We start from the raw sequence: 55,400 nt of genomic DNA, 5'->3' as shown, positions 1-55,400 counted from the left end.
CCGAAATCGCGCCGCTGAAGCAGGAAGAGACATCGGAACCGGCAAGTGCAATCGCCAGATGGCGCATTTTTCCGCATCGGCCCATTGCAAAATCAAAAATTGAGGCTATATTCGGCAAATCGACAATTGCTTGTGACGTCGCTCCTGGGACTCTACGTTCCCGTCGGATTTCCTCTCAAATAATCGATCTAATTCCGCAAGGTATCGCGGAAACCAACAACGATTACTACGAAAGGAAATCGTTATGAACACTGGTACTGTAAAGTGGTTCAACGCCACCAAGGGCTTCGGCTTCATTCAGCCTGACAACGGCGGCACGGACGTTTTCGTTCACATTTCGGCTGTTGAGCGCGCAGGTCTGCGTTCGCTGAACGACGGCCAGAAGATCACCTACGACATCGTGCAGGACCGCAAGTCCGGCAAGAGCTCCGCTGACAACCTTCGCGCAGCTTGATTTGTCATCGGCCCCGCTGGCTACGCATGTACCAGCAGTGGCGCTGAGTGATTGTGAGAGGTCGGGTTAAATCCCGGCCTTTTGTTTTTTTTGGCCATGGGGAGGCTCTCATGCGCAAAAATCCTTATCGTTCCGGCGATGCTATCTTTCTGAAGGCGGGCGTACTTGGGGCCAACCAGCCCAAAGGTCCAGGCCGGGTCGTAACGGCTCTGCCAGAGACACAACAAGGTGCGGTTCGCTACAGGGTGCGTTTCCAGCACGAGAACTTCGAACGTAATATAGCGCTCGATGAAATCGATGTGGTTGCGTCTTCATCGCGGCCCGTGGAAATCGAAGGCTCGTCTTCGCGCGTTGCGGGATCGAGCTGGATCAATTCGAATACGATCAAAATCAAAAAATAGCAGCGATGGCTGCGTTAAGGAGATAAGTTGCAGGTACTCGTCAGGGATAACAATGTAGAGCAAGCCCTCCGCGTCTTGAAAAAGAGGATGCAGCGCGAGGGTATCTTCCGTGAGATGCGCGCACGGGAATCTTACGAAAAGCCGTCGGAAAAGCGTATCCGCGAAGAAGCCGAAGCTGTGCGCCGCCACCGCAAGATGGCGAAGAAAAAATTGCAGCGCGAGGGATTGCTTCCTGCTCCCAAAAAGGTTGCCCGCGCTCGATAACTTTCAATTCGCTCCGCAAAGGAGAATGCCATGACCGCGACTAAAGAGGCTGTTTTCAAACCCGGAAAGCTGTCCTCGCAGGACAAGGCATCCATAACGGACAAGGCGGCGAAACAGATCATAACCGCCGAATCCGACCAGCGCGCCAAGAAGACGGAACGGCTTCGCCAACTTCGCGAAGCTCAGGAGGCGGCAATTGCCGCCCCTCCACCCACCCGCACCAAAAAGTCATCCGGCAAGAAATAACCCGGTTGCACTTTTTGACGTCGTCTTTCCGAAAAACTTCTTGAACCTGATACGCAACAGGCGCACGCTTCGCCTGTCAGCAATCCGCTGAAGAGTGCTGGTGTTTGAGGGCAGAGTGTCCTCGCCCCCAAACGAAAGGAGGACGAGATGTCTTCCGACTTTTATTCATCAAGCCTTTCACGGAACCTCGTCCGCACCGGCGGTTTGGGTTACCGGGAAAACGCATCGCTTCGCCTGCTTCTCAGTGCCGCCGAAGAAACAGCAATGCGCCTAGATCAGGATCGCGGCGCATCCTCCGGCTTTGCGGCGTTTCCTGATTTTGGCCTCCAGCCCGACATGGTGCGGAGAACCTTCTACGCAGGGCGTATCCGCCTCTCCAAACCGACCCTTCCCTTCGGGAAACTTCCGCTTAACGGACTGCCTTTCCCCTGACGATGAAACCGCCCCGCAGCCTGCCTGCGGCGCGCGATCATGCCCCGGACCACACAATATCCAATATCTGTTCAATACCAGGAGGACACCATGGCCAAGGGTCAAGTACGCAGCAACAAAGAAGTCCGCAAACCGAAGAAGGACAAGACGAAAGCTCCGGCTGCGGCACCAGCTGCCGGCACGCAGGTCAAGTTCGCAAACTCCACAACTGCGGATGGCAAGAAGAAGTAGGATTGTTCCGGACAGCCCGCTCATAACAGCGCGACGCCCCGGCACGAATTGCCAAACCGCGACCCGATACACAAAGGGTCGCGACAAATAAAACATATAATGGAAATGCGGACTTGTTTTGGCCACATTGCTCTTCTAGAAAGTTCATACAGCAACTGCTGGTGAGCGCAAAATATGTCGTTCGCAGTTGTTTCCGTCGCTTTAGACTTTTGACCACGGATGTACTGGCACTGGTGTTAATGGCGATATGAGGAAGGTCGGTGCAATATTGCCCCGGCCTTTTTTGTTGTCTGCCTTGGTGAGATAAAGAATGTCGCCGCACCGGTCACATACTCGTCAGGGGCTATGGAATTAACTTGCCTATTGCGCGCAAAAAGCGCACCCTTCCCCATCGGTACTTAAAGGGCGTTACCGCCGTCAGGCATCCTTGCCGTCTCAAGCCCCATTTGCACATGCCTCCCGTCTACAGCGCCCCGTGCGGAATTTCCCAGGGCGCGTTGAGGCACATGCCCCCCGAAAACCGGCAACGGTCATCGACCGCACCGGCGTATCGTTTCGAAGCGTTGGAGCGTCCCGTGCAGCCTTTTAAGGGCGCGCGCGAGGCTTCGGCTTTCTGAACCAGTAAGAAAAGAGGCCATCATGTCTTCTGCGCCCCGTAACTGCCTGATCTCCTCTCAAGATCTCGAAATGCTCCAATTGGTCCTCGAGAGCATCGGTTTTAATCACCTCTCCGACGATGATGACAAAAAGCTCCATAACAGAGCCGCCCGCAAGGTTATTGAATTATATCAGGATGGTTTGACCGATCCGGCAGACCTCACCGACGAAATGCGTTTCCTGTTCGGCGTGCAGAAACACGACCGCATCAAGCCGTGGAAGCCGCTCCCCCGATATGCAATCCAGGGCCTGCCACTGCTTTACCACCGCCATTGAGGGGAGAGAGCAGATGCGCGAATATATCATGGTCAGCACCGGCCTGTGGCTGGGGCTATTTCTGACCTGGTACCTCGTTACCATGTACGATACGGCGGATAGCGTCTTTACGGCGAACACCGTTCCGTCGCTACCGCTGCTTCTGACATCGGCCGAATGCGAGACCCAGTTCGGCATTCTTTTTTCGATGACCGAAAAGCTTTTGAAGGCAGGCGGGCCGATAGTTCCCGACGACTTGCGAAAGAACATAGAGCATTGCATTTCTTCCGATGAGGCAAGCCGCCTGAAACTCAAAGACAATCAACTTATCCGGCTTTTCCCCTGAAGCGCCTCCCGAAGCGGACGGTGTTCGCCAAAATCACTGGTAACAATAATGACTTGGCAAATGAGATATATCAGGAGAAACTGATTTAGTCGGACATCAGTCCGAGAGTTTGCGTCTGCGTGGAGGGTGAGTATGACGTATGACTGGAGCGGCCGCAGAATGCGCCGCATGCGTGCCGCGAAACTGACGATCATCAGTCTCGTCGCGGCCTTTGTTATCACGGCTCCAATCTTCGCGCATTACTGAAGCCTGCAGCGACAAGACGCGATCACACGGGTTGCCCGACCCCTGCCCGCTTTCTCAGGCGACCTTTGAGCCATGTCTGCACTGGCTGATCAAAATGGACCGTCAGGTACCATGACAGACACGTCGTCCCTATCAGGAAAGCGACACCGACCGGCAAAGCGATGTTTTCCCTATCAACGGCAGGCATCAGAAAATCCGTCCAGGCCAGCAGCGGGATATGCAGCACATAGACGGCGTAGGAAGCTGTGCCGAGAAACGTCGACAAGATTCCCACCCTGCGACCCGGCACTATCCTGCTGGCTACGAACAATACCGTCGGCCAGACGAGCAGAACCACCGCGAGATCAAAGAAGGGCCGAAGCTCACGCGAAATTGGCACGGCGAGGATGACGCAGACCAGCATAAGACAGAGGGCCGCCTGGATGGGCTTCAGCTCGGTTATGCGATTGCGGAAGCGGTAAACCAGCACGCCTGCGAAAAACGAGAAAAACACCCTTCCCATGCCGGCATACATTTCGTGCCATCGAAACCCCGCATGCAACTTCCCAAACTCAGCAGCCGCCACGACAAGGACGCAGGCGCTGACAGCCAGCACCACGATTGTCTGTTTCGTAGTCGCCCGCACACCCCACCGGCCATAAACTGCATTCACCACCAGCTCGTTGAAAAGCGACCATGCCGGACTCACCAGAAACAATGCGCCGTTCAATGTAAGCGTGAAGGGTGCCGGAACGAAAAGAAGCCCGGTCAACAACGCTATCGCCAGCTCACCGGGATTGATGTGGCGATGAAGATCATCGATCGGCGTCGGCAGGCCCAACAGGTAGAGGCAAATGAAATAGGACGCCATCAACGCCAGCCCCAGCCCATACAGTGGATAAAGTCGCGCAAGGCGCGCCTTCATGAAGAAGCCTGGCGTAATCGCCCCTTCGCGCAGTTTCATGCTGTAGGCATGCGCCAGCACAAAACCGCTCAAGGCGAAGAACAAATCGACGGCGAGATAGCTCGAAGCGTCGTCTCTCCCGAAAAACTGTTCGGCATGGCGATGTACGATGAAGAGCGCAGCTACGCCCCTTATGCCATCGAGCAATATGAAGCGTTCCGGGGAAGACTGGACCATGGGCGTTGATGCTCGACAGGACTGGATTATAATTACTTTACGAAAACGAGGTTTACAGCGCAGCGGTTCATCGCATCCAGTCAAAAACTGTTCAACGTCAAACATACCCCGAATTCTTATGGGCAATTCCCCATGAGCCACGCTCTTTCGCAGCCGTCAAAGGCATGCTACGTCCGAATGTCATCGATGCTTTGACCTTCTGACTCTGTGTACCACGCCTCGCAAAAACCGGTTTCGATTTTAGCAAGTGTCCTGGGCGCAAATTCAAACGGGTTGTTCGGCGGCAAACAACTTTCGCGGAGTCCCACCATGTCCACCATCGCCGACCGTATTAAAAAAATCATCGTTGACCAGCTTGGCGCAGATCCCGGCACGGTTGTCGATGACGCCAATTTTGTCGACGATCTCGGTGCCGATTCCCTCGAAGTGGTTCAGGTTGTCATGGAAATCGAGGAAGAATTCGGAGTGGAAATCCCCGATTCGGCCGCAAGCACAATCCTGACCGTTGGCGACGCCATCCGCTTCATCGAAAAAAACAAGGCTTGACCGGCAGCGGCGGATATCAACCCGCCGACAGGGCCGCAACAGGATCGAGGTTCGATGCGTTGCGGGCCGGCAGATAGCCGAAAACGACGCCTATCAGTGTCGAGCAGACGAAGGCAGCAATGATCGACACCGTGGAATAGACCATGGCGAAATTGCTGCTGAAGGCGGAGAAAAGCGCCCCGAAGCCGAAGCTGCCCAAAATTCCCAGCGTTCCGCCGATGATGCAGACGAGCACTGCCTCGATCAGGAACTGGCGCAGTATATCACTGCGCCGTGCGCCGACTGCCATGCGCACGCCGATTTCCGATACACGTTCGGAAACGGAAACGAGCATGATGTTCATCACCCCGATGCCGCCGACCAGAAGCGAAATCACCGCGATCGCCGCAACCAGCAGCGTCATGGTCTGTGTTGTACTGGTGATGGTCTGGCGAATATCGTCAGTGTTGAGAATGTAGAAATCCCGCGTTCCATGCCGCTGGGTGAGAAGAACCGTCACCGCCTGTTCGGCAATTGCGGCGTCAATATCGTCACTCACCTGCACCGTGATGCTGCGCAGCGACAGGCTGCCGAGAAAGCGTGACTGGACGGCAGTATAAGGCAGATAAAGTGAAAGGTTCTGGCTTGAACCGAAACCGCCCTGCTGCGCCTGCGTGATGCCGACGATGCGGGCCGGCACCTTGCCGATGAGAATGACCTGACCGATGGGGCTGCCGTCGAAATCCGCAAACAACGATTTGCGGGTGTTCTCATCAATCACCACCTCCTGGGCTTTCTGCGCGACGCTTGCGGCATCGAAAAAGCGCCCTTGTGACAGCTTCGTGCCCTTGGCGACGAAATACCGCTCGCTGACACCATTCACAAGCGCATTCGCCTCCTTCGCGCCGAAACGCACCGTACTGGAGGTCGAGACCGTGGGCGTCACAGCCGCGACATAGGATTGTTTGGCAAGTGCCTCGGCGTCGGAGACGACCAGCGTGGTGATCTTGCCCGACCTTATGTCGCCAAAATCCTTGCCCGCGAAGATTTCCAGCGTGTTGGTGCCGAGGCTTGAGATATTCTGCAGCACGCGCTGCTGTGACCCCTGCCCCAGCGCCACGACGCTGATGACCGAGGCGATGCCGATGATGATACCGAGCATGGTGAGAAAGCTGCGCAGCTTGCGCGCCTGCATCGACAGGAGCGCCATGCGCAATGCCTCCCGCAGCGAGGATGCGAGACCAGCGAGACTGGAGGCCCCGCCGGAAACCATAGAGGGTTTGGCGTCACCCTTCCGAACCGGCGCGGCATCCGCCCCGCGGTCGGAAATGATGGCGCCGTCGCTGATTTCGATGATCCGTTCGGCACGTCGTGCAATTGACATATCGTGCGTGACGATAATGACAGTGCGCCCTTCGGCATGCAGCTCGTCGAGGATGCGCAACACCTCGTCGCCGCTCGCGCTGTCGAGCGCACCGGTCGGCTCGTCGGCAAGAATGATTTCGGCATCGTTCATAAGGGCGCGCGCGATGGAAACGCGTTGCTGCTGGCCGCCGGAAAGCTGGCCCGGACGATGATCGAGGCGGTCCGCCATGCCAAGGCGACCGAGCAACCTGGCGGCATCGCTCCTGCGATCGCTTTGTGACTTTCCGGCGTAGATCGCCGGAATTTCGACATTGCCGAGCGCTGTCAGTTCGACAAGCAGATGGTAACGCTGGAAAATAAAACCGAGGTTTTCTCGCCGCAATTCCGAAAGCTGGTCTGCATCGAGATCGCCCGTCTCCCGGCCCCTGATGATGTAGCTCCCTGAGGTCGGCCGGTCGAGGCAACCGAGAATATTCATCAGCGTCGACTTGCCCGATCCGGAAGCGCCAACGATCGCCACCATCTCGCCGGCCTCGATGATGAGGTCGATATTCTTGAGTACGGTAATCGTACCTTCACCGGACGGATAATCCCGCCGCACGGATTTAAGGCAAATCAGAGGATCAGCCATTGTTCAAAAACCCATCGGCGGGCCACCAGGCCCCGGCACGGCGTTTTTGGTGGTGTCGATGGAAAGTTCGCCGGTCACCACGCGCTCGTTCTCGGCAAGGCCGGAACGTACTTCCGCCGTTACCTTGTCGTTCAGACCGATCTGGACCCTGCGTTCGGAAATTCTGCCATCGGTGTCTAGCACACGCACGGCATAGTCATCGTTGGCGCCCTTGCTACCAAGGGCCGCCGCCGGAACGGTTAGCACGTCCTTCGCTTCACCAAGGACGATATGGACCTCCGCCGTCATATAGGTGCGCAACTTGCCGTCCGGGTTCGGCACTTCGAACACGCCATTATAATAGATCGCCTCCGACGACGAGGTGCTGGAAGAGGACGATGTGGTCGAGGAAGACGTCGAGGAGCTGAAGCTGGAGTCGCTGCGCACTGATTCAGGCGCCGGTTCAATGGACGTAAGCGTCGCGTCGTAACGCTGCTGCGGCTCACCCAGCACCGTGAAGTAAACTGGCAAACTGGCTTTTACGCGCGTCACATCTGCTTCGGAGATTTCCGTGCGCACCGTCATCCGGTCGAGCTGGCCTAGGATCACGATTGTCGGCGCGGACTGCGTGGCGTTGACGGTCTGCCCTTCCTGACTGACGATAGACAGAACAGTGCCTTCGATGGGCGCGGTGATCCTCGTATAGCCGAGATTGGCCTTTGCCGTTTCGACAGCGACCTGTGCCTCCTCGATCTGGGCGTCGATCGCTTCGATCTGCGCCTGGGTGACTGCGAGCGCTGCAGTGGCGCTTTCGAAATCCGCACGGGAGGCGGCATTTTTCGACACCATTTCCTGTTGGCGGACAAGGCTCTGGCGGTTGAGAACAAGTGTCGCCTGCTTTTCCACCCGCTGCGCCTTCACGTTTGCAAGCGCTGCCAGCGCCGTGCGCAGGCTGTTATTCTGGGTAACGGAATCGATCTCGGCAATGAGATCGCCCGCCTTGACCGTATCTCCAAGTGCGACCTTGACGGCGGTGATGCGACCGGAGGCCTGCGCGCCGACGGCCACCAGACGAACGGGTTTGAGCGTTCCAGTCGCCAGAACAGTCTGCTCGATATCACCGCGCTTCACAGACGAGGTGATATAACCGGGCGTTGCGGCCCGCGTATATTGTGACGAAAACCAGTAGCCACCCAGGACGAGCGCGACAACCGTCAGCGCCACACCTGCTTTGCGAACCATTTTCATCGTCCTGTCCTGTCCGGCCGGTCTACTCAAAAGAAGAAACCGACCTCATGTCGTGTTTCACTAGGATGAAGCCGTTGTCTGCTTCGATCCATTCATAGGCGGCAACAGACTTTCTGGCGGATGCCTTGCGGCAGGTGTCGTGACGACGCTTGCCGTGTGCATTTTCGCGCCGTTCCTTGGCACAGACGGGTTGGTGCCACTGTTCTTCCTGCCGGGATTTCGCCGCCGGATCTCGCATCGGCCTGTCACCGGCCGCAGCGACCGACCAGACGAAGCTCAAACCAAAAACCGTCGCCAGCATCAGGTAGAAATATCTCATCATCATCTTCTCGCTTGAAAATCACGCGGGGGATCGCAGGCGAGCGATCCCCCGGCTTCAGCCGTTTCCGGCTGATTTCCTCCTTTGCTGGGGGGCTATTAAAGGAGGAAACTTTGAAGAGTGGCGTCAGCCCCGCTCTGCCTGAGGCAGCGGCGGCATCCTGTCGCCATGCGGAGGCTCGATGCGACGGTCTCGTGCACGGCCATCATGCGGGACGGGAGGCGGAGGCGGCATCAATGCGCGTTCGAGTTCAGCAAGCTTCTGCACCTGCTGCGGCGAAAGTTTCGGTTTCAGCGTAGCCGCTGCGTCCTGAAGTGCTTTAGCCTGTTCTGCCTTTTTCATTGTGATGCCGGCCAGTTCCTCACCGGCAAGACGAGGCTCTAGCCCCGTCGCACCCGGTCCCTTCGGCGGCAATGGCTTGAGTTCCGAAGTGGGCAAAACAAGATCGATCAGCGCAGTGGTATAGGCGCGCCACGGACCAAGCTGTTCAGGTGTGACGCCGAGATAGATTTCCGCTGCCGAAAGTTTCGTCGCCAACCCCAATATATCCGGGCCCAATATATCCGGCCCCATCATATCCGGGCGTAGCATCTCAGGCCCGGCCATCTTGCGGCCATGCGGCAGCCTTTGCTCCGGACCACTATTCGAACCGAAGTCAGGACTGGCCAGCGGCGGCATGGCCTGTTCCGATGCCTGCGGCACTGGTTCACCCTGCTCCGCAGCCCGGGAGGTGGCCGAAGCGCCAAGAACAGTTGTCACGACGACGGCGGTGGCGATTAGAGCGTTTCTCATCTTACCTTCCTTTTCGTTTTCCAACCTGAGAAGACGATAGGAGCTAAGCGTTTCCGGCTTTGGTCCCAATGTTGCGGGTCTTGTTCCACGCGCGGCCTATTTGTAACCGAATGTTGCCAGAGCGGCCGCAGCAAGCTTTCGTTGCAAAAATCCGCCGTTTCTTTGCTCCGCTTATGTATAGTGGCATCAAAAGGTTGGATGATATGGCGACAGTTTCGGCGACACATATTTTGATCGTGGATGATGATCCGGAGATACGTACATTGCTCGCGAAATATCTCGGCTCGCAGGGGTTTCGCGTTTCTATGGCAGCCGACAGGCGTGAGTTCGAAGAACAGTTCGCCTGCTCCGATCCCGATCTCATCGTGCTCGACGTGATGCTGCCGGATGGTTCCGGCCTCGATATCTGCCGCGATCTCCAAGGCCGCCGGCCGCGCACGCCCGTCATTCTCCTGACAGCGCTCAAGGAGGATGTCGACCGGATCGTTGGGCTGGAAATTGGCGCCGACGACTATCTTGGCAAACCCTTCAATCCGCGAGAACTGACGGCGCGGATCAAGGCCGTGCTGCGCCGCGCAGTACCTCAGGAAGTACCTCGCGGCTCATCCACCGCTTATGGTTTTTCGGACTTCACCGCCGATCCGGAACAGCGCTCCGTCATCCACGCCAGCGGTGAGAGGATCGAGCTGACGGGGGCGGAGTTCGATCTGCTGAAAGTCTTCCTCGACAGGCCCGGCCGGCTTCTTTCCCGCGATCAGCTGCTCGATCTTACGCAGGGCAAGGACCGCGGACCGTTCGACCGCTCCGTCGACGTGTTGATGAGCCGGTTGCGCAAGAAGCTCGAAACCGATGCCCGGGCTCCGATCTTCAAAACCGTTCGCAATGGCGGTTACCAGATGACGGTTCAGGTCAGAACCCTGCCGGTGCATCGATGAGCTCGCTCAGAAACCGTATCGCCGCACTGTTGATCGTCTCCATCATCGCGGTCATCGCGCTTGCAACTGTGGTGGCAGATCAGACATTGCAGCCGCCGCCGCCAGATGCAACCATCGAGCCCGTTGCCCGCAGCCTTGCCTTTGCCGTGACCATGGCCGAACGCGACCCCTCGCTGCAACAACCCGGCTATTTCCGCATTGTACAGAAGCCGCCTGAAGGTGATCTTGACGGAATGCTTTCGGAGTTTCTAGAAAAGGCCCTTGCACAGGTTGGCGAGCCGCGCACCGCAATTGTGATCCGCGCGCCTGGAAGTAATGCCCCGGTGGCGGCTATAGCGCTGGAAAAAAGCGGATGGCTGGTCGCGGAAATTCCGCATATGGGTCCTCCCCCGGGCGGCTGGAAGATTTTCGGCATGTGGATCGGGCTGATCATTCTTGGCAGTGCTGCTGTTTCCATCTTCGCCGCCAGAAAGATCACCCGCCCCCTCGACATGCTGGAAAACGCCGCTGCAAGCATCGGACCCGATGGTTCGCTACCCCATTTGTCGGAAACAGGTCCGGGTGAAATCCGCGCCACGGCGCGGGCCTTGAACGAACTCGCCCGCCGCCTGAAGGCGGCAATGGAAAGCCGAATGCGCCTCGTCGCAGCCGCTGGCCATGACTTGAGAACCCCAATGACCCGCATGCGTCTGCGGGCAGAATTCATCGAAAACGACGAAGAGCGGGGCAAATGGCTGGCGGACCTCGAGGAACTGAACGCCATCGCGGATAGCGCCATTCTGCTTGTGCGCGAGGAAGTGAGCCAGGATACCGTCAAGATGATCGATATCGGCAGGCTTCTCGGCGAAATCGTTAGCGAACTTTCTGATCTCGGTTACGCTGATGCGCTCGACTTTATGAAACCGGAAGCCGCCATGATCATCAAGGCCGCTCCACTTGCGCTCAAAAGAGCCTTGCGCAACCTCATCCTCAACGCCGTCACCCATGGCAAAACGGCACGGATCGATCTAACCGAGGACGAGAGCGAGGTCGTCGTTACAATCCGCGATGAAGGCCCTGGCATTCCGCAGGAACTGATCGGCCGGGTTTTCGAGCCCTTCTTTCGGGTCGATCTCGGGCGGCGAAAGTCGATCCCTGGTGTGGGGTTGGGTCTAGCCATCGCCAGAGAAATCATCGAGCGCTTCGGTGGCACGATCACAATCGCGAACCACAAAAAACAGGGCCTGATCCAGACGGTGATCTTGGCAAAAGTGGCATGATCTCATCCCACAAAACACCCTGTGCCCGTTAAGATGACCGCGCCGTCATGCCAAAAGCAGGCTTTCGGCATAGGCCATCATCAGCGGCCCGACGCCTTTGGCGTCATCGGATACAACCGGCTCGGTCAGGTAATAATCCGGAGACCCATCGCGATAATTGCCCTCGAAACCGCCGAGGCCCGCGACATGCACGATGCCGGTGAGACGGACGATACCCTTTTCGTCCACCTTGAGCTGTCTCTCAAGCAGGGCCTCAAGCGCGGACCGGCCCGCCGAAAGAGCCGCATTTGCTTCCTCTCCCTGCAAAAGCCCCAACCGCGCAGCCCGCAGTAAGGCATAGGCGAACATCGCCGAAGCGGAGGTTTCCTCGTAGTTTCCGGCAAGATCCGGTTTGTCCAGAACCTGCATCCAGAGACCGGTTTTAGTCTGCCGGGCAACAATACCGGCCAGAAGCAGGCCCGCGCGTTCCCGAAGTCCGATCGTTGCGCCATCAGCCGGCACCATCACCAACGCATCGACCAGCGCCATGGCGAGCCAGCCGACGGCGCGGGCCCATACCGCCGGGGATTGGCCGCTCACGGGATCGGCCCAGCGCTGGTTGCGGCTTTCGTCATAACCATGGACATAGAGCCCACCGGCATCCGCCGTCAGCGTGAGTGCGGTTGAGAATTGCTGTAGCGCATCGTCGATAAGTTCGGCGTCACTAGTCGCCTGCGCATATTCGATCTGGAAAGGAAGTCCCATATAAAGGCCATCCAGCCAGACCTGATGCGGATAACGCTTCTTGTGCCAATAATTACCGGCGCCCGTACGCGGATGGCTGCGGAGTTGGCCCGCAAGATGTTCCGCCGCAGCGAGATAACGTGGATCGCCCGTTTCCGCTGCCAGAGGAAACAGAATGCGACCGGCGAGGATGTGATCGATATTGTATTCCTGCGGATCGTAACCGGCGAGCACTCCGTCTGCCGCTATCTGGGTGTCAGCCAGACGATGCAGATGTTCGTTCCAGCGCCGGTCGCCGGTCGCTTCGAACAGGTGCTGCAAACCCCGATAGACACAGCCATCCTCATAACACCAGCTTCCGCCCTTGTAGTGCCTATAGCGGCTGGAGAATTGATCAAAATAATCAGTGGCTTTCATGGGTTTTCTCGATTGAAATCTGTGAGTGGGAAACGGCAGAGGCGCTCAGCAGCGCAGGATCGTCGCAAATGATTTCAGCCTGTTCGAAAACGATCCCCTCATGCAGCATGGGGCGCACCCCATCGGCCATGATCGGCGGTGTGGCCACGGCTACAGGATCACGCGAGACGATTGTGAGATTGCGAATGGCGATATTGCGGATTGGGGCCTCCGCTAAACCGAGAAAGACGCCGGCGGCATGTGCCAGATGGCGGATTTCCACATCTTCGACAGTAATTCCGTCGATAAACGGGGTCCCGTCGTCGACAGGTGCAGGGTCTCGCGACTGCACCCAGCCGTCATGCCCATCGGCATCGCAATGGTAATGGGCATTGGCGGAAAGCGCGGTATGCACGCCATCCAGCAACACCCGGCGCATGGTGATATTGCTGACTGAACCTCCACGGCCCCGCCGCGTCTTGAGACGCAGGCCGCGATCCGTGCCAACCATGTCGCAGTCCTCTACCGTTACGTCATGCACGCCACCCGACATTTCCGAGCCGATCACCAGCCCGCCATGGCCGCGCTCCATCAGGCAATGGCGCACGCTGACGCCGCGTGTTTCCGCCAGATGGTCGTCCTCGCCGTTCGGCCCGCGTTTGCCTGCCTTCACAGCAATGCAATCGTCGCCGACTGAAAAGCGTACGCCTGATATCGTCACGTTGTGGCAGCTTTCCGGGTTGAAACCATCGGTATTGGGGCTGTTATGCGGAGCGCTGATTGTGAGACCCGCCGCTGTCAGGGCCTCGCACCCCTGTGGATGGACCGTCCAGGACGGTGCATTGCGAATGGTGAAACCGAAAAGCCGGACATTGCGGCAGGAGACGAGATGCAGGCCGCGCGGTCGGCGCGCGCCGTCACGGGTTTCTTTCGGCCAACTCCACCAGTCGCCTCTGTCGCCGGAACCATCGAGGACGCCTGTGCCTTCGATCACGAGATTGTCTGCGCCGATGGCATGGACCGGCGCAGCGAAACATGCATCCGGTAGCCCTTCCCAACTGCCGAGCATGCGGCCCGTCTCATCGCGGGCAGGCAGGATCGGCCAACCCTTGCGGGTGGAGGGTGCGCGCAGCACGGCCCCTTCCGCAAGATGAAACGTCATGTCGCTTTTCAACCGCACGGGAAACGCTGTCCAGAGGCCGGCAGCAATTCGCAATGTGCCGCCCGCAGGCACGGCGGCAACTGCCTCTTCCAGAGCGCGAGCATTGGCGCGTGCGCCGGCTTCGTCGTCAAGCGCAATATCCGGCGTCAGCGAAAATGCCATCGCCTCGACAAGCCCCGCGCAGGGCGCTGTCCTGAACTCCAGGCTTGCGAACCCATCCGCTTCGAACACATACCGCGTATCCGGACGCAGATCATGCAGCAGCGTCACCACGGTGGCGGTTTTTCCGGTTCGTAGATCACCATCTTGCGAAGTCAGCCGCCATGCCGTCTGCGGCAGGTGATATCGCGCACCGGGTACGGCGAGGCAAAGCGCCGCCGTTCGCGCCGAAAGCGCGATGATAGAGGGTTCGTTCATGCTCGTTTCTCGTTGTTCGTGCATGTCCCGCGAAAACAATCGGCGGGAATGCCCATGTCACCCGGCAACCGGATAAAGAGCCCGCCGCCGCAGGGGCGGCGGGCCATTGTCGTCAATCGAATTTGGCCAGAACGTCGTTGGTGGTATCGATGATCTGCTCAGCCGCCTCTTCCGCCGTCAGCTGGCCATAGGCATATTCCTCCAGCGTATCGATGAAGCCGGAGCGGATTTCCGGATGTTCGTTGAAGGGCGAAACTACCGGTCCCGATGCCGCCATGACGATGGCGTTGGCGGCGCGCACTTCCGGCTCACCCTTGTCGCCCAGACGCTGCGCCGCAGCCTTGGAAGCAGGCAGGCCGCGAGACGTGCCAAGCGCATCGATGCCCTCAGGCTCGTTCAGCAGGCAGTTCAGGATTTGCGCTGCCGCTTCAGGGTTCTTCGAGTTTTTCGAGATAGAAAAGACCATGGAAGGCTTGCGATAAACGCCTTCCGTTACGGCATCGGCGAGCTTCAGCATCGGCACGGGTTTCAGCACCTGCCCATCCTTCAGGGGATCGGCATATTTCGAATAGGTGGAATCCCATTCATAGGAACCAGCGATACGGCCTTCGGACCAGGACGGCTTTTCATAAAGATTGACGTTGCCATCGGCCGCTTCCTCTTTCTGGGAGCGAATGGAGCCGGTTTCTACCAGCTTGCCGACGAACGAGATACCTTCCGCCAGTTCCTCCGACGTCCAGGCGACACGGTTGGTCTTGGGGTCGACCAGATCCTTGCCGGTTTTCTGCACCACGGCGAGTGTCACGAGAAGCTGGGCAGTCTCCTTTACGGCATTGAAGGTGTAGTGATCCTTGCCGAGCTTTTCCTTGATGGTTTTTGTTGCCGTGAAGAATTCATCCCATGTCTTGGGGATTTCAACACCAGCCTTCTCGAAGGTGGTGGCGTTGAAAAAAAACACGCGGCCGGTGGTGGAGACTGAAAGGCCCTGAAGCACCCCGTTCATAGAACCCGCTTCCAGATCCGTCTCGGCCCATTGCGAAAGATCGAGAGGTTTCAGCTGACGCAGATCAGCAAAACCTTCACCATTCTTAGAAAACAGCGGCAGCCATGGCCAGTTCACCTGAACGATATCAGCCTCCGTCTTGCCTGCCATTTGCGTGGTCAGTTTTTCCAGATATCCATCGAAGCCGGTAAACTCACCTTTGACCGTGTGGCCGTATTTTTCACCGCAGGCGGCAATCGCCTTCTGAGTGGCGACATGACGGCTTTCGCCGCCCCACCACGACATACGCAGTTCCGCGGCACCCGCCGCAGGCGCAGCCACCGTGGCCAGATAGGCAGCACCGGCCAGCATCGCCATTGTTCTCGTCATCGTCGTCATCTTCATTGTTCTTCTCCTCCTCGAAAAATCAGGCACGCTCGTCCCCTCCTCACAGCGAGACATTGCGGTCATCGGCCTTGTCGAAAATATGCAGCTTCTCGGGGTCCGGCTTCAGTCGCAGAATGCCGTCGCGCCCAAGCGCCTCGAATTCGGCTGCTCCCACCACGCTCACGAGCTTCTGTCCGCCCAGATCGGCATGCAGATAGACCTCGTGCCCCATGAATTCGGCGTTGGTCAGTTTCGCCTGCAGCGCCGGCCCATCGGCCTCACCGGCTAACGAAAGATGCTGCGGACGGATGCCGATGACGGCGTCCGCCGGTCTGGCTGAAAGCCGCTTTTCCAGATGGTCGCCTATCGGAAGACGTTGCCCGCCGATGACGAACTCCGCCCCGTCGATCGCCACGTCCACAAGGTTCATTTCCGGCATGCCAATGAAACCGGCGACGAACAGATTGGCGGGCCGGTTGTAGAGTTCCTTCGGCGTGGCGACCTGCATGATGCGCCCGGCCTGCATGACGCAGATTCGGTCGCCCATGGTCATGGCTTCCGTCTGATCGTGCGTCACGTAGACGACGGTCGAAGACAGGCCCTCCGCCTTCAGCTGGCGATGCAGATCGGTAATGCGCACACGCATGGAAGCGCGCAGCTTCGCATCGAGATTCGAAAGGGGCTCATCGAACAGGAACACGCCCGGTTTCTTGATGAGGGCGCGGCCCAAAGCAACACGTTGCGCCTGCCCGCCGGAAAGCTGTTTCGGCAGGCGATCCAGCAAGGGCTCGATTTCGAGAATGCGCGCGACATTGTCGATTGCCTTCTCGATCTCGGGCTTGGCAACACCGGCAATCTTGAGGCCGAAAGCAAGATTACCGCGCACCTTCATATGCGGATAGAGCGCATAGTTCTGGAACACCATGGCAATGGAGCGCTTGCCGGGCGGCAGGTCGTTGACGCGCTGATCTCCGATGAGGATTTCACCGCCGGTGATTTCCTCCAGCCCCGCCACCATGCGCAGCGTGGTGGATTTGGCGCAGCCGGACGGGCCGACGAAGACCATGAACTCGCCGTCCTCGATTTCGAGATTGATGCCGTGCACGGCCTTGAAGCTGCCGCCATAGACTTTTTCGAGATTTTTAAGTTGAACGCTTGCCATTTTCAGCCCTTGACCCCGCCAGACGAGATCCCTTCAATGAAATACCGTTGCGCCGCGAAAAACACGACGAGCGCAGGCGCGATCGTCAGCACCGACATCGCCAGGATGCGGTTCCATTCGAAGGCTTCGGTGGTGTCGATGGAGAGTTTGAGCGCCAGGCTCACCGGATATTTATCGACCGAGGACAGGTAGATCAGCGGTCCCAGAAAGTCGTTCATCGTCCACATGAACTGGAAAAGGCAGACCGAGATCAGCGCCGGGGCCAGCATCGGCACCACGATGTAGACCAGCGTCTGCAGACTGTTGGCGCCATCCACACGGGCGGCTTCCTCCATATCCGAGGGCAGCGAGCGCAGGAACTGCACAAGCATGAAGACGAAGAAGGCATCACCGGCTAGTGCCGAGGGAACCCATAGCGGCAGGAAACTATCCAGCCAGCCGAGGTCACGGAACAGGATATATTGCGGAATGCGGGTTACGACATTGGGTAAAAGCAGGATGGCGATGACCGAGCCAAACAGGATCTTCTTCAGCGGAAAATCGAAGCGCGCGAAGGCATAGGCCGCCATGGTGCAGGAAATCGCCGTTCCGATGACCTTCGGCAGGATGATCAGGAACGAATTCCAGAAAAACCGGCCGAAGGTGTAGGGCGTGGAGGTCTCCCAGCCGCGGATGTAACCGTCCAGTGTTGGAGTCTCAGGAATGAAACCTGCGCCGGAAAAAATCTCGGAATTGGTCTTGAAGCTTGCGCCGACCAGCCAGATCAGCGGATAGAGCATGATGAAGCCGACCGCGAACAGCAGCGTGTACCGGACAGAGGTCGATAACAGCCGGAGCCTTGCCCGGCGGGCGGCCTGCATGTCGTTTAAGGTTGCGATATCGGTCATGGCATCAATTCCGCTTGTCGCCGGCGTAATAGACCCACTTTTTCGAGGACCAGAAGGCCACGAGGGTCAGCACGGTGATGATGGTGAAAAGAACCCAGGCGATGGCGGAGGCATAGCCCATGTTGAACTTCTTGAAAGCCTCATCGTAAATATAGAGAGGCAGCAGATAGGTAGACTTCAACGGCCCGCCCTGGGTGATGATGTAAGGCCCGTTGAACTCCTGGAATGCCTGCACCATCTGCATGATCAGGTTGAAAAAGATGACCGGCGTCAGAAGCGGCAGGGTGATGAAAAAGAACGTCTTTACCTTGCCTGCACCGTCGATTGCCGCTGCCTCATAAAGCGACTTGTCGATGGATTGCAGCGCGGCGAGAAAGATCACCATGGCCGAACCGAACTGCCAGCAGCGCAGCAGCGTAATTGTAAAAAGCGCATTGGCGGGATCGCCAAACCAGTCCACCGGCGACAGGCCGATTGCCGCCAGCGCCATGTTGGCGAGCCCTTCGCTGGCGAAGATGTAGCGCCACAGCACCGCAATCGCGATCGAACCGCCGAGGATGGACGGAACGTAAAAGGCGGTGCGGAAAAAATTGATGAATTGCAGCTTGTAATTGAGTATCGCTGCGATGAACAGCGCGAAGGCAAGCTTCAACGGCACCGTCAGAAACACATAAAACAGGGTGACGTTCAGGGATTTCATGAACGTGCGATCACGGGTGAAGAGCCGCTCGTAATTGGCCAGCCCCGCCCATGTGGGGTCACTCATCAGGTCGTAGCGGGTGAAGCTGAGATACAGGGAACCCAGAAAAGGGATCGCCGTGAAAACCAGAAGTCCGATGATGTAGGGCGTCAGATATCCCAGCCCGAGGAAGCGATTAGATTTCATGACGCTCCTCCCCCACCCCGGAAAGGCGCGGATAACAGAATACAATTTCGTGCAAGTGATTCTCCCGGAACGGCTGACGGCGGGCGCATGGTTGCGCGATTTCTCGCCGCAGCCGATCTCCTCCCTCATTGATACGGCGCGCATTAGCAGTTTGTGAGGTGACAAAACCAAATTTCCGAGCCAAGGTGAATTAACAAAGACGAGGAAAAAGATGGACGAAATCGAAGGTGGCATTCTCTCGTCCGTTCCGCCTGCGGCGCTCACGCTTAATCTCACGCGCGCCACGATCAAGATGGAGCACTCCCGCACCTGGCAGATCGACAAATCCAATCAGGTGGACGATCTCATCATCTGCCTGGAGGGTCGCGGGCATTATCTCGTCGACGGTGAAGCACGGGTGCTGGAGCCTGGCGACGCCATGCTGATTTTCAGGGGGCAGCATTTTATCGGCTGGAATGAACAGGCCGTCACCTATCGGGGAGTGGCACAGCATTTCACACTGGATATTTACGGTCGCCACAACCTTGTCGCGCAGATGGACCTCAAGCCGAAACTTTCGCTGAGCCGCTGGCCGCTGCTGGAGCCGCTGGTGCGCCACTATCGGCAGAGCGCTCCACCCTCCTCTGTCACGCTTGGCCAGCATCACCTGTTCATGGTGTTGCTGATCGCATTTATCGATGATGCATTTCTCGGATGGGTCGACCGTCCGAGTTTCCAGCCGGAAGGTGCGGAAGCCCTGGATCTGGCTGTCATGAAAGCGATCACGATGATTTCCGCCAATCCGCTCGACCCTGAAATCGCCGCAAGGGCGACCGACGCAGCCCCCTATAATCGCGACTATTTCCTGCGTGAGTTCCAGAAACGGGTGGGGCGCACGCCGAGGAAATATCAGGAATTCAAACGCATGGAACGTGCCATGCATTTTCTTGAAGCCGGGCTTTCAGTTGCGGCTACGGCGGCAGAAGTGGGTTATGGAGATCCCTATTATTTTTCGCGGATGTTCAAGCGCACATTGGGGTTGAGCCCCCGCGACCACATGAACAGGATACGCCGCAGCAGGCACGGCAATCTGATGGCGTTTGACGAGCACGAACAGCAGAGGCTGCTTGCCACCGAAATGCAAAAGGCCCCGGCATAGCGGGGCCTTCTTGCGATACAGCTTTGGAACTATCGGAAAAGTGACGGCAGCCAGAGTGAAAGCGACGGAATATAGGTGACGGCGAGCAGCACGGCTATGCTGGCGCCGAAGAACGGCCAGATCGTTCGCATCGCTTCCCGTATCGTTATGCCACCAACCGCACATCCCACGAAGAGCACCGTTCCGACCGGCGGCGTATTGAGACCGATACCGGCGTTCAGGATCATCACGACTCCGAAATGCACGGGATCGATGCCGAAGGCCTTCACGACAGGCAAAAGCACCGGCGTGGAAATGATGACCATCGGTGCCATATCCATGAAAGTGCCGAGCAAGAGCAGAATGACGTTGATGACCAGAAGCACGATAATCGGATTGTCCGAAATCGCGCTGATTGTCGCGATCATCAGTGTCTGTACCTGCAGAAACGCCATCAACCAGCCGAACGACGCAGCCGTGCCGATGACGAGCAGAACCATCGCTGTTGTGCGAACCGCCCCCATCACCGCCTCCACGAAACCGCTCCAGTCCAGCTCACGATAGACAAGCATGGCAACAAGGAAAGCGTAGAGAACGGCAATGCAGGAGCTCTCCGTCGCGGTGAAGATACCCGAACGAACGCCGCCGAAGATGATGCCGATCAACAGAATGCCGGGAAAAGACGCCAGAAGATAATACATCAGCTTCGAAAAGCCGGGAAACGGCTCGGACGGATAACCCTTGCGCCGCGCGACGATATAGGCGGTGACCATCAGGGCCGCAGCAAGCAGCAGGCCTGGAATGATGCCGGCAGTGAAGAGATCGGCCACCGAAACATTGCCACCCGCCGCGATCGAATAAAGTATCATATTGTGCGAAGGCGGGATCATCAGCGCGATGATGGCGGCATTGACCGTGACGTTGACGGCGTAATCCCGGTCATAACCGCGCTTGGCCATTTGCGGGATCATCAGGCCACCAACGGCCGAGGCGTCGGCGACAGCCGAGCCGGAAATGCCGCCGAACAATGTCGAAGCGACGATGTTGACCTGCCCCAGACCGCCGCGCAGATGACCGACAAGACCGGCCGCAAAACGGATCAGACGATGGGCTATACCGCCGCGGACCATGAGGTCACCCGCGAAGATGAAGAACGGGATCGCCATCATCGCAAACACGTTCATGCCGGAGTTCATCTGCTGGAAGACCACGATGGGCGGCAGGCCGAGATAAAGAACGGTGGCGAAGGAGGCAATGCCGAGGCAGAACGCAATCGGCGTACCGATCAGCATCAGAAGGGTGAAGACACCGAAGAGGATTGTGTAAGCCATTTACGCGGCCTCCTGCACAAACACATCCGCCGCGATTTCCTCGCCGATGACGAGATCGATAAAGCGTTCGGCTGCAAACAGCGCGATCAGAAAACCGCCACCGATCAGCGGGAAGAAATCCATGCCGCCCGGCCATCCAAGAACAGGGATCGTCGCCGTCCATGTTCCGGCAGAGAGGACGGTTCCGTACCAGCACATGCCAACCCCGAAAAAGAAGATCAGTGCCAGACTGGTCAGGTCCATCGCCGCCTGTATGCGCGGCGGCATCATATAGCGCAGAATATCAAGCCCCAGATGCACGCTTTCACGCACGCCCACCGCCGCCCCCAGCATGATGAACCATGACATAAGGTGAAGCGACAGCGGCTCGGACCAACTTGGTGAATCATTCAGGATATAACGGGCAAACACCTGCCAGCCGACGATAAGGGTCATGGCGACCATGCCGACGCCGGCGATGTAAAGTGACGCACGGCTGAGCGCGCCGAGAAATGGGCGGATAGCCCGCATGAAGTTTCGCATTTGCCTTCCTCCTCCAACCTCAGACCAATGACGACAAAAGAAAACCGGCCCTGTTGCCAGAGCCGGTTTTCCCTATGTCACTTGACGGCTTTTACCCGCTCAAGAAGGTCTTTCATTTTCGGATCGGTGACGAACTTGTCGTAGACCGGCCCCATCGCGGCGGCGAACTCTTCCTTGTTGACCTTGATGACGTTGGCGCCACCGGCGCGTACCTTTTCTTCCGAGGCCTTTTCGCGCGCACTCCACAATTCACGCATCTTGCCAACGGAATCCTTGGCTGCCTGACGCAGCAGCTTCTGATCTTCCGGCGACAGCTTGTCATAGGAAATCTTGGAGATGACGAGGATTTCCGGATTGAGGGAATGTTCCGTCAGCGAATAGTTCTTCGCCACTTCATAGTGACGGGCGGATTCGTAGGACGGCCAGTTGTTTTCCGCACCATCGACAACGCCTGTTTCAAGCGAGGAGTAAACCTCGCCCATCGGCATCGGCGTAGGGTTGGCGCCAAACGCCTGCATCATCGATATCCACAGATCCGATTGCTGCACGCGGATTTTGAGGCCCTTCAGGTCCGCCAGTTTTTCGATGGGCTTCTTGGTTGTGTAGAAGGAACGCGCACCGGAATCGTAAAAGGCAAGACCGATTAGGCCGTGCGGTTCGAAAGCTGCCAGAACCTCATCGCCGATCGGGCCGTCTACGGTATTGTGCATGTGTTCCGTCGAACGGAACAGGAAAGGCAGGCCGAGAACGGTGGTTTCCTTGACGAGATTGTTGAAAGGCGCAGCGTTGACGCGGTTCATGTCGATGACGCCGAAGCGGGTCTGCTCGATGGTATCCTTCTCACCGCCGAGAACAGAATTGTTCATGACCTGCACCTTGATGCGGCCATTGGAGCGTTCCGACAGAAGTTCGCCCATATATTTCACGGCTTCAACCGTCGGATAACCGTCGGGATGAATATCGGCCGAGCGCAGGGTGATTTCCTGCGCCTTGGCGGAAACGCCTGACAGCGCGATCCCCATCGCGATGCACATCATGCTTGCAATCTTTTTCATTTCTTCCTCCTCCGTTGTAACAACGGCCCCACCCCTCCAAGGCTAACGGACCGAATTTTTCACGCCCATCCGGGCCGGCATGCAAAGACCTTTCATCTGCAAAGGATGATGGAGACCTCCCTTTCCCCAACTATCCCGAATTGAAACTACACCGCCTTGAGTGGCGGCAGCTTGAACAGGGCTTCTGGATTTTCCACCAGCGCTCGATGACGGGCCGCATCGTCCGGCAGCCAGCCGAGTGTGAGCTCCGCAAGGCGGGCATCATCCGGATAGGCAGCCGTCTCACGGACCGAATTGTGCGGCCAGTTCGTCCCCCAGACGATCCGCTCCGGCGCATGGGCAGCGATACGGCGCGAAAAGGCTGCAACATCTTCATAGGGCCAGGCGTCGCGCGAACTTTCATAAACACCGGCAAACTTGAACCAGAGATTGCCGCGATCGATGAGCTTCAAAAGTGCCGCCATCTCCGGGCCATCCGTGTCGATACCCCTGAAGAATTTTCCATGGTGGTCGAAGACCCAGCGCGAACGGATTTTTTCAAGGCGCGGCAAATGATCGAGAAGCCCATTGCCGTCGAACTGAACCGCCACCATCCAGTCGGCCGCATGGGCACGCTGATCCACCGCTTCCAGTTCCGATAGGTTCACCGCGCCGCCAGGCAAATCCATGATACGGGCGCCCACGGCACCGGCAGCGGCAAGTCGTTCCATGTCCTTTTCAGTCGTCTTCTCATCGATAATCACCACCGCGCGGGCTGCCTCGCCCATTTCTGCCACGCAGGCCAGCGTGTTGCCGTTATCTCGCTGTTGGGCGTTGCCCTGGGTGATGATGACGCGGTCGATGCCGAGCCATTGCATGAGCTGGCGATAATCCTCAGGCCCCGGCAGCGCACCCGGCGGCAGGCCCGGCCCACCCGGCAAGGCTGGATATCCGGGCAGATACATATGCATCTGAGTATCGACCGCCCCTTTCGGAAACGCTGGCTGCGGCGGTGTCCCGCTTAGTTTTCTGACAAGTTCGCTCATGGCTGTGGCATCCTGAATTCAACGAGTGCGTCGCGGTTGATCTCGATGCCGAGACCGGGACCATCGGGAATGGCGACGACACCGTTCACCGCCTCTATCGGCTGTTGCAGCACGGCCTGACGGAACGGATTATGCGTCCGATCGAATTCCATGATCGGCTCGATGGGGTTTACCCGCACCGGATCGGGCACCATCGCGGCCATGAACTGCAGGGCAGCGGCGATCTGCACGCCCGTGCCCCACACATGCGGTACAATGCGCACGCCGTGCAGCGTGGCAAGCGTGGCAATCTTCTGCGTTTCGGAAAAGCCGCCGCAGCCGCAGAGGTCTGGTTGGAGAATATCCACGGCACCGGCGGAAAGCGCCTGCCACATGCCGTAACGCCCGTGCCAGGTCTCGCCTCCCGCAACCGGGATTGGTTGGCCCGCCCGCACGCGGGCATAGGCATCGAGCTGCTCGGGAACCACCGGCTCCTCGAACCAGTCGATGCGGTATTCAGCCGCACGATTGCCGAGCGCGATGGCTTCGGTAACGGTATAGCCGTGATTGGCGTCGATCATCAGCCGCATATCCGGCCCGATCGCTTCGCGCACGGCGGCAATGACCGCAAGATCCTCCTCGATGCCGAAACCGATCTTGATCTTGCAGGCGTGAAAACCCTCTGCACGGCGCTCCGCCATCTCATTGGCATTGTCGGAGATACGGTCGACCCCATCACGCTTGAAGCTGCCGGTGGCATAGGCGCCCACGCTTTCGCGCCAGCGCCCGCCGAGCAGCATGGAGATGGAGGTGCCGTAATGCTTTCCCTTGATATCCCACAGCGCGATATCGATACCGGACAGGGCGGTAATGCTGAGGCCGCGCTGGCCCTGGTCGCGCAGGGCATTGTAAAGCACAGCCCAGATCTTTTCGGTCTGGCGGGGATCCTGGCCAATAAGCCAACCGGAATAGGCCTGAACCACGGCGGCGTTCGGTCGCGCCGGACCGAGGCATTCGCCCCAGCCGACAGTCCCGTCATCGCATTCGATTTCGACCAGAACATGGGCACGCCGGTCAAAGCGCATGGATGCGCTTTCAAACGGCGTGGCCAGCCGATGTTCGAGCAGATGCGTGCGCACCGCTGTGATCTTCATCGTTCCCCTCCCGTTATACCTTGATCACACCTTGCGCTTGTGCGTGCCGATCAGGGCATCGAGCATGCCGATTTCCTCATTCGTCAGATCCTTCAGCGGCGAGCGCACCGGACCCGCATCAAAGCCCTGCAGGCGAACGCCAGCCTTGATGGCGGAGACAGCGTAACCCTTGGCGCGATTGCGGATCGCCATGAACGGATAGAAGAATTCCGTCAGGATGCGTTCGCAGGTGGCGCGCTCGCCGGCCCGCAGCGCCGCATAGAACTCGTTGGCAAGGCCCGGCACGAAGTTGAAGACGGCCGAGGAATAGGTGGTGAAACCGGCGCCGAGATAGGCTTCGGCAAACAGTTCCGCCGTCGGCATGCCGCCGAGATACATCAGGCGGTCACCCATCTTGGCGGTGATCTGGCGAACGAGACCGATATCACCGGTGCCGTCCTTGAAGCCGACGAGGTTCGGGCACTCATCGCAGAGACGCGCCAGCGTATCCGCCTGAAGCACCGAATTGTCGCGGTTATAAACCATGACGCCGATGCCGACCGACTGGCATATTTTCTTGATGTGCGCGTAAAGGCCTTCCTGCGGCGCATCAATGAGGTAATGCGGCAGAAGCAGGATGCCATCAGCACCGACTTTTTCCACCGAGCGTGCGATATCAACCGCAACTTCGGTGCCGTAGCCGCAGCCGGAAACGATTGCCGTTTCACCGGCCACCTCCTTGGCAGCCGAAACGATAGCAGGGATTTCATCCGGCTTCAGCGAGAAGAACTCGCCCGTACCGCCCGCGGCAAACAGCACCGGCGCCTTGTAACCGGCAAGCCATTCGACATGCGCCCTGTAGCTATCGGCCGCAAAACGACCCTCGGAATCAAAATGCGTTACCGGGAAGGAGAGCAGGCCGGAGCCAAGCGCCGCCTTGATTTGTTCAGGGTTCATAATCCGTATTCCTCTGCAAGTTCACTGACTGGAAGCCACCTAAACCGCTTGCCGCATATTTGTCAACAAGTCATCATACAAGTTATATGATGAATTTTGAAAACCGGCGCACATTAACGCGCCAGCCAGCCACCATCGACATTGAGGATGGCGCCATGCACGTAGTCGGCCGCCGGCGAGGCGAGGAAAACCGCCGCCCCGGCGATGTCTTCAGAATGCCCCCAGCGGCCTGCCGGGATACGATCGAGAATGGCCTTGTTGCGGGCAGCATCCGCCCGCAACGCCTCGGTATTGTTGGTTTCGATGTAACCGGGCGCAATGGCATTGACGTTGATGCCCTTCGCGGCCCACTCATTTGCCAGAAGCTTGGTCAGACCCGCAACGCCATGCTTCGCCGCCGTATAAGACGGCACGCGGATGCCGCCCTGAAACGACAGTAGCGAGGCGATATTGACTACCTTGCCCGGACGACCTTTCGCCAGCAATTCCTTGGCGAAGGCCTGCGTGGTGAAAAACAGCGCCTTGAGATTGACGTCCATCACCTCATCCCAGTCGAGCTCTGAAAACTCCACGGAATCGGCGCGGCGAATGATGCCGGCATTGTTGACGAGAATATCGAAACCGGCGTCGGCAAAGCTGTCCCTGGCGGCGAGTGGATCGGCAAAATCAATCGACAATGCGGCGGCCTTGCCGCCGTTCTTCGCGATCATGTCCAGCGTCTCGTCCGGCGCGCGGCGGGCGGCGCAGACAACTTCCGCGCCGGCCGCGGCGAGGCCGACGGCGATTGCTTGACCAAGCCCCGTATTGGCACCCGTCACCAGCGCCTTACGCCCTTGAAGCGAAAAAGGATTTTTCATTTCAGATCCCCCGGCTGAATGAAGTCCATGTCGGTATAATCGACATTGTCCCCAGCCATGGCCCAGATGAACGTGTAAGAGCCGATGCCAGCGCCGGAATGGATCGACCAGGGCGGAGAAATGGCACCCTCTTCGTTGGAAATGAAAAGATGCCGCGTTTCCTGCGGCTCACCCATCAGGTGCAGAACGCGCGACTTTTCATCCATGCCGAAATAGAGATAGGCCTCCATACGGCGATCATGAATATGCGACGGAATGGTGTTCCAGACGGAGCCGTCCTCTAGCGTCGTATAGCCGAGCACCAGCTGGCAGCTTTCCATGACCAGCGGGTGGATGAACTGGTTGATTGTGCGCTTGTTGGAGGTCTCGGTCGCACCAAGCTTGACCTCCTTGCTGTCGGCAAGGCTGACGAGCTTTGCCGGCAGGCTGCGATGCGCCGGGCATGAAGTGATGTAGAACCGGCCCGCGCCATCGAAGGTCACCGCACCGCTTCCCGCACCGAGATACAGAACGTCGCCACGATTGAGCGTATACGTCTCGCCACCAGCGTTGACGGTGCCGGTGTCTCCGATATTGACGATGCCCATCTCGCGCCTGTCAAGGAACGACGGCGTCTTGGTTTCCTCGACCTTGTCCAGCATCAGCGGGGCACCATCAGGCATCGCGCCGCCCATGACGAAACGGTCGTAATGGGTATAGATCAGCCTGATTTCGCCGGAACGGAACATGTCGTTGGCGAGGAAATGCTTGCGAAGCCCTTCGGTATCGAGCGTTTTTGCATATTCCGGGTTGACGGCCTGCCTTGTTTCGACGGTCAGCATCAAACTCATCCTTCATGATTGTTGCGTATAGGACATAATATATGTTATCCGCTTTTTGTACGATCTGTATGACAAGGTCAAGAGGAACCTGGATATCTCGACCACGCCGGAGACGTTGAATGGGGTTTCCCGCAGCCTCGATGATCCGCAGTCCATTCGTTTAGGGAGAATTGCAATGAAACGGCTTCTTGTTACCGGTGCGGCTGGCCAGCTCGGCCGCGTCATGCGCAAGCGCCTCGCACCCATGGCCGAGATATTGCGTCTTGCCGATCTTTCGCCGCTCGATCCTGCCGGACCGAACGAGGAATGCGTGCAATGCGATCTGGCCGACGCCAGCGCCGTTGATGCGATGGTCGCCGATTGTGACGGCATCGTCCATCTTGGCGGCATATCGGTGGAGCGGCCTTTCGAGCAGATCCTTCACGGTAATATCATCGGGCTTTATAACCTCTATGAGGCGGCCCGCGCCCATGGGCAGCCGCGAATCGTCTTCGCCAGCTCCAATCACACGATCGGTTATTATTCCCAGACAGAGCGGCTTGGCCCCGACGTTCCCTTCCGGCCGGACGGTCTTTACGGCGTGTCCAAATGTTTCGGGGAAAGCCTCGCCCGCATGTATTTCGAAAAATTCGGCCAGGAAACGGCGCTGGTCCGCATCGGCTCCTGCACGCCGGAACCGCAAAATCACCGCATGTTGTCGACCTGGTTTTCGCAGGATGATTTCGTATCGCTGATCGAGGCGGTTTTCCGCGCGCCGGTGCTCGGCTGCCCGGTCGTCTGGGGCGCATCGGCCAATGACGCGGGCTGGTGGGACAATTCCCACCTCGGCTGGCTTGGCTGGAAACCGAAGGACAACGCCGAGACTTTCCGGCAGTACATTGCCGAGACAACACCGCAACCAGACCCTAAAGATGCGGTGGCGCGTTTTCAGGGCGGCGTTTTCATCGACAATCCGATCTTCAAGGCGACGTGAAATGCCATTCGGGACCGACAGGCATGATAACCGGTCTTTCCTGCGCGTGCAGCGGGATTGCAAGCCGGACCGCGAATGACGTATCGAGGAATACCGGACGCTAACCTGCACCCTTTTTTAGAACGGCGATGACAATGACAAAAGCGATAACCTCCGAACCGGCAGCTCCGCAAGCCAAGACGCTTGTGGTGAAGGTTTCCGAGGAGCTCCGCAGCCAAATCGCCAAGGGCCGTTATAAGACAGGCGAGCGCCTGCCTTCCGAAGCGCAGATGACGCAGGAATTCGGCGTAAGCCGCACCGTGGTGCGCGAGGCCATCGCCTCACTGAGGTCCGACGGGCTGGTCGAGCCGCGTCAGGGTGCGGGCGTCTTCGTGCTGGAGCCAGCGCCTGTCGAGCGACGGCCGTTCCATAATGTCGATCTTGCCCGCGTCTCGTCCCTGATCGAAATGCTCGAACTGCGCACCGCCGTGGAAGGTGATGCCGCCGGTCTTGCGGCCGTTCGCCGCTCCCCGGCGCAGGAGGAGAAAATCATCGAAGCCTTCGATGCCTTCCGCGCCAGCGCCGCCAAGGGCATTCCGACAGCAGAGGCCGACTTCGCTTTTCACCTGGCCGTTGCCGACGCAACCAATAATCCGCGCTTCAGCGAGTTTCTACAGGTGCTTGGCCCAACGCTCATTCCGCGCCGCGCCGTTGCCGAAAACGGCAAGGAAACCGTGCTTTCGCCCGCTGACCTCAACCGGCTTGTCGGTGAGCACGAAGCGATCCTGATTGCTATACAGGACGGCGACGAAGAGGCGGCAAGAAGCGCCATGCGCCACCACCTGAAAAGCAGTCAGACGCGTTACCGCGCCATGCTGCGCGCGCCGCGCTGAATTTCAAGCTTGAACGACATCGCATGACCGAGGAGAACCACATGCAGCAGCTTCCGACATTCCCCACCGTTTCACCCGACGATGGTGTTGAACGCACCGTGCTTTCCGAAGCGCCGGAGCTGATGGTGGTTTCGTTCCGCTTCAAGACCGGCGCCGAAGGCAAGCTGCACAACCATCCGCATGTGCAATCCACCTATGTCGCCAGCGGCAGCTTCCGCTTTTACCGCGATGGCGAAGCCTACGACCTGCAGAAAGGCGACAGCCTCATCATTCCCGGCCATGTCGAGCACGGCTGCCTCTGCCTGGAAGAGGGCGAACTGATCGACTGCTTCACCCCTCGCCGCGACGACTTTCTCTGAACCTGGCCGGCCTCAGGCCAGGGACAAATCCCGCAGGGTGCGTGGCAGGCTGTTCATGCACTCTGCCCCTGCTGTGGTAACGAGAAACTGGTCCTCGATCATCAGCGCGCCCAGACCTTCGCCGTAAAACGGCGCTTCAAGTGCCACGACCATGTCGGGAAGAATGACCTCCTCATTGTCATGGGAAAAGAATGGCCATTCCTCGATGCCCACGCCGCCGCCGACGGAATGGCCGAAATGACCGCGATAATATTCGCTGAATCCGTCTTTGCGCATCGAAGCCAGCATGGCGGCGTGCACCGCACCGAATGTATTGCCGGGACGAATCGCTTCCAGCCCGCTGGCAAAAGCTGCCTCCAGCGCCTTGAAAATATTGGCCGCGAGCGGAGAGACCGCACCCCATGAAAACGTCCGCGCGCCATCCGACGAATAACCATCGACCAACGTGCCAACATCGGCCTTGATCAGGGCACCGGGCGCGACGACCGCCGTCATATCCGACAGGGCCGGACCAACCGATATATAGTCCCAATGGCCGCTCAGCGAAAAACCCGACTTCAAGGCATGCGACTGAGCGCCGGCTTTCCACGCGTTGGAAAGCTGGCTGAGCGCCACGCCCGGCCGCACGGCCGCCGCCATCTCGACCAGCCCGGCCTCAGCGGCCGCTGCGGCCCGCCTGAGAAGTTCAATCTCGCGAACGGATTTCACCGCACGCAGACGTTTCAGCACTGTCGAACCATCAACCCAGGTCACAGCGGGCGTCGCCTCACGAAGAGCCGAAAAATCGGCGGCGGGCATGAATTCGAGATCGGCACCGATGCGCGCCGCAGACAGCCCGCGTTCCTGCAGAAGGTCGGCCAGCAAAACAAAGCAGGCGGCGCGATCGAATGTCTCCGGCCTCTGTCCGCCGGAATTGTTTCGACGATAGGCACCGTCTACCTGCGAGACGTTTTCGACACCCGACATATCGACCATATCGATCCAGATGCGATGCCGGCGCAGATCGACATCAGGCGCGACCTTCTCGACAAGAGGTGCGGCGTGATCGCTGACGACGGCGGCAAGCCCGGACGCAGCATCGGCTGGCATAAGCGCAATCGCCGACCCCGCCCTGCCCCACATCGTCGCAACACCGGCATGTGCTCCAACCGCATAACGGAAGGCTTCCGGCTGGAACAGCACCAGCGCATCCATGCCCGCCTCACCCATCAACTGCTGCGCACGGCCTCGATCGATATCGCCCATAAGAACCCCGGTAGATTGTTTCACCCCCGTGTTTTCAGGCGGGCGCAGTTATATCAAGATTCCGATTTATCAGCGGCTGCTGAGAGAAAGAAGCAGGAAAACAAGATGAGGTTGGAGGTTGGGGATAGTCCTCCTATAAAACAGTGCTTTAGCACCACCACAGCATCCGCATTCCGTCACCCTGACGAGGTCCGGGGTCCAGCACGGTCAATTCCTTGATTGCAAAAGGCTCCGGCCACGGCGCTGACACACCGTGGCCGGATGCCGGGTCAAGCCCGGCATGACGCAGGAGAGGTAGCCGACTTTATCATCCATCCGGAGGCCGCGGAAAACCCGCCGCCTCGTGTCGCGTCACGCCTCCAGCCACTTAACCTGCTCAGCCGTCAGCTTGATATCCAGCGCAGAAAGGCTGTCCTCCAGTTCGGCAATGGTGCGCGGCCCGATCAGCGGAATGACCGGGAAAGGCTGGGCGATAACATAAGCGAGCGCGATGTGGATCGGATGGCGGCCGAGTTTCCGGGCAAGCTCGATCGCCCGGTCGCGGCGGTCGAAGTTGCGGTCGGAATACCAGACGCGGACGATTTCCTCGTCATCTCGCTTGTCCCGCCCCGCCCGGTCGGTGAAGAAGCCACGCCCCTGGCTCGACCAGGCGAAATTCGGGATCTGGCGGGATTGGAGCCATGCCTTCCACTCATCGTCCGATGCCGCCACACACCCCGCCCAGATGGGATCGAGCATTTCGGCAAGCGAGAAATTGTTGGAAAGTGCGCCCGGCGCCTGCTTGCCGTTCTCTTGCGCATAGGCGGTGGCCTCGTCCATACGCTCGCGCGTCCAGTTCGATCCTCCGAAAATGCCCCGAATGCGACCACGCCGGACTTCGGCATCCATCGCATCGACAAATTCGCCGACCGGCACGTCGGGATTGTCACGATGCATGAAATAGACATCGACATAATCCGTCTTCAGACGCTCCAGCGACTGGTTGAGCTGCTTGGCGATCATGTCCGGATAGCAGAGGGGCGAATGCGCGCCTTTGCCGATCAGCACGATTTCTTGGCGCGGCACGTTGCGGCTGGTGTGCCAGTCACCGAATATGGCTTCCGTCTTGCCGCCGCCATAGACATAAGCCGTATCGAACAGATTGCCGCCAGCCTCATAAAAGGCATCGAGCGTCAGGGACGCGGAGGCGAAATTGGGGAAGAACTCGAAACCGAGCGCAACCACCGAAGCGGGTTTGGTGAGGCCGGGTATCTGCCGCTTCGGAACCGCATTGCCTGCCACGACCTTGCCACCGGCAATATTCGTGATGCGAGAGGTTGCTTTTTCGACGCTGTATTCCAGGCCAACGGCGGCACGCCACTGGTCCATGACACGTAGATTGCCGAGGCTGTCGGCCCAGCCCATGCCGGGCGCGCTGAATTCCTGCTTGCCCTGCCTTATCGCCTCAACTGCCGCATCGACTTCGAAGGAATAGAGCCAACGGTCTTCCGGCAATTCGATGGTTTCGACCTTGTCGCCCCTGAAAATATCGATCCGGCCGGTGCCACCCTTGTGGCCGGCGGCGAACCAGAAATCCTTGACTTCGATACGGCCTTCCGAACCGATGATGCGCAGCACATTGTCCTGGCCTGCCATGATCGAGCAGGAGACTTCGGCAACGATACCGTTCGAAAATTTCAGAACGGCCGAAGCCCATTCATCGACGCCCGACTGGCCGAGATGGGCCGCACCTACAATCTTTTCGGGTTCAGCAAAGGGTTTTCCATCCACTGCACCGGCAATCAGCCGCACCATGGATACTGGATAACCGCCGACATCGAGAATGCCGCCGCCTGCCGTCTCATTGGAAAACAGACGATGATCGGCACGGAAAGACCCCATGTTGAAACCGAAACTGGAGCGGATGATGCGGATATCGCCAACGGCGCGGTTCCTGATCAACTCCACCAGTTTTGCCGTCTGCGGATGCAGGCGGTACATATAGGCCTCGCCCGCAAAGACATCAGCTTTTTTCGCTTCGTGGAAAATGGCGTCGGCGTCATAGGCGGAAAGCGCGATGGGCTTTTCCACCAGCACGTTTTTGCCCGCACGGATCGCCTTGATCGCCCATTCCGCATGGCCGGTATGGGGCGTGGCGATATAGACGGCGTCGATATGGGGATCAGAAAGCAGCGCGTCGTAACCATGGATGATGCGCGCGCCGGGAAAGGCGTCAGCAAGGCCGGGCTTGTCCGGATTGCGGGTGGCGATAGCCTCGAGCTTACCCGTGCGGGAATGGGCAATGCCGTCCGCAAAGGTCTTGGCGATGGTGCCCGGGCCGATAATGCCCCAGCGGATCGGTTGGTCGGTCGTCATGAAATCCTCGTCTTGACTTGCGTGCTTGGGAAAGGGTTCAGCGCAGGCGATTGCCCTGACTGTCGAAAAGAAATGCCTTGCGGGCGGAAAGACCGACCGTCAGCCGGTCACGATTGGCGACGTCTCGCGATTCCGGCCGCTCGATGACGAGTTGCTCACCGCCTTCCGTACGGGCATAGACATAGCTGGTATTGCCGAGGTGCTCGGCGACATCGACGTGGACGGTGAGATCGGCATCGCCCTGCCCGATATCGGGAAAATGTTCGGGCCGGATGCCGAGCGAGACCTTGCTTCCCTCATCGAGCCGGTCCTTGATCGGCAGGGTCAGCCGCACGGCAGGATCGCTGTCGAGCGACAGCGTAACGCTTTGTCCACCTGTACCAATGACGGTCGCCTCCAGAAAATTCATCTTAGGCGAACCGACGAAACCGGCAACGAAACGGTTGGCGGGGTCGTCATAAAGATCGAGCGGGGCACCGACCTGTTCGATATTGCCCGCCCTCAAAACCACGATCTTGTCGGCCAGCGTCATCGCCTCGGTCTGGTCGTGGGTGACATAGATCATCGTGGTGCCAAGCTGCTTGTGCAGCCGCGAGATTTCCACCCGCATCTGCACCCGAAGTTCCGCATCGAGGTTCGACAAGGGCTCGTCGAACAGAAAGACCTGCGGTTCGCGCACGATGGCGCGGCCGATGGCGACACGCTGCCGCTGCCCGCCGGAAAGCTGCTTTGGCCGGCGTTCCATCAACTCGTTGATCTGCAGGATTTCGGCGGCGCGGCTGACACGCTTTTCCGTGTCGGCCCTGGGATTACCGTTCATCCTCAGGCCGAAGGACAGGTTTTCGGCAACCGTCATGTGCGGATAAAGCGCATAGGATTGAAACACCATGGCGATGCCGCGATCGGCCGGATCGGCATCGTTGACCGTTCTGCCGCCGATACTGATATCGCCGTCCGATATATCCTCCAGCCCCGCGATCATACGCAGAAGCGTTGATTTGCCACAGCCGGACGGGCCGACGAAGACCACGAACTCGCCATCGGCAATATCGAGATCTGCACCATGGATGACTTTCAGCGCACCGTAGCGCTTTACGACATTCTTGAGCGAAAGTTCCGCCATGCGGTCTCTCCCCTTACTTGACTGCCCCGGCGGAAATGCCGGCGATGAAGTGGCGCTGCAAAGCCACGAAAACGATGAGAATGGGTGCGGTGAGCAGAACTGCACCGGCCATGATGCCACCCCATGACACTTTGGTGAGCCCGATGAGGGTGCCAAGTGCCACGGGTGCGGTCATCATTTCTGGGCGGGAGTTGATCAGCAGCGGCCAGAGATAATTATTCCACGAAGCGAGGAAGAGGATGATCGACAGCGCCGCCATGGTGGGGCGCGCCAATGGCAGGGCAATGCGCAGGAATATCTGCCATTCCTTGACGCCCTCGACCCTTGCCGCATCGAAAAGCTCCGTTGGCATCATGGAAAAGGATTGCCGCATGAACAGCACGCCGAGCGAGTTGAACAGTGGCGGCACGATGAGTGCCACCCAGGTGTTGGCGAGCTTGAATTCGCGCGCCACCATGATGAACTGGGGAATGACGACAACTGCAAAAGGCAAGGTGATGGTGCCGAGAATGATGGCGATCACCACCGAGCGTCCGGCAAAACGATAGCGCGCCAGCGCCCAGCCCGCCATGGAGGTCAGAAACACCGAGAGAACCGTATAGATGACCGCAACCGTGATCGATATGAACATCGCCCGCAGGAAGTTGGTATCCGCCTGAAGGTTTTTGAAGTTCTCGATGAAATTGGTGGACGGGACGAGCACGATGTCGGGGCTGAAAATGCCAAAATCAGGCATTGTCGAGAACACGAACATCATCCACAGCGGAAATAGCCAGATGAGGGCAAGCGGCGTCAGCGTCGCATGCAGCGCGATCTTCTGCCAGAGAAGCGATCTGGATTTCGATCTCATTTCGGCTCCCTCCCGACCCAGAGATTAAGGAGCGAAATGGCGATGGCGAGCGCCGCCATGGTGTAGGCGATGGCTGAGGCGTAGCCGAAATTGAGCGAAGTGAAGCCCTGCCGGTAAAGGAACAACCCCAGCGTTTCCGTACCGCCGCCCGGCCCACCCCTGTTGGTGATGAGGAAAGGCTCGGCAAAAAGCTGCATGGTGCCGATGACGGACAGGACCACGCAGAAAAGGATGATGGGTTTCAACAGCGGCAGTGTGATGTGGAAGAACTGCTGCCGCTTGTTCACCTTGTCCAGTGTCGCCGCCTCATAGACATCGCCGGGGATGGATTGCAGGCCGGCCAGAATGATGATGGCGTTATACCCCGCCCAGCGCCATGTGACGGCGATGATGACCAGCGCCATGGCCGCATTGGCATTGTCGAACCACGAGATGGGCGAAAGGCCAACGGAAGTGATGAGCTTGTTGATGATGCCGAAATCGGCACTGAACATCAGCCGGAAAACTGCCGCATAAGCGACTTCTCCGACGACGACGGGTGCGAAGAAGGCAAAACGGTAAAGCGGGCGTACCTTCAACAGTGGCGAGTTCAGAAGTACCGCCATGACGGTCGCAAGCGCGATCATGACAGGCACCTGAATGACCAGAATGATGAGCGTATTGTAGAGCGCGTTATAAAACGCCGGATCGGAGACCAGCCTCCCCCAGTTCATGGAGGGCGCAAACCGCCAGGGATTGATGCGGGTGTTCTGAAACGACAGCATGAACGAGCTGACGATCGGCCAGACCCAGAACGTCGCGAAAATCAGAAGATAGGGCGCAAGGAACGCATAAGCGATCCTGTTCCTTGACGGCATGACGACCTCCAGATGCGATGGTTGGAAAGCTTGGAGAGGCCGGTCATGCTAAACCGCAAGGCCGGCCATCCGAGAGCTTCATTCCGCGACCGGCAGCCCCGTGGCCGTTTCGATCTGCTTTGCGGCATCGTCGAGAGCTGCTTTCGCATCGGGATAACCACCCGCGAAATATTTGGTCTGCGTCGCCTTGTAGATCGCATCTGCATCCGACTGGAACGCGGTGCCACGGCTGGGCACGATTTTCGGCAGGGTCGCCAGAATATCGGTCCAGACCGCCTGCCCACCCCAATAGGGCTGCTTTTCCTTGACGAAAGGATCATCGATGGCGGAGAGAAGCGAGGGAACGAGGCCGAAGGACTTCAGCATCGTCACCTGCCCCTCATTGGTGGTCAGCGCGTAGTCAATGTACTTCCAGGCGGCTTCCTTGTGCTTGGACGCCGAACTTATTGCCAGCGAAGAGCCACCTAGATTGGCTGCATGCGGGCCGTCGGGCGTAAGGCTCGGCATCATATAGACACCCCACTTGCCCGAAAGACCGGGAGAGCCGGAGCGAACCGTGCCTTCATACCAGGCGCCATACATCTGGCTCGCGGCCTTGCCGGCAGTATTGGCCTGAATCTTCTCATCCCAGATCGCAGCCGTGATGATGCCGGCATCCTTCATCTGCTTGATCTTTTCAAGCGTCGCGACACAGGCAGGTTTGTTGATGGTGATGTTCTGGCCGTCGGTCGAAAAGTAACCGCATCCCTGCTCGTTGGCGATCATGCGGAACCACTCGCTGTCGCCGTTGAAATCGGCCTGCGCCATCACGGTGCCGGGATTGGCGGCCATGACCTTCTTGCCAGCCGCGATGAAATCATCCCAGCTTTTGATGGTGGCCGGATCGACAGCAGCCTTTTCGTAGAAATCGCGCCGGTAAAAAACGGCCACCGGACCCGAATCCCAAGGCACCGCATAAGCTACGCCATCGACCTCCAGTTCCGTGCGCTTAAAGTCAGGAAAAAGCGCCTGTTTTTCAGGCGTATAGCCAAGTGCAGTCAAATCCGTGAAACAATCCGGGAACCGGCTCCAGAACAGTTCCGCCTCGAAATTTTCGACCGTTACAATATCCGGGAGGCCGTCGCCACCCGCTGCGCAAGCCGCCAGCGTCTTGTCGAAAACCTGATCGTTTCCAAGGTCTTCAACAACAATCTTGATGTCAGGATTTTGCTTGTTGAACCCTTCGACAGTGGATTTAAGCGCCGATGCGGCGACATTCCAGCTCCAGATGGTTAAGGTCTCGGATTGCGCCATTACCGGTGCCGCAAGGAGCACCAGAGCCGTCGACGCGCCAAGAAATTTAAAGCACATTGAAAACCTCCCTTTTTTCAATTGCCGTTCTTTAGCGAACATGGGCACATTACCGGCGGCAGGAAATCTGTCTCGTACAAAGGGAACATCGATTTGGCGGAAAGTAAGATTGCCGAAAGAGCCTTCTACCAGCCGGGTGCAAGCAGCATCGAAGGCATGCCGACCACGCTCCAGCTTTTTTACAACCACCCGCCCATCATGCTCAGGCCGCACTGGCATGCGCAGGTGGAGGTGAACTATGTGATGTCGGGATCCGTACATTACCGGATGGGCGACCACGACCTTTCGCTCGATGCCGGCCAGATGTGCATTTTCTGGGGCGGCCAGCCGCACCAGATGGACCGTTCCTCCGATGATTCGATTTATGCGGGCGCGCATCTGCCGCTCGTCCATTTTTTCCGCATGCGGCTGCCGGCTGCGGTTTCCAGCCTGCTGATGGGCGGCGCAACGATGGTGAGTGCGCAGACGGACCGGGCCGACGAGGAAAATTTCGGCCGCTGGTTCCGTTACGTCACTTCGGGTGATCCGGCCAAGGCGCAGCACGCGGTGGAGGAATTGCTGCTGCGGGTGGAGCGCATGTTCCTCGAGCCCTATACCGTCATATCCTCCGCCGTCAGCGGCAAACGGGAAGAGAACGACGAGAGCATGGCGCCCTCAATCGGCGTGGTGCGCATGTGCGATTTCATTGCCGCCAATTTTCTAGAAGACATCGACGCGACCGAAATTGCCCGCGCCGCCTCGCTTCATCCGAAATATGCGATGAACCTGTTTCGCAAATCCACCGGCATGACGCTGATCAAATACCTGACCTTGCTCAGGCTTTCTCGCGCCCAGGCGATGCTGATGAACGGCAAGGACAATATTCTGCAGATTGCCATGGAAAGCGGCTTCGGCTCCGTCAGCGCCTTCAACAAGGCGTTTCGTCAGATCGCCGGCATGTCGCCTTCTGATTTCCGCCGCGATATGCGCGCGACGGCGGCTTAATTTTCCGCCTCTTCAAAATCGGAGTAGCCGGCACTGCGCTGACCTGCCGCCTTGCGATAGGCGCGGGGCGAATTGCCGAGCATTCGCCGGAACATGGTGGTGAAAGCCGGAATATTTTCATAACCGGCATCCAGCGCCACATTGGTCACCGCCTCGCCCGCGGCAAGCCTTGGCAGAGACGCAAAAATGCAGGCCTGCTGACGCCAGGTGACAAAACTCACCCCCAACTCTTTACGAAATAACCGCGTAAAGGAGCGCCGGCTCATGCCCATGGCGGCGGCCCAGTCATCGATTTCCACTCTGGCCACAGGCTTTTTCAGGAACTCGCGGCAAAGACCGGCAAGACGCTGATTATCGGGAAAGGGTAATCCCAGCGGGCGTTCCGGCAGACGGTTTACCTCATCAAGCAGAAGCGCCCGCACCAGTCCCTGCCGGTGAAAAGCGGCAGGTTGCAACTCCTCGCCCAGCAATTCCGAAATCAGGCTGGAGGCAAGGGCGGTAATTTCCACCACCCTTGGGTCCCCGGCTTGAAACAGATCGGGGTGAACGTAGATCGAATGCATCTCCACCGTTGAGATGATCTCAGCCTCATGTTTCAGCCCGGCTGGAATGATAAGCCCGTGACCGGGCGGTATCATCCAGCGCCCGGCGGCGGTGCTGACCAGCACGACGCCCTGGCGTGCGCACCATATCTGCACCCGGCCATGGCTGTGGACCGGGGTACGGTGTCCTGTCGGATAGGCACGGTGAAGCGCCAGCACCGGCTCGTTGGTGCCGTCGATCAATTTCAGGCTGCGCTCATGGTCGTCATCCGCCAGACGGGCGGGTTTTAGCGATTTGATTTTTGCCATTTGGCCCATTCACAAAGAAAATCGTCCAGAACACGAAAGCAGGCCAGAAACAATATGAATAAAAGCGGGAAGAAATAAAGACACGTTTCCCGTCTCTCGCGGGGAATCTGGAGAGGATACATCATGGCCACCGTCACCAGCACCGGGTTCAGCCCGCAACGCACGGCGTTTTCAATCATTGCAGCAGCCAGCTTCTGCCACATGCTCAACGACATCATGCAATCGCTGCTGACGTCGCTTTATCCGCTGCTGAAGGCCAATTATGCGCTCGACTTCATGCAGATCGGGCTGCTCACCTTCGCCTTTCAGGTCACGGCATCGCTGTTGCAGCCGGTCGTCGGCATGGTGACCGATCGCTGGCCCATGCCTTTCTCCCTGCCAGTCGCGATGCTCTCGACCTGTGCCGGCCTCATCACGCTCGCATTCGCTCACAGCTTCGAGGTGCTCGTGATCGGCGCCTGCCTGATCGGTGTCGGCTCGGCGATCTTCCATCCGGAGGCGTCACGCGTTGCCCGTCTGGCATCCGGTGGTCGCCACGGCCTGGCACAGTCCTTCTTCCAGGTTGGTGGTAATACAGGCACGGCCATCGGCCCGCTGCTGGCCGCCTTCATCGTCATCCCGTTCGGTCAAGCCAGCCTCAGCTGGTTCTCACTGATCGCGCTGATGGGCTTTGCCGTCTTGTCCTGGGTCGGCGTCTGGTATACCCGCCACCGCCGCGCGAATGTCGGCAAGGCTCCGGCCAGCCGCGCACTTCCGCTGGCGCGCGGCACCGTGATGATGACGCTTGCCGTGCTGGTGGTTTTGACCGCCACCAAGAACGCCTATCTCGCCAGCCTTTCCAGCTATTTCACCTTCTACACCATCGAGAAGTTCGGGCTGGGCGTGCAGGATGCGCAGGTTCTGCTGTTCCTCTTCCTTGGCGCTTCTGCGGCGGGCGTTTTCTTCGGTGGCCCGATCGGCGACCGCTTCGGCTCGCGCGTCGTCATCTGGTTCTCTATCCTCGGCGTCATTCCCTTCGCGCTGATGCTGCCCTATGCGAACCTGTTCTGGACGACCGTTCTCGTCGTCGTCATCGGCTTCGTCTTCTCCTCCGCCTTCTCGGCAATCGTCGTGTTCGCGCAGGAACTGGTACCCGGGCGCGTTGGTCTCATCGCCGGCATGTTCTTCGGTTTCGCCTTTGGCTTCGGTGGCATCGGAGCCGCGGTTCTCGGGATCTATGCGGATAAGGAAGGCATCGAGTTCGTCTATCGCATCTGCTCCTACCTGCCGCTGCTCGGCCTGTTGACCGTGCTTTTGCCAAAGTTGCCGAGCCACCGGTAAAGACCCTACGCTCTCAAGCGTTTCGTCACGGCAGTCACCTGTGATAATCACGGTGACTGCCGTAATTCGTTGAGCGAAGACCAGCCACATGCAGATACCGATAAAATCGATCCTCGTCTTTCATGCTGCGGCAAGGGCGGGCAGCATTTCGCGGGCGGCGGAAGAGCTGAGCGTTACGCCTTCAGCCGTTTCCCAGCAGATCCAGTTGCTTGAAGGCCAGCTTGGTACGACGCTGATGGCGAGGACCGGCCGAAAGGTGACGCTGACGGAGGCGGGCGAGCGGTACTTCTCGATGATCACCGCACAGATCGAGCAGATCACCGATGCCACCGACAGTATTCGCGGCTTCCGCTCGGTGACCACGCTGACAATCAGGGCAACCCCGACCATTTCCAACAAATGGCTGCTGCCGCGTCTCGGCTCCTTTCTGGAGGAGCATCCCGAACTGGAAGTGCGCCTCGACGGCACCAACGAGCCGACCGATTTTTCGCAGGAGCTTGTCGACATAGAGCTGCGCCATGGCGATGGCCGCTGGCCGGGCCTGTTTGTGGAAGGGCTCGTGGAAGAGGAGTTCCTGCCGGTCTGTTCACCGGATATGCCCGGTGCCGGTACATTCCTGCCCGAAGATTTGCAGAACCAGCGGCTTATCCATTCGGTCAAGGCGCAGGCGCAATGGAACCACTGGTTTCCGCTCTCCGGCGTGACGGCTGAAAAGCGCTGGCGCCGCGTTCTGTTCGATCGCAGCCACATGGCCATCGACGCCGCCGTTCTGGGCATCGGCGTGGCGCTGGAAAGCACGTTGATGATGGAGCGGGAACTGCAACGCGGAATGCTGATCCCGGCCGTGGCCGATGCGCCCCGCATCAAGCTCGTCACGCAATGGATCGTTTGCCCGCATTCCCACCTGCGTCAGAGAAAAGTGATGCTGTTTCTGGAGTGGATGCGAAAACAACGCGACGAGTGGCGTGCCCGTCGCGTTGTCTGATGCTTCAGGCTAAACGTTTCTGCGTCAGTAAAGACCCATCAGCCTGATGGGCCCAAGCGTCAGAGCCGGGAACAGCACCAGGGCCAAGATTGCCGCGACCAGGATGGACATCGGCGCAAGCGAGCCCTTGATCACATCCTCAATGGACATTTTCGCCACCTGCGCCACCGCAAATAGGCATACACCAACCGGAGGCGTGACAAGCCCAAGCGTCAGGGTGATGACCATGACGATCAGGAAGTGGATCGGATCGACCCCAAGCAAGACGGCTGGCGGCATAAGCACCGGGATCAGGATGAACATCGCGGCAATCGCATCCATGAACATGCCGACGATGATCAGGAACAGGAAGATCAGAACCATCGCCATGGTCGGGCCGGTGCTGATATGACCAAGGAAAACCGCAACCTGTGCCGGCAAGCCGTCAAAGGTGAAGACCCAAGCCGCCAGTTTCGCCGTCGCCGCGATGAAGAGGATCGAACCGGATGTCCGCGCCGTGTCCATGAAGATGCCGAGTAGCGCCGAAAATGGGATCGTCCGGTAAAGGATGACCGACAGAAACAGCGTGTATACAACGGCAATGCCGGCCGCTTCCGTCGGCGTGAAATAGCCGTCGACAATTCCAATCAGCAGGATCACCGGCGTAAGCATCGGCAGGATGGCCGCAAGACCGGTCGTCACCACACGGCGGACATTGAACGGCGTGGGCGGATTGAACCCGTTTCGCACTGCATAGATGTGATTATACACCATGAACACGAATGCGAGGAACAATCCCGGCACCAGCCCTGCCACGAGCAGGGTTCCGATGGAGGCGTTAGCAACCGAGCCGGCGATGACGATGAGGATCGAAGGCGGGATGATCGAGGAAAGCGTGGAGGTGCAGAGCGTCAGCCCGACGGCATATCCCTTCGGAAAACCGTGACGCTCCATGGCCTTGATTTCGATCGCGCCGATTGAGGCAATATCGGCGACGGACGAACCGGAGACACCGCCGAAAATCACCGACGAGGCGACATTGACATGGCCGAGACCGCCGGGAAGCCAGCCGACAATCGCCTCTGCGAAGTCAAACAGTCGTTCGGCGACCTTGCCCCGTTCCATCAGAACGCCGACGAGAATGAAAAGCGGCACGGCGACGAGAAGGAAAGAGTTCATGCCGGAAAACATGGTTTGCGCCAGAAGGTCCATCGGCATCGACGTATAAAGCGCGATGGAGGCCACACTGGCAAGTCCAAGTGCGACGGCAAGTGGAACGCCGAAGGCGCTCATCAGCAGGAAAAGTCCAAGCAGCGTCAGGCTCATGGCCGTTTCTCCATATTTCCAACGACCAGATCGGCTTCGGCAAGAGGCTGCGAGCCCTGCGGCAGTTCAATGCGATCGCGATGTTGACGCAGGGATTCCACGATGGCGGCAATGCCGAGAGCGGCGCTAAGCGGAATGATGACGCCGATCATCCACATCGGCGTGGCAAGCGTGGCGGCGGCTTCATTCATCACATATTGCTGGCGCACCAGCGTCCAGCCTGTCCAGATCATCAGGCTAAAAAAGACGACCGAGGACAGAACGTAGATGAGAAGCGCGAGGCTGCGGACAAAGGCCGGCATAAGCGCGATGAACACCGTTACCCGCGCCATGTCGGCGGTGCGGAAGCTACCCGCCACCCCCAGGAACACCATCCATATGAAAAGATACCGTGTAGCTTCCTCGGTCCACGAGACCGGAGTGCCCCACATTCGGGTCGACACCTGCAGAAGCACGACGGCCAGAACCCCGATAGCGGCCAGACCGGCCAGCACGTCGGTCGCCAATCTGATGACCCTGCCGAAAAATGATGACGTTTCGTCCATAAACCTGTCCTCCCAACCGGACCGACTGCGCGCCGGCCCGGAAGACCTGATTGCCTTACTTCTTGCCGACGGCGGCAATGGTCTTGTCAAAGAAAGCCTGATCCTTCACCAGTCCGGCAAAGACGGGATAGAGGCCCTTCGAGACTTCCACGAACGCCCTCTGCTGCTCCAACGTCAGGCGATTGATCTCCATTCCGTGTTTCTGCAGTTCGGTGATCGTCGCTTCCGCGCTCGAGGCGTCGTTTTGCACCTTCCACACTTCCGCTTCCTTCGCCGCCTCCTCAACGGCCGCCTTGTGCGCATCGCTCAGGGCGTTGAACTTGGCGGGGCTGATTCCCAGAACCCAGCCGTCACCCATATGGTTTGTGATCGAGACGTATTTCTGCACCTCGTAGAATTTCGCCGACAATGGGACGTTGATGGGGTTTTCCTGCCCGTCGACGACCTTCAACTGCAAGGCGTTATAAACCTCGGCAAAGGCGAGCGGCGTCGGTGCGGCGCCCATCTTCTTGAAGAATTCCACCCAGAGCGGATTGTTGGGAACGCGGAACTTCAAACCCTTGAGATCATCCGGCGAGGTTATCGGGCGCTTGGAATTGGTCATCTGGCGGAAGGGGCGCGGCCACAGATCCACCGCCTTGATGCCGATCTTTTCCAGCCCGGCACTCAACTCCTTGCCCTGCTCACCTTCCAGATAGGTGCGAAGCTGTTCTTCATCGTCAAAAAGATAGGGAATGGAAATCGCCGAAAAACGCGGGTCGAAATTCGCATAAAGCGATGTCGCCAGAAGCAGCATGTCGAGCGATCCGCCCGCCAGCTGCTTGACGGCGCCCGATGGATCACCGCCGTAAAGCGAGCCGTTCGCGAAGACCTTGACGGTGACTTCGCCATTTGTCTTGGCGGACACCAGCTCGGCGAACTTGTTGGCCGCGAGCGTAATTTCGGAATTGTCCGGATCCGGCGTCGAAAGCGTGAGCGTTTCCGCCTGCGCGATCGATGCAACCAGCATGGTGGCGGCGAGAGCCAGCCCGTAACGTTTTGAAATTTTCATGTGTTCCTCCCGTTGTTGTCTCTAGACAGTTTCGAGCGTTCCTCCGAACGCATTCATGCGTTTAACTTCAAGGATCACACCGCTGTGATCAAGCTCGCCCGCGCCATGCTCGACCATGGAGCGGAACAGCCGGTCAACCTCCTCGCCGACCGGTAATTTCAGGCCACGGCTCTTGGCGAAAGCCAGCGCCGTGGACGTATCCTTCAGCTGATATTTCGCCGGCCCGCCGGGGCGGAAATCGCCTTCCACCATGCGTTTGCCGTGCTGGCGGAAGACGGTGGACTCGGCAAAACCGCCAAGCAAAGCCTGGCGCACCTGCGCCGGGTCGGCTCCCCCCGCTTCAACCAGCGTCAAAGCTTCCGCTACGGCGCAGATCGTCGAGGCGACGATCAGCTGGTTGGCCAGCTTGGCCAACGAGCCGCAGCCCACCGGACCGACATAGGTGACGCGGCCGAGGCAATTGAGGAGTGGCCGCAATGCGTCCACATCCCGCTGCTCACCGCCGGCCATGATGGCGAGCGTTCCCTCAGTCGCCCCCTTTTCACCGCCGGAAACCGGTGCGTCGACATAAGCGACGCCATGAGCCTTTGCCGCCTCCGCCTGTTCCCGTGCGCTGTCGACCGGAATCGAACTCATCACCAGCAGAAATGCACCAGGCTTCATGGTGGAAACGACACCCGGGGCGCCGAGCAGAACCTCGTCGCAGACCGGCCCGGAACTCAGCATACAGAGCACGACATCGGCTTCGGCTACAGCTTCGGCAGCCGTGGCCGTCGGCTGCACGCCCTTTGCCGCCAGAACCGCAGCTTTTTCAGCACTGCGGTTCCAGGCCTTGACGGAAAAACCGGCCTCCGCCAGACGCCGCGCCATGGGTGCACCCATGATGCCCGTTCCGATGACAGCGATTTCGCGGATGTCCTGCATTTTTTCCATCCTTCAAAGCCATTGCCGGTTGAGGAAACGTACCGGCAACTCTTCTTCGATGAGGGCGGGAAACGCCTCGCGAAACCGGTCGAGATGCGGTGTTTTCAAATGATCGTCGAAAGCCTGTCTGTCGTCATAGACCTCGTAGAACACCACATTGTTTCCCGTCTCCGGCCGCACCACATCGAATTGCCGGCAACCCGGTTCATCCTGAACCGAATGGGTGGCATCATCTTGCGCCGCATCGAGAAAGGCATCCATCGCGTCAGGCTTGACACGGAATTCCGCGATTACCACGAAAGCTCCATTCGGCATGTCCCGTTCTCCGTCCATCACGCCGCAGCGTCTTTTTGCGGACGGAACTGGTTTTCCATGTCCTGGCGAAGCTTCACCACATCCAGGTCGCTCACCAGTTCCACATCGTCGAAGCTGACGATCTGGTCCTTCCTGATGGCGCGCTTCAGCTTGACATTATGGGCAAGGCCGATCGGCAGCGCCTTGATGTCGAGGCTGCGGGTGGCAGGGATGGCATTGGCCCAGACCGCGTAACCGCCCTCGCCGTCAAGCATTTCGCCGGGCTGCATGTCCTTCTTGGCCGTCGCAACCGCATCGCCGCGGAACTCCTTCGAGCAACCGGTGGCCTCGTTGCGCAGCACCGCGGACAGCACACTGATCGAGGTTTCCAGACCGATGATATGGAACGGACGCCACATGGAGGCGTACCAGCCCGAAGGATCGGTCAGCAGTCCATATTGCTTGAAGCAGGCGCGGGCATATTCGTTATGCGCCTTGAAGGTGACGAAAACGCCGTAACGGATGTTATTAAACACCTCGCGACCATCCGGCTCCTGGCTTGCGGCAATATCCACGAGACCGGAGCGCGACATGCGGCCGCCATCGGCAGCGGGGCGAAAGACGCGGGCGAGATCGTGCAGGCCGGCGGGCGGGAAGGCCAGACCGTCATCCGGGCAATCCAGCCCCGTGCCGTTTGCGACCGCCGCCATTTCGATGGCCGCCTTGGTGCCGTCGGTAAATGAATTGTACATTTTCGGATTGAAGTCGCCCTTGGCCACTTCCTCGTCAGTCCAGCCGAAGTAGCTCCAGACCGTATCAGGCGTCGAATACCGGTAACGCGGCTCGAAATTCATCCCCTTGCCGGCGGAAACGACCTCGAAGCCGGTGGCGCGTGCCCAATCGACCAATTCGCAGATCAGGGCCGGTTGGTCACCGTAAGCCATGGAGTAGATAAGGCCCTTGGCCCTCGCCTTTTCGGCCAGGATCGGCCCGACCATCACGTCGGCTTCCACATTGACCATGACGACATGTTTGTTGTGGTCGATGGCTCCGAGCGCATGGCGCGCGCCAGCCAGCGGATGGCCGGTCGCCTCGATCACGCATTCAATCTCGCCGCAGGCGAACAGTTCGTTCACATCGTCAGTCACATAGGTCTTGCCGCTCTTCAGCGCATCGGCGCAGCTCGTCGCGTCATAACGCTCCTTCGGCCAGCCGACGCGGTCAAACGATTCCCGCGCCTTGCCGACATTGAGATCAGCGACGGCGACCATGTGGAAACCGGCGATGCGCTGCGCCTGCGCCAGAACCATGGAACCGAACTTGCCGGCACCGATGAGACCCACCCTGACGGGCTTGCCACCGGCTGCGCGCTGCGACAGAAGAGAATAGAGATTCATGTTTTGACATCCTTCGCTGGGGAAATTGCTGGCGAGAGTGCCCAGTCAGCCCGGCGAAGGCCATGCGATACCGCGGCTACGAAGGGTTAACCCTCGCGGCACCGAAGACATGACGTTTCTGCGTTCCTCCCGGATCCCGGCACACACTTGCGCCGGCTCCCGCGGTCGCCTCCCAAAGCAACCCTGGGAACAGAGTAGGAGCGTTCAAATATTAGTTCTATTTAGAAAAACAGATTTTTCTTTTAATTTTTCTAACAAACTATCAAGCTGATTTGCGCAGCATCAGATCGGCACTGAGGAGAATGCGCTCGCGCATCCGTGTCGTGTCATCCGCCTCCTCATTCAACTTCTGCAGAAGAAGTTCGATCGATAGCCTGCCGATCTCGTTGTAATTCTGCGCCACCGTAGTAATCGGCGGGCAGGCATAACGCGAAAGCGGATGATCGTCATGGCCGGCGACCCTGAGATCGTAATCCGTGCCATGGCCGACCCTGATGCCCTTCTGGAAGGCGGCGGCGATGACCCCGAAGGCGATACGGTCATTGGCGCATAAAATAGTGCGCGAGGGCAAATGCCCTGCTCCATCCAGCAACCGGGTCGCTTCATCAAAGGCGAAACGCTCGAAATCCCAGGTTACGGTGCCGGGAACACCGATGACATGCGGCTCGAAACCAAGACGCTGCATCGCCTCCTCATAGGCCGTGCGGCGCGTTGCGGCGTTGGTATTGACCTGCGGCATGTCGAAGAAACAGGGCGGCTCGCCCGAACGGCAGAGATAATCCACCATCAGCCCGACGCTCTGGCGGTTGTCGGTGCCGACGAAGGCCGAGGTTTCGTCGAGTGGAGAATCGACATAGACGATCGGTATGCTGGCCGCCAGCTGCTCTAGCGTGGCGCGATGGGACTTGACGCCGAGCGGAGCGATGATGGCGCCCGCGACATTCATCGACTTGAAGGTGCGGATGGCCCGATCCTCGATTTCCGCCTTGCCGTCGGACGACAGCACGAAGGCAAGGAACCCCGCCTCGTTGGCGATGAGTTCGATACGGCTCGTCAGCGCCATGTAGAACGGGTCGGTTGAGTTGGGAATAATGATGCCGATGATATTGGAGCGGCGGCGGTTGAGGTTGACAGCGAAGATATTCGGTCGGAAGCCCGATTTCTTCAGCGCATCCTCGATGGCATCCCGCGTCTTCTTGCGGACCGAGGCCGGATCATTGAAGTATTTCGAAACAGTCGGGCGGGAAAGGCCGACGAATTCCGAGAACTCTTCCATCGTCCTGATAGATTTGGCCAAAGTGCTTGCCCCCATGAAATATTACATGTGGTACTCTATATCGACCGGCCTTCGCACGAAAAGCCGGTCGAATACGGTTATCAACGGCCAAACGATCATTCGGCTGCAAATTGCACTTTCATCGTGGCCGGATCGGACGGCTTTTTCATAAAGAACGGCAGCATATCCGAAAGCGGCAGCCGGTGCGACACCAGCCGCGCCATGACATCGCCATCCGTTTCCAGAATGGCAAGCGCCTGCGGCATGTTGCGGTTCAGCGAATGTGAGCCGACAAGCTTCAGCTGCCGCCGGAAGATTTCGAAAGGCGCAACCGAGATACGGGCATCCGGCGCGCAGACACCGAAAAACAGCGCCGTGCCGCCATCCGCGACCAGCGGGATCATTGCTTCCGCAACAGCTGCGATGCCGGTCGCATCCGCCACGAAATCGAACGCCTTCTGTTGCCGCAGCAGCGCCTCAGACCCGGAAACCGCCGTCTGAAGTCCAAGACTTTCAGCGAAGTCCAGCCTGCTTTCGTTGATGTCCGCAATCGTCACCGTCGCAATGCCTCGTGATTTCAGCGACAGGGCGAGCAGCAGGCCGATGGGGCCGGCGCCAAAAACAAGCGCATTGCCCGGCACCGACCCACTCTCGCCAATACCCGCGCTCTGCATGCCGTTGACGACGCAGGCGAGCGGTTCGGCAAGTGCTGCCACGTGATAGGGCATGGAACCTATGCCATGCAGTTGGTCGGCGCGCACCACGCTGAATTCCGCAAAACCGCCATTGTGGGAAACGCCATAGGCCTTCAGCGTGCTGCAAAGGTTGGTAAGCCCTTTCCTGCAACTGGGGCAGGTGCCGCAGGGCAGATTGGGATCGACGACAACCCTGTCGCCGACCTTGATGCCTGTGACATCTGCCGCCACCGCCGCAACTTCGCCGGCATATTCATGGCCGGGAATGACGGGAAAGGCACCGTCACCGTAACGCGCATGCAGCACGTCGATATCGGTATGGCACAGCCCCGAAGCCTTGACCCGGACAAGGGCATGCCCCGGCGGCAGATCGGCGACGGGCACGTCCGTAAGCACGGCTCGTCCCTTCTCGACGAATTGAATCGCATGCATGGTCATCTCCGGCTTTTCAGCTCATCCAGTTGCCGCCGTCGACATTATATGTCTGGGCGAGAATATAGTCGCTGTCGGAAGAGGCGAGGAAAACTGCAAGGCCCTTGATGTCATCCGGCGTGGCGAAACGGCCGATCGGCACGGATTTGGCCACCGCCGCCTTCTTCTCACCCGGCTTCAAGCCTTCCCATTTGGCGAAATGCGCATCGACCACTTCCCAATGCTCGCCATCCACGACACCCGGCGCAATCGCATTGACGTTGATGCCGTGTTTGACGAGCGCCAGCGCCGCCGACTGCGTGGCGGAAATGATCGCCGCTTTGGAAGCGCAATAAAGCGTGACGAGCGCCTCACCGCGCCGACCGGCCTGGCTCGCCATATTGATGATCTTGCCGCCGCGCGCACGCGCGATCATGACATTGGAGACGGCCTTCATCATGAAAAGCGGCCCCTTGAGATTGATGTCAAAAACCCGCTCATAGCTCTCTTCGGTAATGCCGTTGATCGGCGCCATATCGAAGATCGCGGCATTGTTGACGAGAATATCGATGCCGCCGAATTCCTCATCGACCGCCTTTACAACCGCATCGATCTGACCAAGGTCAGTCACGTCCAGACGGATGGCCTTGGCGGATGGGCCTATAGCGGCTGCAGAAGCGGTCGCCCTGGCAATATCGATATCGGCGATGATGACCTTTGCACCCTCATCGGCGAAAGCCTGTGCAAAACCAAGGCCGATGCCGCGGGCGGCGCCGGTAATCAGCGCGACCTTGTTCTTCAATCTCATGTCGATCTCCGTGATGCATGGCGGGTAATGGATGAACTCGGCCATGCGCGTTTGTGTTAGATGCGATTTCTCACTCCCCTCATTCCTGTGCTTGTCACAGGAATCCAGCCGACGCGCGTCTGCGTGGCGAGAGAGTCCTTTTCAGCCCAAGGACTTGGGCTGACTGGATTTCTGTGACAAGCACAGGAATGAGGGCGGCGGGTGCGCCAGCCCCACCCATGCCGCCCGCCGCCAAAGTGACGAACGGGCGGCACGCCGGGAGGACGCGGCTACTTGATGTAGCCCGCGCGGGTCATGTCACGCTCGACCTGTTTCTGGGCGCCTTCGAGCGCCGTATCGACGGTCTGCTGGCCGGAGAGTGCTGCCGCAATCTGCTGGCCGACAACCGTGCCGATCGACTGGAATTCCGGTATGGCGACGAACTGCACGCCGGTATAGGGGACCGGATCCTTTGTCGGCTTCGACGGATCGGCGGACATGATGGCTTTCAGCACCGTATCCGCAAAGGGTGCGGCTTTCTTGTATTCTGGCAGCTCATAGGTGGATTTGCGCGTACCGGGCGGCACGGCGACCCAGCCTTCGCTTTCGCCTACCGTCTTCACATAGTTCTTCGAGGTCGCCCATTTAACGAATGACTTGGCGGTTTCGAGCTTCTTCGTGGTGTTCGGAATTGCAAGGTTCCATGACCACGACCAGCTCGATCCGTTCGGCGTTGCCTCTACCGGAGCACGCGTGAAAGCGGTCTTGTCGGCAACCTGGCTCTGTTTGGGATCGTAGATACGTCCCGCAGCCGAGGTGGCGTCGATCCACATGGCGCAATGGCCTGATGCGAACAGCGTCTGGTTCTCGTTAAAGCCGTTGGTCGCCGCACCGGGCGGGCCGTAGGAGGTCATCAGCGCAACATAATCCGAGATCGCCTTTTTCCACGGCTCGCTCGTCAGCTGCGGCTTCCAGTCCATGTCGAACCAGCGTCCACCATAGGTATTGATCATGGTACCGAGGAAAGCCATGTTCTCGCCCCAGCCCGGCTTGCCACGCAGGCAAATGCCATATTGCTGTTTCGACTTGTCCGTCAACTTGGCCGCGAAGTCCTTGATCTGGTCGTAGCTCGGATTATCAGGCATTTTCAGGCCGGCCGCGTCGAACAGGTCCTTGCGGTAAAGGGTAAACGAGCTTTCGGTATAAAACGGCACGGCATAGAGCTTGCCGTCCACCGTCAGGCCCTTTTTGATCGGATCGAGCAGATCGGCGTAATCGTAATCGTCGCCGAGATCATCGACCGGAGCCAGCCAGCCCTGCTTGCCCCAGATCGGCGCTTCGTAACCGCCGATGGTCATGATGTCGAACTGGCCGCCATTGGTGGCAATATCGGTGGTGACGCGTTCGCGCAGAACATTCTCTTCCAGCACGATCCAGTTGATCTTGTTTCCTGTTTCCTTCTCCCAGGCGCTGGAAAGCTTCTGCATGATGATCATGTCGCCATTGTTGACGGTGGCGATGTTGATTTCTTCCGCCTGCGCAAGTCCGGCCAAAAGGCCCGCTCCAACCACAGACGACGACAGAATTCCAATGAATTTGCTCATGAGACCCGCTCCTCCTTTACGGATGTCCACGCATAACAATACATGCGTAAATTTTTATCTCGCAAAATCGCGCCATTTGTCAACATCCAAAAATAAACTGTGACGCGAGCACTCTTGGATATATTGCTATAACTCGCTGTTTTAAAGTCGATAATGTCATCAAAAATAATTGCATGATCCGCTTTACTTGCTGCATCGCAACAAAATCATCATCAAAAAATATCTTGACGCGCGTAAATTTTAACTGATATCCGGAAAATAACAGAGCCGGAACGTCGGGGGTTTGCACCCACGGGAAAGGTGGGAGCCGAATGCATATGGAGGAGATGATGAGGCAGGTATCCGCACTTGCGCCGCACGCGAAAGGCCCGACCATTACGGCGGGTGAAATCCTCGTGGAAATCATGGCGACGACAGTGGGCGACGGCTTTCTCGAGCCGCAAACGCTGATCGGCCCCTTTCCAAGCGGCGCGCCCGCCATTTTCATCGACCAGGTCGCGCGTTGCGGCGGCAGCGCCGGCATTATCGCGGCGGTTGGCGATGACGATTTCGGCCGCCTCAACATCGAGCGGCTGCGCCGTGACGGCGTGGACATATCGGCCATCGCCACCGTTGCGGACCGGCCGACCGGCAGCGCTTTTGTCCGCTATAGGGAAAACGGTGCACGGGATTTCGTTTTCAACATCGCCCATTCGGCAGCGCGCGAAACGCACATGACTGATAAGGCGCAGGCTCTCATCGAACAGGCGGGCCATGTGCACGTCATGGGATCGGCGTTTGCGATTGCCGGTATCGGCGAGATCATTCTGGAGGCGATCAAAAGCGTCAAGGCGCGCGGCGGCTCGGTGTCTTTCGATCCGAACATCCGCAAGGAACTGGCGCAGGGTAACGAGGGCCGCAAGCTGATCGACGATCTCCTTGATGTCACCGACCTTCTGCTGCCTTCCGGCGAAGAACTTCAAGCTGCCTCCGGTCTGGATGACGAGGACGCAGCGATAGAAAAGCTCCTCGCCTCCGGTATCGGCGAGATCGTGCTGAAGCGCGGCGCGCAAGGCGCCAGCCACTTCAGCCGCGCCTATGGACGCATCGACGCCCCCGGACTGACGGTCTCCGAAATCGATCCGACCGGCGCCGGCGACTGTTTCGGCGCAACTTACCTCACCTGCCGCCGCCTCGGCATGCATCCCGAAAGAGCGCTCACCTATGCCAATGCATCCGGCGCGCACAACGTCATAAAGCGCGGCCCCATGGAAGGCGCTGCCAGCCTTGCCGAACTTGACGCCTTCATGACCGCGCTATTGTCGGAGGAAGTCCTATGACCGCCATTCTGGAAAACCTCGCCGCCGCGCGCCGTGCCGGCAAGCCCGCAGGCATCACTTCGGTCTGCTCTGCCCACCCCGTTGTCCTGCGCGCCGCAATCCGCCGCGCCGCTGCCGGTCAAACAGCCGTGCTCATCGAGGCCACCTGCAACCAGGTCAATCATCTCGGCGGTTATACCGGCATGACGCCGCGCGACTTCGTTACCTTCGTCAACAGCATTGCGCAGGAAGAAGGACTGCCTGGCGAGCTCCTGATTTTCGGCGGTGATCATCTCGGCCCCAATCCCTGGCGCAAGGAGAAAGCCGAGGACGCGCTGACAAAAGCAGCCACCATGGTCGAAGCCTATGTCACAGCCGGTTTTCGCAAGATTCATCTGGATGCGTCGATGGGCTGCGCCGGAGAGCCGTCCGCACTGGATGACGTGACCATTGCCAATCGCGCGGCAAAACTCGCGGCTGTCGCCGAAAAGGCAGCCGCCGAGGCGGGCCTGCCAAAACCGCTTTACATTCTCGGCACCGAAGTGCCGGTGCCGGGCGGCGCCGATCACGTGCTCGACACGGTGGCGCCCACCGAGCCGCAGGCGGCGCGCACGACCATTGACCTGCACCGTGAGATATTCGCGCAGCACGGTCTTTCCGATGCGTTCGAACGGGTCATCGCCTTTGTCGTGCAGCCCGGCGTGGAATTCGGCAGCGACAATGTCGTCGCTTACAATCCGGATGCGGCCATGGCGCTCAGCGCCGTGCTGGACGGCGAACCGCAACTGGTCTTTGAGGCACACTCGACGGATTATCAAACGAGAGCAGCACTTGGCGCCCTTGTGCGCGATGGATATCCGATCCTGAAAGTCGGTCCGGGGCTGACCTTCGCTTACCGCGAAGCACTCTACGCTCTCGATATGATCGCATCCGAGATGGTCGGCGACTATGGCGACCGGCCGCTGGCGCGGACCATGGAACAGCTGATGCTCGGCGCGCCCGGCGACTGGCAGGGTCATTACCATGGTGATGACATCACGCTCAGATTGCAGCGCCACTACAGCTACAGCGACCGCATTCGCTATTACTGGACAAGGCCCGAGGCGCTCGCAGCCGTTTCCGCCTTGCATAAGGCGCTTGACGGGAAGACAATTCCCGAAACCCTGCTGCGCCAATACCTCGGCGAGCTTCCGCTCGCCACGGTTGCAGGCAAGGATATGGAGGAGGTTCTGATCGCCGCGGTGGATCAGGTGCTAGCAACCTACCATGCGGCGACGGGCGAAGGTCGCTGCTAAGACAATCGTCAAGTTAAATTCGGATGTCCCGGCGGGGACGTTGCGGGTATTGGTCATGGAGGGGACTATCAATGGCAACACGAAACACGAGCGGTCTGGCGCGGGTTATGCTTGCGCCTTCGGTGCTGCTTTTGCTGGTGTGGATGATCGTGCCCCTGGCGATGACGCTGTGGTTTTCGTTCCAGAACTACAATCTGCTCAACCCTGCCAATGTCAGCTTCGCGGGCCTGTTCAATTACCAGTATTTCTATACCGATCCGGCCTTCTTCCAGTCGATCTTCAACACGCTTGCCATCGTCGGCGGCGTGCTTCTGATCACTGTCATCGGCGGTATTGCGATTGCGCTTCTGCTTGACCAGGACATCTTCGGTCAGGGCATCGTGCGCATCATGATCATCTCGCCCTTCTTCGTCATGCCGCCTGTTGCGGCGCTGGTGTGGAAGAACATGATCATGCATCCCGGTTACGGCGTGCTTGCCGATCTGTCGCGCTTCTTCGGCCTGCAGCCGGTCGACTGGTTCGCGCAGTTTCCGCTGCTCTCCATCATCATCATCGTCGCCTGGCAATGGCTGCCCTTTGCAACGCTGATCCTGCTCACCGCCCTCCAGTCGCTCGATGGCGAGCAGAAGGAAGCGGCCGAGATGGATGGCGCCAACTTCATCAACCGCTTCATCTACCTGACGCTGCCGCATCTTGCCCGCGCCATCACCGTCGTCATCCTCATCCAGACGATCTTCCTGCTCGGCGTTTACGCGGAAATCCTCGTTACCACCAATGGCGGCCCGGGTTATGCCTCGACCAACCTTGCCTTCCTCATCTATCGCACGGCGCTTCTGGGCTACGACGTCGGCGGCGCATCGGCCGGTGGCATCATCGCCGTCGTGCTCGCC

At 58.8% G+C, this 55,400-nt stretch carries 58 protein-coding genes; 22 read left to right on the top strand and 36 right to left on the bottom strand.

Features of this window, described 5'->3' with window-relative positions:
* The first annotated feature begins 244 nt into the window (after positions 1-244).
* From ACQZ5Y_RS18355 to ACQZ5Y_RS18320, 8 genes are all read left to right on the top strand, one after another.
* A complete protein-coding gene (locus ACQZ5Y_RS18355) occupies positions 245-454 on the top strand; it encodes a cold-shock protein (protein ID WP_003517872.1) in 210 nt (69 codons plus the stop codon).
* A 110-nt stretch (positions 455-564) separates the two neighbouring features.
* Positions 565-855, top strand: coding sequence for a cold-shock protein (locus tag ACQZ5Y_RS18350; protein WP_174059969.1), 291 nt, complete (start codon positions 565-567; stop codon positions 853-855).
* A gap of 27 nt (positions 856-882) precedes the next feature.
* The gene (gene rpsU, locus ACQZ5Y_RS18345; protein WP_003517876.1) at positions 883-1,119 is read left to right on the top strand and encodes a 30S ribosomal protein S21; all 237 of its coding nucleotides are present in this window, start codon (positions 883-885) and stop codon (positions 1,117-1,119) included.
* Between the two features lie 30 nt (positions 1,120-1,149).
* Positions 1,150-1,365, top strand: coding sequence for a hypothetical protein (locus ACQZ5Y_RS18340; protein ID WP_003517878.1), 216 nt, complete (start codon positions 1,150-1,152; stop codon positions 1,363-1,365).
* A 147-nt stretch (positions 1,366-1,512) separates the two neighbouring features.
* Positions 1,513-1,797 (top strand): hypothetical protein, encoded by a 285-nt coding sequence (locus tag ACQZ5Y_RS18335; RefSeq protein ID WP_003517879.1) that lies wholly within the window; start codon positions 1,513-1,515, stop codon positions 1,795-1,797.
* A gap of 90 nt (positions 1,798-1,887) precedes the next feature.
* Entirely contained in the window at positions 1,888-2,028 is a 141-nt protein-coding gene (locus tag ACQZ5Y_RS18330; protein WP_003517881.1) for a hypothetical protein, read from the top strand.
* Positions 2,029-2,667: 639 nt separating this feature from the next.
* Complete coding sequence (locus tag ACQZ5Y_RS18325; RefSeq protein ID WP_013761399.1) at positions 2,668-2,961, top strand: hypothetical protein; 294 nt, start codon at positions 2,668-2,670, stop codon at positions 2,959-2,961.
* 13 nt (positions 2,962-2,974) lie between these two features.
* Positions 2,975-3,286, top strand: a complete 312-nt coding sequence (locus ACQZ5Y_RS18320; protein WP_003517885.1) for a hypothetical protein — start codon at positions 2,975-2,977, stop codon at positions 3,284-3,286.
* A 268-nt stretch (positions 3,287-3,554) separates the two neighbouring features.
* On the opposite strand, the gene ACQZ5Y_RS18315 is transcribed toward ACQZ5Y_RS18320, so the two are convergent.
* The gene (locus ACQZ5Y_RS18315; protein WP_019566461.1) at positions 3,555-4,652 is read right to left on the bottom strand and encodes an acyltransferase family protein; all 1,098 of its coding nucleotides are present in this window, start codon (positions 4,650-4,652) and stop codon (positions 3,555-3,557) included.
* Positions 4,653-4,961: 309 nt separating this feature from the next.
* On the opposite strand from ACQZ5Y_RS18315, the gene ACQZ5Y_RS18310 reads away from it, so the two are divergent.
* Complete coding sequence (locus tag ACQZ5Y_RS18310; RefSeq protein ID WP_003517889.1) at positions 4,962-5,198, top strand: acyl carrier protein; 237 nt, start codon at positions 4,962-4,964, stop codon at positions 5,196-5,198.
* A gap of 16 nt (positions 5,199-5,214) precedes the next feature.
* Here ACQZ5Y_RS18310 and ACQZ5Y_RS18305 read toward each other — a convergent pair whose 3' ends face one another.
* From ACQZ5Y_RS18305 to ACQZ5Y_RS18290, 4 genes are all read right to left on the bottom strand, one after another.
* Positions 5,215-7,173, bottom strand: coding sequence for a MacB family efflux pump subunit (locus tag ACQZ5Y_RS18305; protein WP_174059970.1), 1,959 nt, complete (start codon positions 7,171-7,173; stop codon positions 5,215-5,217).
* A 3-nt stretch (positions 7,174-7,176) separates the two neighbouring features.
* Positions 7,177-8,400 (bottom strand): efflux RND transporter periplasmic adaptor subunit, encoded by a 1,224-nt coding sequence (locus ACQZ5Y_RS18300; RefSeq protein ID WP_019566463.1) that lies wholly within the window; start codon positions 8,398-8,400, stop codon positions 7,177-7,179.
* 22 nt (positions 8,401-8,422) lie between these two features.
* Positions 8,423-8,719, bottom strand: coding sequence for a hypothetical protein (locus ACQZ5Y_RS18295; protein ID WP_038495763.1), 297 nt, complete (start codon positions 8,717-8,719; stop codon positions 8,423-8,425).
* A gap of 126 nt (positions 8,720-8,845) precedes the next feature.
* Positions 8,846-9,511, bottom strand: a complete 666-nt coding sequence (locus ACQZ5Y_RS18290; protein WP_038495766.1) for a hypothetical protein — start codon at positions 9,509-9,511, stop codon at positions 8,846-8,848.
* A 203-nt stretch (positions 9,512-9,714) separates the two neighbouring features.
* Between ACQZ5Y_RS18290 and ACQZ5Y_RS18285 the strand changes: the two genes are divergently transcribed.
* Together ACQZ5Y_RS18285 and ACQZ5Y_RS18280 are read left to right on the top strand one after the other, a co-directional pair.
* Positions 9,715-10,446: a response regulator gene (locus tag ACQZ5Y_RS18285; RefSeq protein ID WP_211380941.1), complete on the top strand. Its 732-nt coding sequence runs from the start codon at positions 9,715-9,717 to the stop codon at positions 10,444-10,446.
* Positions 10,443-11,705 carry an ATP-binding protein gene (locus tag ACQZ5Y_RS18280; RefSeq protein WP_174059972.1) on the top strand — a complete coding sequence of 421 codons (1,263 nt, stop codon included), beginning with the start codon at positions 10,443-10,445 and terminating at the stop codon, positions 11,703-11,705. Before ACQZ5Y_RS18285 ends, ACQZ5Y_RS18280 begins: the two co-directional genes overlap by 4 nt.
* A gap of 45 nt (positions 11,706-11,750) precedes the next feature.
* Here the strand turns inward: ACQZ5Y_RS18280 and ACQZ5Y_RS18275 are convergent, their stop codons facing one another.
* The 6 genes from ACQZ5Y_RS18275 to ACQZ5Y_RS18250 all read right to left on the bottom strand — a co-directional run bounded on the left by ACQZ5Y_RS18275 (position 11,751) and on the right by ACQZ5Y_RS18250 (position 18,707).
* Positions 11,751-12,845 (bottom strand): glycoside hydrolase family 88/105 protein, encoded by a 1,095-nt coding sequence (locus ACQZ5Y_RS18275; protein ID WP_174059973.1) that lies wholly within the window; start codon positions 12,843-12,845, stop codon positions 11,751-11,753.
* A complete protein-coding gene (gene pglA / locus ACQZ5Y_RS18270; RefSeq protein ID WP_174059974.1) occupies positions 12,832-14,403 on the bottom strand; it encodes a polygalacturonase PglA in 1,572 nt (523 codons plus the stop codon). The genes ACQZ5Y_RS18275 and pglA overlap by 14 nt, the downstream gene beginning before the upstream one ends.
* 112 nt (positions 14,404-14,515) lie before the next feature.
* Positions 14,516-15,784: an ABC transporter substrate-binding protein gene (locus ACQZ5Y_RS18265; RefSeq protein ID WP_174059989.1), complete on the bottom strand. Its 1,269-nt coding sequence runs from the start codon at positions 15,782-15,784 to the stop codon at positions 14,516-14,518.
* Between the two features lie 49 nt (positions 15,785-15,833).
* Positions 15,834-16,934, bottom strand: coding sequence for an ABC transporter ATP-binding protein (locus ACQZ5Y_RS18260; protein WP_174059975.1), 1,101 nt, complete (start codon positions 16,932-16,934; stop codon positions 15,834-15,836).
* A 2-nt stretch (positions 16,935-16,936) separates the two neighbouring features.
* Positions 16,937-17,821, bottom strand: coding sequence for a carbohydrate ABC transporter permease (locus tag ACQZ5Y_RS18255; RefSeq protein ID WP_019566471.1), 885 nt, complete (start codon positions 17,819-17,821; stop codon positions 16,937-16,939).
* Between the two features lie 4 nt (positions 17,822-17,825).
* The gene (locus ACQZ5Y_RS18250) at positions 17,826-18,707 is read right to left on the bottom strand and encodes a carbohydrate ABC transporter permease (RefSeq protein WP_003517909.1); all 882 of its coding nucleotides are present in this window, start codon (positions 18,705-18,707) and stop codon (positions 17,826-17,828) included.
* Between ACQZ5Y_RS18250 and ACQZ5Y_RS18245 the strand changes: the two genes are divergently transcribed.
* On the top strand, positions 18,706-18,864 hold the full coding sequence (locus ACQZ5Y_RS18245) for a hypothetical protein (protein WP_448782020.1): 159 nt from the start codon (positions 18,706-18,708) through the stop codon (positions 18,862-18,864). The genes ACQZ5Y_RS18250 and ACQZ5Y_RS18245 overlap by 2 nt on opposite strands.
* 54 nt (positions 18,865-18,918) lie before the next feature.
* Positions 18,919-19,845, top strand: a complete 927-nt coding sequence (locus ACQZ5Y_RS18240) for a helix-turn-helix domain-containing protein (RefSeq protein ID WP_111828460.1) — start codon at positions 18,919-18,921, stop codon at positions 19,843-19,845.
* Between the two features lie 29 nt (positions 19,846-19,874).
* On the opposite strand, the gene ACQZ5Y_RS18235 is transcribed toward ACQZ5Y_RS18240, so the two are convergent.
* From ACQZ5Y_RS18235 to kduI, 8 genes are all read right to left on the bottom strand, one after another.
* The gene (locus ACQZ5Y_RS18235) at positions 19,875-21,155 is read right to left on the bottom strand and encodes a TRAP transporter large permease (RefSeq protein WP_003517912.1); all 1,281 of its coding nucleotides are present in this window, start codon (positions 21,153-21,155) and stop codon (positions 19,875-19,877) included.
* On the bottom strand, positions 21,156-21,677 hold the full coding sequence (locus ACQZ5Y_RS18230; protein ID WP_013761414.1) for a TRAP transporter small permease: 522 nt from the start codon (positions 21,675-21,677) through the stop codon (positions 21,156-21,158).
* Between the two features lie 77 nt (positions 21,678-21,754).
* On the bottom strand, positions 21,755-22,732 hold the full coding sequence (locus ACQZ5Y_RS18225; RefSeq protein WP_003517915.1) for a TRAP transporter substrate-binding protein: 978 nt from the start codon (positions 22,730-22,732) through the stop codon (positions 21,755-21,757).
* A gap of 146 nt (positions 22,733-22,878) precedes the next feature.
* Positions 22,879-23,757: an amidohydrolase family protein gene (locus ACQZ5Y_RS18220; protein WP_013761415.1), complete on the bottom strand. Its 879-nt coding sequence runs from the start codon at positions 23,755-23,757 to the stop codon at positions 22,879-22,881.
* Positions 23,754-24,890, bottom strand: coding sequence for a D-galactarolactone cycloisomerase (locus ACQZ5Y_RS18215; RefSeq protein ID WP_112650556.1), 1,137 nt, complete (start codon positions 24,888-24,890; stop codon positions 23,754-23,756). Before ACQZ5Y_RS18215 ends, ACQZ5Y_RS18220 begins: the two co-directional genes overlap by 4 nt.
* A 24-nt stretch (positions 24,891-24,914) precedes the next feature.
* Positions 24,915-25,826: a 5-dehydro-4-deoxyglucarate dehydratase gene (gene kdgD / locus ACQZ5Y_RS18210; protein WP_111801512.1), complete on the bottom strand. Its 912-nt coding sequence runs from the start codon at positions 25,824-25,826 to the stop codon at positions 24,915-24,917.
* 113 nt (positions 25,827-25,939) lie between these two features.
* Positions 25,940-26,683: a 2-dehydro-3-deoxy-D-gluconate 5-dehydrogenase KduD gene (gene kduD, locus ACQZ5Y_RS18205; RefSeq protein WP_112650557.1), complete on the bottom strand. Its 744-nt coding sequence runs from the start codon at positions 26,681-26,683 to the stop codon at positions 25,940-25,942.
* Positions 26,680-27,504 (bottom strand): 5-dehydro-4-deoxy-D-glucuronate isomerase, encoded by an 825-nt coding sequence (kduI, locus tag ACQZ5Y_RS18200; RefSeq protein ID WP_174059976.1) that lies wholly within the window; start codon positions 27,502-27,504, stop codon positions 26,680-26,682. The genes kduD and kduI overlap by 4 nt, the downstream gene beginning before the upstream one ends.
* A gap of 175 nt (positions 27,505-27,679) precedes the next feature.
* Between kduI and ACQZ5Y_RS18195 the strand changes: the two genes are divergently transcribed.
* The 3 genes from ACQZ5Y_RS18195 (at position 27,680) to ACQZ5Y_RS18185 (ending at position 29,708) form a co-directional block, all read left to right on the top strand.
* Positions 27,680-28,477 (top strand): NAD-dependent epimerase/dehydratase family protein, encoded by a 798-nt coding sequence (locus ACQZ5Y_RS18195; protein WP_174059977.1) that lies wholly within the window; start codon positions 27,680-27,682, stop codon positions 28,475-28,477.
* A gap of 134 nt (positions 28,478-28,611) precedes the next feature.
* Positions 28,612-29,349, top strand: a complete 738-nt coding sequence (locus ACQZ5Y_RS18190) for a FadR/GntR family transcriptional regulator (protein WP_003517927.1) — start codon at positions 28,612-28,614, stop codon at positions 29,347-29,349.
* A 41-nt stretch (positions 29,350-29,390) separates the two neighbouring features.
* Positions 29,391-29,708, top strand: a complete 318-nt coding sequence (locus ACQZ5Y_RS18185) for a cupin domain-containing protein (protein ID WP_003517929.1) — start codon at positions 29,391-29,393, stop codon at positions 29,706-29,708.
* Positions 29,709-29,720: 12 nt separating this feature from the next.
* On the opposite strand, the gene ACQZ5Y_RS18180 is transcribed toward ACQZ5Y_RS18185, so the two are convergent.
* From ACQZ5Y_RS18180 to ACQZ5Y_RS18155, 6 genes are all read right to left on the bottom strand, one after another.
* On the bottom strand, positions 29,721-30,953 hold the full coding sequence (locus ACQZ5Y_RS18180) for a M24 family metallopeptidase (protein WP_112650559.1): 1,233 nt from the start codon (positions 30,951-30,953) through the stop codon (positions 29,721-29,723).
* Between the two features lie 351 nt (positions 30,954-31,304).
* On the bottom strand, positions 31,305-33,308 hold the full coding sequence (locus ACQZ5Y_RS18175) for an aldo/keto reductase (RefSeq protein WP_174059978.1): 2,004 nt from the start codon (positions 33,306-33,308) through the stop codon (positions 31,305-31,307).
* Positions 33,309-33,345: 37 nt separating this feature from the next.
* Entirely contained in the window at positions 33,346-34,431 is a 1,086-nt protein-coding gene (locus tag ACQZ5Y_RS18170) for an ABC transporter ATP-binding protein (protein ID WP_025595934.1), read from the bottom strand.
* A 13-nt stretch (positions 34,432-34,444) separates the two neighbouring features.
* A complete protein-coding gene (locus ACQZ5Y_RS18165) occupies positions 34,445-35,281 on the bottom strand; it encodes a carbohydrate ABC transporter permease (RefSeq protein ID WP_003517937.1) in 837 nt (278 codons plus the stop codon).
* On the bottom strand, positions 35,278-36,138 hold the full coding sequence (locus ACQZ5Y_RS18160) for a carbohydrate ABC transporter permease (protein ID WP_013761426.1): 861 nt from the start codon (positions 36,136-36,138) through the stop codon (positions 35,278-35,280). Before ACQZ5Y_RS18160 ends, ACQZ5Y_RS18165 begins: the two co-directional genes overlap by 4 nt.
* Positions 36,139-36,216: 78 nt before the next feature.
* A complete protein-coding gene (locus ACQZ5Y_RS18155; protein ID WP_035199351.1) occupies positions 36,217-37,488 on the bottom strand; it encodes an ABC transporter substrate-binding protein in 1,272 nt (423 codons plus the stop codon).
* A gap of 93 nt (positions 37,489-37,581) precedes the next feature.
* On the opposite strand from ACQZ5Y_RS18155, the gene ACQZ5Y_RS18150 reads away from it, so the two are divergent.
* Positions 37,582-38,472, top strand: coding sequence for a helix-turn-helix domain-containing protein (locus ACQZ5Y_RS18150; RefSeq protein ID WP_112650562.1), 891 nt, complete (start codon positions 37,582-37,584; stop codon positions 38,470-38,472).
* On the opposite strand, the gene ACQZ5Y_RS18145 is transcribed toward ACQZ5Y_RS18150, so the two are convergent.
* Positions 38,469-39,323 (bottom strand): AraC family transcriptional regulator, encoded by an 855-nt coding sequence (locus tag ACQZ5Y_RS18145; RefSeq protein WP_035199352.1) that lies wholly within the window; start codon positions 39,321-39,323, stop codon positions 38,469-38,471. The two genes, ACQZ5Y_RS18150 and ACQZ5Y_RS18145, sit on opposite strands and share 4 nt — an antisense overlap.
* A 123-nt stretch (positions 39,324-39,446) precedes the next feature.
* Between ACQZ5Y_RS18145 and ACQZ5Y_RS18140 the strand changes: the two genes are divergently transcribed.
* Both ACQZ5Y_RS18140 and ACQZ5Y_RS18135 read left to right on the top strand, forming a co-directional pair.
* Positions 39,447-40,643, top strand: coding sequence for an MFS transporter (locus ACQZ5Y_RS18140; RefSeq protein ID WP_003517947.1), 1,197 nt, complete (start codon positions 39,447-39,449; stop codon positions 40,641-40,643).
* A gap of 88 nt (positions 40,644-40,731) precedes the next feature.
* Complete coding sequence (locus ACQZ5Y_RS18135; RefSeq protein ID WP_080801141.1) at positions 40,732-41,628, top strand: LysR substrate-binding domain-containing protein; 897 nt, start codon at positions 40,732-40,734, stop codon at positions 41,626-41,628.
* A 24-nt stretch (positions 41,629-41,652) separates the two neighbouring features.
* Here the strand turns inward: ACQZ5Y_RS18135 and ACQZ5Y_RS18130 are convergent, their stop codons facing one another.
* The 10 genes from ACQZ5Y_RS18130 to ACQZ5Y_RS18085 all read right to left on the bottom strand — a co-directional run bounded on the left by ACQZ5Y_RS18130 (position 41,653) and on the right by ACQZ5Y_RS18085 (position 51,917).
* Positions 41,653-42,933, bottom strand: coding sequence for a TRAP transporter large permease (locus tag ACQZ5Y_RS18130; RefSeq protein WP_065705273.1), 1,281 nt, complete (start codon positions 42,931-42,933; stop codon positions 41,653-41,655).
* Positions 42,930-43,478 (bottom strand): TRAP transporter small permease, encoded by a 549-nt coding sequence (locus ACQZ5Y_RS18125; protein WP_065705271.1) that lies wholly within the window; start codon positions 43,476-43,478, stop codon positions 42,930-42,932. Before ACQZ5Y_RS18125 ends, ACQZ5Y_RS18130 begins: the two co-directional genes overlap by 4 nt.
* Before the next feature lie 55 nt (positions 43,479-43,533).
* Entirely contained in the window at positions 43,534-44,529 is a 996-nt protein-coding gene (locus ACQZ5Y_RS18120; RefSeq protein WP_112650563.1) for a DctP family TRAP transporter solute-binding subunit, read from the bottom strand.
* Between the two features lie 21 nt (positions 44,530-44,550).
* Positions 44,551-45,453 carry an NAD(P)-dependent oxidoreductase gene (locus tag ACQZ5Y_RS18115; protein WP_174059979.1) on the bottom strand — a complete coding sequence of 301 codons (903 nt, stop codon included), beginning with the start codon at positions 45,451-45,453 and terminating at the stop codon, positions 44,551-44,553.
* A 12-nt stretch (positions 45,454-45,465) separates the two neighbouring features.
* Positions 45,466-45,768 carry a putative quinol monooxygenase gene (locus tag ACQZ5Y_RS18110; RefSeq protein ID WP_211380942.1) on the bottom strand — a complete coding sequence of 101 codons (303 nt, stop codon included), beginning with the start codon at positions 45,766-45,768 and terminating at the stop codon, positions 45,466-45,468.
* A gap of 17 nt (positions 45,769-45,785) precedes the next feature.
* Complete coding sequence (locus tag ACQZ5Y_RS18105) at positions 45,786-47,144, bottom strand: NAD(P)H-dependent oxidoreductase (protein WP_035199360.1); 1,359 nt, start codon at positions 47,142-47,144, stop codon at positions 45,786-45,788.
* A gap of 262 nt (positions 47,145-47,406) precedes the next feature.
* Positions 47,407-48,420, bottom strand: a complete 1,014-nt coding sequence (locus ACQZ5Y_RS18100; RefSeq protein WP_019566487.1) for a LacI family DNA-binding transcriptional regulator — start codon at positions 48,418-48,420, stop codon at positions 47,407-47,409.
* Positions 48,421-48,536: 116 nt separating this feature from the next.
* Positions 48,537-49,547, bottom strand: a complete 1,011-nt coding sequence (locus tag ACQZ5Y_RS18095; protein ID WP_174059980.1) for a D-altritol 5-dehydrogenase — start codon at positions 49,545-49,547, stop codon at positions 48,537-48,539.
* A gap of 16 nt (positions 49,548-49,563) precedes the next feature.
* Positions 49,564-50,334, bottom strand: a complete 771-nt coding sequence (locus ACQZ5Y_RS18090) for a galactitol 2-dehydrogenase (RefSeq protein WP_025595922.1) — start codon at positions 50,332-50,334, stop codon at positions 49,564-49,566.
* 269 nt (positions 50,335-50,603) lie between these two features.
* On the bottom strand, positions 50,604-51,917 hold the full coding sequence (locus ACQZ5Y_RS18085; RefSeq protein ID WP_013761438.1) for an ABC transporter substrate-binding protein: 1,314 nt from the start codon (positions 51,915-51,917) through the stop codon (positions 50,604-50,606).
* Positions 51,918-52,228: 311 nt separating this feature from the next.
* Between ACQZ5Y_RS18085 and ACQZ5Y_RS18080 the strand changes: the two genes are divergently transcribed.
* The 3 genes from ACQZ5Y_RS18080 to ACQZ5Y_RS18070 all read left to right on the top strand — a co-directional run.
* Positions 52,229-53,236 carry a tagatose kinase gene (locus ACQZ5Y_RS18080; RefSeq protein ID WP_174059981.1) on the top strand — a complete coding sequence of 336 codons (1,008 nt, stop codon included), beginning with the start codon at positions 52,229-52,231 and terminating at the stop codon, positions 53,234-53,236.
* Complete coding sequence (locus ACQZ5Y_RS18075) at positions 53,233-54,510, top strand: D-tagatose-bisphosphate aldolase, class II, non-catalytic subunit (protein WP_174059982.1); 1,278 nt, start codon at positions 53,233-53,235, stop codon at positions 54,508-54,510. The genes ACQZ5Y_RS18080 and ACQZ5Y_RS18075 overlap by 4 nt, the downstream gene beginning before the upstream one ends.
* A gap of 71 nt (positions 54,511-54,581) precedes the next feature.
* On the top strand, positions 54,582-55,400 hold an 819-nt coding region (locus ACQZ5Y_RS18070; RefSeq protein ID WP_448782009.1), incomplete at its 3' end, for a carbohydrate ABC transporter permease.

The sequence above is a fragment of the Agrobacterium sp. A3-95 genome, from assembly GCF_053521785.1.
Note: the sequence above shows the minus strand (reverse complement) of the source record. Positions and strands in the feature narration are given on the sequence as shown.

Coding starts and splice junctions, on each gene's coding strand:
- ACQZ5Y_RS18355 (WP_003517872.1), top strand. CDS start 245: ATGAACACTGGTACTGTAAAGTGGTTCAACGCCACCAAGGGCTTCGGC.
- ACQZ5Y_RS18350 (WP_174059969.1), top strand. CDS start 565: ATGCGCAAAAATCCTTATCGTTCCGGCGATGCTATCTTTCTGAAGGCG.
- ACQZ5Y_RS18340 (WP_003517878.1), top strand. CDS start 1,150: ATGACCGCGACTAAAGAGGCTGTTTTCAAACCCGGAAAGCTGTCCTCG.
- ACQZ5Y_RS18335 (WP_003517879.1), top strand. CDS start 1,513: ATGTCTTCCGACTTTTATTCATCAAGCCTTTCACGGAACCTCGTCCGC.
- ACQZ5Y_RS18330 (WP_003517881.1), top strand. CDS start 1,888: ATGGCCAAGGGTCAAGTACGCAGCAACAAAGAAGTCCGCAAACCGAAG.
- ACQZ5Y_RS18325 (WP_013761399.1), top strand. CDS start 2,668: ATGTCTTCTGCGCCCCGTAACTGCCTGATCTCCTCTCAAGATCTCGAA.
- ACQZ5Y_RS18320 (WP_003517885.1), top strand. CDS start 2,975: ATGCGCGAATATATCATGGTCAGCACCGGCCTGTGGCTGGGGCTATTT.
- ACQZ5Y_RS18315 (WP_019566461.1), bottom strand. CDS start 4,652: ATGGTCCAGTCTTCCCCGGAACGCTTCATATTGCTCGATGGCATAAGG.
- ACQZ5Y_RS18310 (WP_003517889.1), top strand. CDS start 4,962: ATGTCCACCATCGCCGACCGTATTAAAAAAATCATCGTTGACCAGCTT.
- ACQZ5Y_RS18305 (WP_174059970.1), bottom strand. CDS start 7,173: ATGGCTGATCCTCTGATTTGCCTTAAATCCGTGCGGCGGGATTATCCG.
- ACQZ5Y_RS18300 (WP_019566463.1), bottom strand. CDS start 8,400: ATGAAAATGGTTCGCAAAGCAGGTGTGGCGCTGACGGTTGTCGCGCTC.
- ACQZ5Y_RS18295 (WP_038495763.1), bottom strand. CDS start 8,719: ATGAGATATTTCTACCTGATGCTGGCGACGGTTTTTGGTTTGAGCTTC.
- ACQZ5Y_RS18290 (WP_038495766.1), bottom strand. CDS start 9,511: ATGAGAAACGCTCTAATCGCCACCGCCGTCGTCGTGACAACTGTTCTT.
- ACQZ5Y_RS18285 (WP_211380941.1), top strand. CDS start 9,715: ATGGCGACAGTTTCGGCGACACATATTTTGATCGTGGATGATGATCCG.
- ACQZ5Y_RS18280 (WP_174059972.1), top strand. CDS start 10,443: ATGAGCTCGCTCAGAAACCGTATCGCCGCACTGTTGATCGTCTCCATC.
- ACQZ5Y_RS18275 (WP_174059973.1), bottom strand. CDS start 12,845: ATGAAAGCCACTGATTATTTTGATCAATTCTCCAGCCGCTATAGGCAC.
- pglA (WP_174059974.1), bottom strand. CDS start 14,403: ATGAACGAACCCTCTATCATCGCGCTTTCGGCGCGAACGGCGGCGCTT.
- ACQZ5Y_RS18265 (WP_174059989.1), bottom strand. CDS start 15,784: ATGACGACGATGACGAGAACAATGGCGATGCTGGCCGGTGCTGCCTAT.
- ACQZ5Y_RS18260 (WP_174059975.1), bottom strand. CDS start 16,934: ATGGCAAGCGTTCAACTTAAAAATCTCGAAAAAGTCTATGGCGGCAGC.
- ACQZ5Y_RS18255 (WP_019566471.1), bottom strand. CDS start 17,821: ATGACCGATATCGCAACCTTAAACGACATGCAGGCCGCCCGCCGGGCA.
- ACQZ5Y_RS18245 (WP_448782020.1), top strand. CDS start 18,706: ATGACGCTCCTCCCCCACCCCGGAAAGGCGCGGATAACAGAATACAAT.
- ACQZ5Y_RS18250 (WP_003517909.1), bottom strand. CDS start 18,707: ATGAAATCTAATCGCTTCCTCGGGCTGGGATATCTGACGCCCTACATC.
- ACQZ5Y_RS18240 (WP_111828460.1), top strand. CDS start 18,919: ATGGACGAAATCGAAGGTGGCATTCTCTCGTCCGTTCCGCCTGCGGCG.
- ACQZ5Y_RS18235 (WP_003517912.1), bottom strand. CDS start 21,155: ATGGCTTACACAATCCTCTTCGGTGTCTTCACCCTTCTGATGCTGATC.
- ACQZ5Y_RS18230 (WP_013761414.1), bottom strand. CDS start 21,677: ATGCGAAACTTCATGCGGGCTATCCGCCCATTTCTCGGCGCGCTCAGC.
- ACQZ5Y_RS18225 (WP_003517915.1), bottom strand. CDS start 22,732: ATGAAAAAGATTGCAAGCATGATGTGCATCGCGATGGGGATCGCGCTG.
- ACQZ5Y_RS18220 (WP_013761415.1), bottom strand. CDS start 23,757: ATGAGCGAACTTGTCAGAAAACTAAGCGGGACACCGCCGCAGCCAGCG.
- ACQZ5Y_RS18215 (WP_112650556.1), bottom strand. CDS start 24,890: ATGAAGATCACAGCGGTGCGCACGCATCTGCTCGAACATCGGCTGGCC.
- kdgD (WP_111801512.1), bottom strand. CDS start 25,826: ATGAACCCTGAACAAATCAAGGCGGCGCTTGGCTCCGGCCTGCTCTCC.
- kduD (WP_112650557.1), bottom strand. CDS start 26,683: ATGAAAAATCCTTTTTCGCTTCAAGGGCGTAAGGCGCTGGTGACGGGT.
- kduI (WP_174059976.1), bottom strand. CDS start 27,504: ATGCTGACCGTCGAAACAAGGCAGGCCGTCAACCCGGAATATGCAAAA.
- ACQZ5Y_RS18195 (WP_174059977.1), top strand. CDS start 27,680: ATGAAACGGCTTCTTGTTACCGGTGCGGCTGGCCAGCTCGGCCGCGTC.
- ACQZ5Y_RS18190 (WP_003517927.1), top strand. CDS start 28,612: ATGACAAAAGCGATAACCTCCGAACCGGCAGCTCCGCAAGCCAAGACG.
- ACQZ5Y_RS18185 (WP_003517929.1), top strand. CDS start 29,391: ATGCAGCAGCTTCCGACATTCCCCACCGTTTCACCCGACGATGGTGTT.
- ACQZ5Y_RS18180 (WP_112650559.1), bottom strand. CDS start 30,953: ATGGGCGATATCGATCGAGGCCGTGCGCAGCAGTTGATGGGTGAGGCG.
- ACQZ5Y_RS18175 (WP_174059978.1), bottom strand. CDS start 33,308: ATGACGACCGACCAACCGATCCGCTGGGGCATTATCGGCCCGGGCACC.
- ACQZ5Y_RS18170 (WP_025595934.1), bottom strand. CDS start 34,431: ATGGCGGAACTTTCGCTCAAGAATGTCGTAAAGCGCTACGGTGCGCTG.
- ACQZ5Y_RS18165 (WP_003517937.1), bottom strand. CDS start 35,281: ATGAGATCGAAATCCAGATCGCTTCTCTGGCAGAAGATCGCGCTGCAT.
- ACQZ5Y_RS18160 (WP_013761426.1), bottom strand. CDS start 36,138: ATGCCGTCAAGGAACAGGATCGCTTATGCGTTCCTTGCGCCCTATCTT.
- ACQZ5Y_RS18155 (WP_035199351.1), bottom strand. CDS start 37,488: ATGTGCTTTAAATTTCTTGGCGCGTCGACGGCTCTGGTGCTCCTTGCG.
- ACQZ5Y_RS18145 (WP_035199352.1), bottom strand. CDS start 39,323: ATGGCAAAAATCAAATCGCTAAAACCCGCCCGTCTGGCGGATGACGAC.
- ACQZ5Y_RS18140 (WP_003517947.1), top strand. CDS start 39,447: ATGGCCACCGTCACCAGCACCGGGTTCAGCCCGCAACGCACGGCGTTT.
- ACQZ5Y_RS18135 (WP_080801141.1), top strand. CDS start 40,732: ATGCAGATACCGATAAAATCGATCCTCGTCTTTCATGCTGCGGCAAGG.
- ACQZ5Y_RS18130 (WP_065705273.1), bottom strand. CDS start 42,933: ATGAGCCTGACGCTGCTTGGACTTTTCCTGCTGATGAGCGCCTTCGGC.
- ACQZ5Y_RS18125 (WP_065705271.1), bottom strand. CDS start 43,478: ATGGACGAAACGTCATCATTTTTCGGCAGGGTCATCAGATTGGCGACC.
- ACQZ5Y_RS18120 (WP_112650563.1), bottom strand. CDS start 44,529: ATGAAAATTTCAAAACGTTACGGGCTGGCTCTCGCCGCCACCATGCTG.
- ACQZ5Y_RS18115 (WP_174059979.1), bottom strand. CDS start 45,453: ATGCAGGACATCCGCGAAATCGCTGTCATCGGAACGGGCATCATGGGT.
- ACQZ5Y_RS18110 (WP_211380942.1), bottom strand. CDS start 45,768: ATGCCGAATGGAGCTTTCGTGGTAATCGCGGAATTCCGTGTCAAGCCT.
- ACQZ5Y_RS18105 (WP_035199360.1), bottom strand. CDS start 47,144: ATGAATCTCTATTCTCTTCTGTCGCAGCGCGCAGCCGGTGGCAAGCCC.
- ACQZ5Y_RS18100 (WP_019566487.1), bottom strand. CDS start 48,420: ATGGAAGAGTTCTCGGAATTCGTCGGCCTTTCCCGCCCGACTGTTTCG.
- ACQZ5Y_RS18095 (WP_174059980.1), bottom strand. CDS start 49,547: ATGCATGCGATTCAATTCGTCGAGAAGGGACGAGCCGTGCTTACGGAC.
- ACQZ5Y_RS18090 (WP_025595922.1), bottom strand. CDS start 50,334: ATGAGATTGAAGAACAAGGTCGCGCTGATTACCGGCGCCGCCCGCGGC.
- ACQZ5Y_RS18085 (WP_013761438.1), bottom strand. CDS start 51,917: ATGAGCAAATTCATTGGAATTCTGTCGTCGTCTGTGGTTGGAGCGGGC.
- ACQZ5Y_RS18080 (WP_174059981.1), top strand. CDS start 52,229: ATGCATATGGAGGAGATGATGAGGCAGGTATCCGCACTTGCGCCGCAC.
- ACQZ5Y_RS18075 (WP_174059982.1), top strand. CDS start 53,233: ATGACCGCCATTCTGGAAAACCTCGCCGCCGCGCGCCGTGCCGGCAAG.